Origin of the sequence: Rhizobium leguminosarum bv. viciae, from assembly GCF_012276115.1 — a bacterium.
Taxonomy (GTDB): domain Bacteria; phylum Pseudomonadota; class Alphaproteobacteria; order Rhizobiales; family Rhizobiaceae; genus Rhizobium; species Rhizobium leguminosarum_T.
On sequence record NZ_WIEU01000008.1, the window covers coordinates 1 to 57,671 of the forward strand.

Annotated in this window: 49 protein-coding genes and 3 pseudogenes (1 of these 52 running past the window's edge); 19 read left to right on the top strand and 33 right to left on the bottom strand. The window is 59.5% G+C overall.

What is annotated here, in order from left to right:
• From GFM02_RS15935 to GFM02_RS15995, 13 genes and pseudogenes are all read right to left on the bottom strand, one after another.
• Positions 1 to 271 (bottom strand): annotated as a pseudogene (locus tag GFM02_RS15935) (type IV secretion system protein VirB10); the annotation flags it as partial.
• A gap of 11 nt (positions 272 to 282) precedes the next feature.
• Complete coding sequence (locus GFM02_RS15940; RefSeq protein ID WP_245521186.1) at positions 283 to 1,101, bottom strand: TrbG/VirB9 family P-type conjugative transfer protein; 819 nt, start codon at positions 1,099 to 1,101, stop codon at positions 283 to 285.
• An 8-nt stretch (positions 1,102 to 1,109) separates the two neighbouring features.
• On the bottom strand, positions 1,110 to 1,844 hold the full coding sequence (locus GFM02_RS15945; RefSeq protein ID WP_132614370.1) for a virB8 family protein: 735 nt from the start codon (positions 1,842 to 1,844) through the stop codon (positions 1,110 to 1,112).
• Positions 1,845 to 1,873: 29 nt separating this feature from the next.
• A complete protein-coding gene (locus GFM02_RS15950) occupies positions 1,874 to 2,947 on the bottom strand; it encodes a type IV secretion system protein (RefSeq protein ID WP_132614372.1) in 1,074 nt (357 codons plus the stop codon).
• An 8-nt stretch (positions 2,948 to 2,955) separates the two neighbouring features.
• Positions 2,956 to 3,159 carry a hypothetical protein gene (locus GFM02_RS15955; RefSeq protein ID WP_017958537.1) on the bottom strand — a complete coding sequence of 68 codons (204 nt, stop codon included), beginning with the start codon at positions 3,157 to 3,159 and terminating at the stop codon, positions 2,956 to 2,958.
• Positions 3,156 to 3,947 (bottom strand): conjugal transfer protein, encoded by a 792-nt coding sequence (locus GFM02_RS15960; RefSeq protein ID WP_132614374.1) that lies wholly within the window; start codon positions 3,945 to 3,947, stop codon positions 3,156 to 3,158. Before GFM02_RS15960 ends, GFM02_RS15955 begins: the two co-directional genes overlap by 4 nt.
• Before the next feature lie 22 nt (positions 3,948 to 3,969).
• Complete coding sequence (locus tag GFM02_RS15965; RefSeq protein WP_132614376.1) at positions 3,970 to 5,145, bottom strand: lytic transglycosylase domain-containing protein; 1,176 nt, start codon at positions 5,143 to 5,145, stop codon at positions 3,970 to 3,972.
• The gene (locus GFM02_RS15970; protein WP_168322130.1) at positions 5,123 to 7,642 is read right to left on the bottom strand and encodes a VirB4 family type IV secretion/conjugal transfer ATPase; all 2,520 of its coding nucleotides are present in this window, start codon (positions 7,640 to 7,642) and stop codon (positions 5,123 to 5,125) included. The genes GFM02_RS15965 and GFM02_RS15970 overlap by 23 nt, the downstream gene beginning before the upstream one ends.
• Before the next feature lie 3 nt (positions 7,643 to 7,645).
• Entirely contained in the window at positions 7,646 to 7,972 is a 327-nt protein-coding gene (locus tag GFM02_RS15975; RefSeq protein WP_130817654.1) for a VirB3 family type IV secretion system protein, read from the bottom strand.
• A gap of 2 nt (positions 7,973 to 7,974) precedes the next feature.
• A complete protein-coding gene (locus GFM02_RS15980; RefSeq protein ID WP_132614380.1) occupies positions 7,975 to 8,334 on the bottom strand; it encodes a TrbC/VirB2 family protein in 360 nt (119 codons plus the stop codon).
• The gene (locus GFM02_RS15985; protein ID WP_168322131.1) at positions 8,331 to 9,410 is read right to left on the bottom strand and encodes a lytic transglycosylase domain-containing protein; all 1,080 of its coding nucleotides are present in this window, start codon (positions 9,408 to 9,410) and stop codon (positions 8,331 to 8,333) included. Before GFM02_RS15985 ends, GFM02_RS15980 begins: the two co-directional genes overlap by 4 nt.
• Positions 9,411 to 9,622: 212 nt before the next feature.
• On the bottom strand, positions 9,623 to 10,081 hold the full coding sequence (locus GFM02_RS15990; protein WP_132614384.1) for a hypothetical protein: 459 nt from the start codon (positions 10,079 to 10,081) through the stop codon (positions 9,623 to 9,625).
• A gap of 11 nt (positions 10,082 to 10,092) precedes the next feature.
• Complete coding sequence (locus GFM02_RS15995) at positions 10,093 to 10,872, bottom strand: hypothetical protein (RefSeq protein WP_245510857.1); 780 nt, start codon at positions 10,870 to 10,872, stop codon at positions 10,093 to 10,095.
• Positions 10,873 to 11,252: 380 nt separating this feature from the next.
• Between GFM02_RS15995 and GFM02_RS16000 the strand changes: the two genes are divergently transcribed.
• On the top strand, positions 11,253 to 11,420 hold the full coding sequence (locus GFM02_RS16000; protein ID WP_432444449.1) for a hypothetical protein: 168 nt from the start codon (positions 11,253 to 11,255) through the stop codon (positions 11,418 to 11,420).
• A gap of 100 nt (positions 11,421 to 11,520) precedes the next feature.
• A pseudogene (locus tag GFM02_RS35120) lies at positions 11,521 to 11,643 on the top strand (LysR family transcriptional regulator); the annotation flags it as partial.
• A 1,055-nt stretch (positions 11,644 to 12,698) separates the two neighbouring features.
• On the opposite strand, the gene GFM02_RS16010 reads toward GFM02_RS35120, so the two are convergent.
• Positions 12,699 to 13,181 carry a hypothetical protein gene (locus tag GFM02_RS16010; protein ID WP_132614388.1) on the bottom strand — a complete coding sequence of 161 codons (483 nt, stop codon included), beginning with the start codon at positions 13,179 to 13,181 and terminating at the stop codon, positions 12,699 to 12,701.
• Between the two features lie 491 nt (positions 13,182 to 13,672).
• Here GFM02_RS16010 and GFM02_RS16015 point away from each other — a divergent pair, with 491 nt between their 5' ends.
• Complete coding sequence (locus tag GFM02_RS16015) at positions 13,673 to 13,948, top strand: WGR domain-containing protein (RefSeq protein ID WP_132614390.1); 276 nt, start codon at positions 13,673 to 13,675, stop codon at positions 13,946 to 13,948.
• 199 nt (positions 13,949 to 14,147) lie between these two features.
• On the opposite strand, the gene GFM02_RS16020 is transcribed toward GFM02_RS16015, so the two are convergent.
• Complete coding sequence (locus GFM02_RS16020) at positions 14,148 to 14,312, bottom strand: hypothetical protein (protein ID WP_165940334.1); 165 nt, start codon at positions 14,310 to 14,312, stop codon at positions 14,148 to 14,150.
• Between the two features lie 398 nt (positions 14,313 to 14,710).
• Between GFM02_RS16020 and GFM02_RS16025 the strand changes: the two genes are divergently transcribed.
• Positions 14,711 to 14,989 carry an HU family DNA-binding protein gene (locus tag GFM02_RS16025; protein ID WP_132614392.1) on the top strand — a complete coding sequence of 93 codons (279 nt, stop codon included), beginning with the start codon at positions 14,711 to 14,713 and terminating at the stop codon, positions 14,987 to 14,989.
• A gap of 62 nt (positions 14,990 to 15,051) precedes the next feature.
• On the opposite strand, the gene GFM02_RS16030 is transcribed toward GFM02_RS16025, so the two are convergent.
• A complete protein-coding gene (locus GFM02_RS16030; protein ID WP_168322132.1) occupies positions 15,052 to 15,369 on the bottom strand; it encodes a hypothetical protein in 318 nt (105 codons plus the stop codon).
• 57 nt (positions 15,370 to 15,426) lie between these two features.
• Positions 15,427 to 15,750, bottom strand: a complete 324-nt coding sequence (locus tag GFM02_RS16035; protein ID WP_025398107.1) for a DUF736 domain-containing protein — start codon at positions 15,748 to 15,750, stop codon at positions 15,427 to 15,429.
• Positions 15,751 to 16,264: 514 nt separating this feature from the next.
• Between GFM02_RS16035 and GFM02_RS16040 the strand changes: the two genes are divergently transcribed.
• Complete coding sequence (locus tag GFM02_RS16040; protein ID WP_168322133.1) at positions 16,265 to 16,993, top strand: hypothetical protein; 729 nt, start codon at positions 16,265 to 16,267, stop codon at positions 16,991 to 16,993.
• Positions 16,994 to 17,098: 105 nt separating this feature from the next.
• Here the strand turns inward: GFM02_RS16040 and GFM02_RS16045 are convergent, their stop codons facing one another.
• The 7 genes from GFM02_RS16045 to GFM02_RS16075 all read right to left on the bottom strand — a co-directional run bounded on the left by GFM02_RS16045 (position 17,099) and on the right by GFM02_RS16075 (position 28,496).
• Positions 17,099 to 18,040, bottom strand: coding sequence for a DUF2493 domain-containing protein (locus GFM02_RS16045; protein ID WP_168322134.1), 942 nt, complete (start codon positions 18,038 to 18,040; stop codon positions 17,099 to 17,101).
• A 382-nt stretch (positions 18,041 to 18,422) separates the two neighbouring features.
• Positions 18,423 to 19,469 carry a DUF7146 domain-containing protein gene (locus GFM02_RS16050; protein WP_168322135.1) on the bottom strand — a complete coding sequence of 349 codons (1,047 nt, stop codon included), beginning with the start codon at positions 19,467 to 19,469 and terminating at the stop codon, positions 18,423 to 18,425.
• Positions 19,470 to 19,481: 12 nt separating this feature from the next.
• The gene (locus tag GFM02_RS16055; RefSeq protein WP_168322136.1) at positions 19,482 to 23,873 is read right to left on the bottom strand and encodes a bifunctional class I SAM-dependent methyltransferase/DEAD/DEAH box helicase; all 4,392 of its coding nucleotides are present in this window, start codon (positions 23,871 to 23,873) and stop codon (positions 19,482 to 19,484) included.
• Positions 23,874 to 24,007: 134 nt separating this feature from the next.
• A complete protein-coding gene (locus GFM02_RS16060; protein ID WP_168273988.1) occupies positions 24,008 to 24,262 on the bottom strand; it encodes a DUF6117 family protein in 255 nt (84 codons plus the stop codon).
• A 94-nt stretch (positions 24,263 to 24,356) separates the two neighbouring features.
• Complete coding sequence (locus GFM02_RS16065) at positions 24,357 to 25,544, bottom strand: DUF932 domain-containing protein (protein WP_168322137.1); 1,188 nt, start codon at positions 25,542 to 25,544, stop codon at positions 24,357 to 24,359.
• 72 nt (positions 25,545 to 25,616) lie between these two features.
• Positions 25,617 to 26,273, bottom strand: coding sequence for a hypothetical protein (locus GFM02_RS16070; protein WP_131604769.1), 657 nt, complete (start codon positions 26,271 to 26,273; stop codon positions 25,617 to 25,619).
• A 96-nt stretch (positions 26,274 to 26,369) separates the two neighbouring features.
• A complete protein-coding gene (locus GFM02_RS16075; protein ID WP_168322138.1) occupies positions 26,370 to 28,496 on the bottom strand; it encodes a ParB/RepB/Spo0J family partition protein in 2,127 nt (708 codons plus the stop codon).
• A 1,378-nt stretch (positions 28,497 to 29,874) separates the two neighbouring features.
• Between GFM02_RS16075 and GFM02_RS16080 the strand changes: the two genes are divergently transcribed.
• Both GFM02_RS16080 and GFM02_RS16085 read left to right on the top strand, forming a co-directional pair.
• Complete coding sequence (locus tag GFM02_RS16080) at positions 29,875 to 30,711, top strand: type IV toxin-antitoxin system AbiEi family antitoxin (RefSeq protein WP_168322239.1); 837 nt, start codon at positions 29,875 to 29,877, stop codon at positions 30,709 to 30,711.
• The gene (locus GFM02_RS16085) at positions 30,701 to 31,618 is read left to right on the top strand and encodes a nucleotidyl transferase AbiEii/AbiGii toxin family protein (protein WP_168273991.1); all 918 of its coding nucleotides are present in this window, start codon (positions 30,701 to 30,703) and stop codon (positions 31,616 to 31,618) included. Before GFM02_RS16080 ends, GFM02_RS16085 begins: the two co-directional genes overlap by 11 nt.
• Before the next feature lie 260 nt (positions 31,619 to 31,878).
• Here the strand turns inward: GFM02_RS16085 and repC are convergent, their stop codons facing one another.
• The 4 genes from repC to GFM02_RS16105 all read right to left on the bottom strand — a co-directional run bounded on the left by repC (position 31,879) and on the right by GFM02_RS16105 (position 37,185).
• On the bottom strand, positions 31,879 to 33,093 hold the full coding sequence (gene repC, locus GFM02_RS16090) for a plasmid replication protein RepC (protein WP_168322139.1): 1,215 nt from the start codon (positions 33,091 to 33,093) through the stop codon (positions 31,879 to 31,881).
• Positions 33,094 to 33,248: 155 nt separating this feature from the next.
• Positions 33,249 to 34,274 (bottom strand): plasmid partitioning protein RepB, encoded by a 1,026-nt coding sequence (repB, locus tag GFM02_RS16095; protein ID WP_168322140.1) that lies wholly within the window; start codon positions 34,272 to 34,274, stop codon positions 33,249 to 33,251.
• On the bottom strand, positions 34,271 to 35,485 hold the full coding sequence (gene repA, locus GFM02_RS16100) for a plasmid partitioning protein RepA (protein ID WP_168322141.1): 1,215 nt from the start codon (positions 35,483 to 35,485) through the stop codon (positions 34,271 to 34,273). The genes repB and repA overlap by 4 nt, the downstream gene beginning before the upstream one ends.
• Positions 35,486 to 36,036: 551 nt before the next feature.
• Positions 36,037 to 37,185, bottom strand: coding sequence for a tyrosine-type recombinase/integrase (locus GFM02_RS16105; protein ID WP_168322142.1), 1,149 nt, complete (start codon positions 37,183 to 37,185; stop codon positions 36,037 to 36,039).
• Between the two features lie 190 nt (positions 37,186 to 37,375).
• Between GFM02_RS16105 and GFM02_RS16110 the strand changes: the two genes are divergently transcribed.
• The gene (locus GFM02_RS16110) at positions 37,376 to 38,509 is read left to right on the top strand and encodes an RHE_PE00001 family protein (protein ID WP_168322143.1); all 1,134 of its coding nucleotides are present in this window, start codon (positions 37,376 to 37,378) and stop codon (positions 38,507 to 38,509) included.
• 61 nt (positions 38,510 to 38,570) lie between these two features.
• On the opposite strand, the gene GFM02_RS16115 is transcribed toward GFM02_RS16110, so the two are convergent.
• Positions 38,571 to 39,611: a S1 family peptidase gene (locus GFM02_RS16115; RefSeq protein WP_168322144.1), complete on the bottom strand. Its 1,041-nt coding sequence runs from the start codon at positions 39,609 to 39,611 to the stop codon at positions 38,571 to 38,573.
• A gap of 38 nt (positions 39,612 to 39,649) precedes the next feature.
• Entirely contained in the window at positions 39,650 to 40,432 is a 783-nt protein-coding gene (locus GFM02_RS16120) for a hypothetical protein (RefSeq protein ID WP_348643972.1), read from the bottom strand.
• 276 nt (positions 40,433 to 40,708) lie between these two features.
• Between GFM02_RS16120 and GFM02_RS16125 the strand changes: the two genes are divergently transcribed.
• The 9 genes from GFM02_RS16125 to GFM02_RS16165 all read left to right on the top strand — a co-directional run bounded on the left by GFM02_RS16125 (position 40,709) and on the right by GFM02_RS16165 (position 52,103).
• Complete coding sequence (locus GFM02_RS16125) at positions 40,709 to 42,652, top strand: HAD hydrolase family protein (protein ID WP_168322145.1); 1,944 nt, start codon at positions 40,709 to 40,711, stop codon at positions 42,650 to 42,652.
• Positions 42,649 to 43,797: a phosphoribosyltransferase-like protein gene (locus GFM02_RS16130; RefSeq protein ID WP_168322146.1), complete on the top strand. Its 1,149-nt coding sequence runs from the start codon at positions 42,649 to 42,651 to the stop codon at positions 43,795 to 43,797. The genes GFM02_RS16125 and GFM02_RS16130 overlap by 4 nt, the downstream gene beginning before the upstream one ends.
• Positions 43,798 to 43,804: 7 nt before the next feature.
• A complete protein-coding gene (locus GFM02_RS16135; RefSeq protein ID WP_168322147.1) occupies positions 43,805 to 45,724 on the top strand; it encodes a hypothetical protein in 1,920 nt (639 codons plus the stop codon).
• Entirely contained in the window at positions 45,724 to 46,833 is a 1,110-nt protein-coding gene (locus GFM02_RS16140) for a hypothetical protein (protein ID WP_168322148.1), read from the top strand. Before GFM02_RS16135 ends, GFM02_RS16140 begins: the two co-directional genes overlap by 1 nt.
• On the top strand, positions 46,830 to 47,882 hold the full coding sequence (locus GFM02_RS16145; protein ID WP_168322149.1) for a PfkB family carbohydrate kinase: 1,053 nt from the start codon (positions 46,830 to 46,832) through the stop codon (positions 47,880 to 47,882). Before GFM02_RS16140 ends, GFM02_RS16145 begins: the two co-directional genes overlap by 4 nt.
• Positions 47,883 to 48,105: 223 nt before the next feature.
• Positions 48,106 to 49,377 carry a DUF6602 domain-containing protein gene (locus tag GFM02_RS16150; protein WP_168322150.1) on the top strand — a complete coding sequence of 424 codons (1,272 nt, stop codon included), beginning with the start codon at positions 48,106 to 48,108 and terminating at the stop codon, positions 49,375 to 49,377.
• A gap of 354 nt (positions 49,378 to 49,731) precedes the next feature.
• The gene (locus tag GFM02_RS16155; protein WP_168322151.1) at positions 49,732 to 50,865 is read left to right on the top strand and encodes an aldo/keto reductase; all 1,134 of its coding nucleotides are present in this window, start codon (positions 49,732 to 49,734) and stop codon (positions 50,863 to 50,865) included.
• Between the two features lie 90 nt (positions 50,866 to 50,955).
• Positions 50,956 to 51,429, top strand: a complete 474-nt coding sequence (locus GFM02_RS16160; protein WP_168322152.1) for a cytochrome P460 family protein — start codon at positions 50,956 to 50,958, stop codon at positions 51,427 to 51,429.
• A 23-nt stretch (positions 51,430 to 51,452) separates the two neighbouring features.
• Entirely contained in the window at positions 51,453 to 52,103 is a 651-nt protein-coding gene (locus GFM02_RS16165) for a DUF4405 domain-containing protein (RefSeq protein ID WP_246792260.1), read from the top strand.
• Between the two features lie 173 nt (positions 52,104 to 52,276).
• Here the strand turns inward: GFM02_RS16165 and GFM02_RS16170 are convergent, their stop codons facing one another.
• The gene (locus GFM02_RS16170) at positions 52,277 to 53,332 is read right to left on the bottom strand and encodes an aldo/keto reductase (RefSeq protein WP_168322154.1); all 1,056 of its coding nucleotides are present in this window, start codon (positions 53,330 to 53,332) and stop codon (positions 52,277 to 52,279) included.
• Positions 53,333 to 53,680: 348 nt separating this feature from the next.
• Between GFM02_RS16170 and GFM02_RS16175 the strand changes: the two genes are divergently transcribed.
• Both GFM02_RS16175 and GFM02_RS16180 read left to right on the top strand, forming a co-directional pair.
• Positions 53,681 to 54,841, top strand: coding sequence for an NADH-dependent flavin oxidoreductase (locus GFM02_RS16175; protein WP_205930347.1), 1,161 nt, complete (start codon positions 53,681 to 53,683; stop codon positions 54,839 to 54,841).
• A gap of 62 nt (positions 54,842 to 54,903) precedes the next feature.
• A complete protein-coding gene (locus GFM02_RS16180) occupies positions 54,904 to 55,743 on the top strand; it encodes an SDR family oxidoreductase (protein ID WP_205930336.1) in 840 nt (279 codons plus the stop codon).
• A 457-nt stretch (positions 55,744 to 56,200) separates the two neighbouring features.
• Here the strand turns inward: GFM02_RS16180 and GFM02_RS16185 are convergent.
• A pseudogene (locus tag GFM02_RS16185) lies at positions 56,201 to 57,139 on the bottom strand (XdhC family protein).
• A 56-nt stretch (positions 57,140 to 57,195) separates the two neighbouring features.
• Positions 57,196 to 57,671 carry the 3' end of a xanthine dehydrogenase family protein molybdopterin-binding subunit gene (locus tag GFM02_RS16190; protein ID WP_168322156.1) on the bottom strand. The gene runs 1,912 nt beyond the window's last position, so only the last 476 of its 2,388 coding nucleotides appear in the window; its start codon lies off the right edge, out of view; it ends in the stop codon at positions 57,196 to 57,198.

The following is a 57,671-nucleotide window of genomic DNA, read 5'->3' on the forward strand; positions in this document are numbered from 1 at the left end:
CTTCCGGAACGACCACCGTCGGCAGCGGCGGCGGGGCCGGTGTTCTGAAGCCTTCATTCCTCGGTGTCTGGACCGGACGGAACTCCTCACGCGGTGTCGTGTCGATCGCCGGCGGTTGCTCGCCTCCGGCAAGAAGAAAATAAAGGACGACGCCTATGCCGGCGATGGCCGCTATAACCGCGATCGGCCGCATGAGACCGACGCCGCTCCGCCGGACCGGACCGCCGATTGCGCTATCGGTGTCGAGCGAGTGATAGTTTGGATCCGACATGGCGCGCTTTCCTAATGTTGAGCTTGTTGCGAGGAACCGCCGGCACCGATCCGCTTTGGCGCAACCGCACCTTCGATCGGTGCTGGAATATCGGCGGGAACGGTGCGCAGATTGAACAGGCAGGTCTCGTCTTCGGTGCCATAGCGCAGCGACCACTGCCGGGAGACGGTGTCGATGACGATATAATCGGCCTCGCGGCGGTAGTTCACGAGGCTCTCGCGACGCTTCCGGTCGACGATGAAGATCGCCGGAATGTCGCCGGTGAACTTCATGAAGGTCTTCAATCCGTCGTCGAACACCCAAAGCGGCTTTGCCGCATCGCTTCCCTTGAAGCCATAGTCGTAGTTGACCTTGTCGCGACGGATGTTCTTCAGGTTCGGATTGCGCTCAGCGTCCTGAGCCTGCTTCCAGAGTTCCGCCGTTCCTTTCAGCCCGGCGTCTTCCGGGTAGGTGAACTGCAGCTTGAAGGTCTGGTTCTGGATCACCTTGCTGTCATTGACCCGCAAATCGAAGGAGTAGGTCCGCCTGGTGGTGACGACGGACAGATTGGTCGAAGCGTCCTTTTCCATCGGCTTCAAGGTCAGGGAACGGCGGTCGGCTGAGGTCAGGATCTGCCAGGAGACGGTGTCGCCGGCAACGACCTGGGTAATCTCCTCGTCGGCGCTGAAGAGGATCGTCGTCACCATCCCGTAGGTGCCGGTCACCAGGAAGACCTGCTCGGCCGAATAGGGAAGCGAGCGAACCCGAGGATCGAGCCTTCCCGGACGTGCGACCAGTTCGGCATGGCCGACCGTGGTCCCCAGCAGCAGTACGAATGAAAGCGCCGCCATCCGTTTTATCATTGGGCCGGCCCCGACGGCATGGTTTCCGGGACCCTTGCATATTCGGTGACGACAAAGCCCAACGGATTGTACAAACGAACCCGGTTACTGGCGGGAAGATTGATCTGCCGGTAGCGCACCGTAGCAGACCAGCGATTGATGACATCGCCACCGCGCTGGCGCTCCCGTGTCTCAAATCGGACGGCCATGGTCGAGGCATTGAGAGGATTGACCGACAAGATTTCCGGCCGAATGTCGCCGGTGGCACCCAGCGTCTTCACCGGCCCTCGAGGATTGCTCGGGTTCATCCACGCCTCATACTCCTTGAAGGCGTCCGAGTTCGGTTCCGACCAGAGCGCGATCATGTCGAAGTTGTCCGAGAGATAGCGGGGATCGTAGGTCTCGCGGCGGATGACGTAGTTGCCGACGAATGAAGCGCGAACGGCCTGGATATCCGAGACGCTCGATCGATCCTTGTCGAGCGTGGTCACCGTCTCCATGTAGCCGGTATTCTTGTCCACGATCAGGGGCACGACCTCGGTGCGGACAAGCGGAAAGAGTTGAGCCACGGAAAACGAGAGTATCCCGGCGATAGCCCAGCCGGCCACCGCGAATGCAAGCAGGATGAGACCGATCAAGGTCCGAAGCGAGCGGTTCTTCTCGCCCCAGGACAGGTGCCGATTATAGATTTCCTGTGGCCCGGGGACATGGTCGGTCGGCGCAGGTGTTATCCGTCCTCTGAACAATTCCAAGTGTTAACCCTCGAATATCGGTGTCTCGTTCACTCGCTATTGCGGCGGCGATTGGTGAGCATCCGGCCGAGCGTCCCGACGCCGGCCACACTGCCACGGCCGGCAAGCGCTGCCGCCGCAACGGCGCCTCTCGGACCACTCAGCATGCCAAGGGCGACGGCCGCCGCCTGCCCCGTCGTCGAGTTGCCGGACGCAAGTGTTGTGCGCGCGGCGCTGTGACCGGTATCGACACCGCCTCCGCCCGGCACGCCCGATATCGCCGTGCCGTAGGAAAAGGTTCTGGCAAAGTCGGGAACCTGGAAAATGAAATAGGAGATCAGCGCCAGGTAAAGCACCATGGCGAGCACGATCGCCAAGGCGTTTTCCTTGGTCGCCATGTCGCCGTTGATGGTGTCCATCATGCCAATCAGAAAGCCGAACGACAGACCTGCCATGATATAGGTGAAGAGCAGCATGAACATTCCATAGGCGATGCCCCTCACCCACGCGTCGAAGACAAATCGCGCGATGCCGAAAAAGTAGCAGAGGATCGCGATCGGGCCGATCGCCAGCATGACGGCGGTGATCATCTTGGCAAACAGTGTTACGCCGGTAAGGATCAGCAGCATCGGCAGCAGCCCAAAAACCAGCACGATGAACACGACCACGGCGCCGGTGACATTCGGTAGCCAGCCGGATTCATAGGAATTGAAGAGCTGCATGGCGAAGTCGTAGACCTTGCGCGCCATGCTGGCGACCTGCTGGGCAAGATCGGACCCAGCCGACTGCCCGCCCATTGCCGAGGAAATAGCCGAGCCGAGATCCTGTGGCGAGGACAATACGAACTGGCCGATATTGTCGTAGAAAGTGGCCCAGGACATGATCAGTGCATAGGCGAGCGCGATCTTGAAGGCCGTAACCGCCATTTCCTGCAGGGATACGCTCGACAGTCCGAGTGCACCCCAGAGGAAGTAGAGGATCAGGAAGATCGCCAGGATGGCTGAAACAAGATTGCTGTGTTCCGCAAACAGGCCCCAGGCCCGTTCAAGCGAGGCCTGATTGATCTTGTCGAAATATCGGAGCGCGTCGCCATAGAAATTGATCGCGTAGCTGACTGGATCCATCTCGCATCCTAATTGACAGGCCGCATCGGGCCGCAATCATCCGTGACGGCTCTTGCCAGCGCTTGTTCCGGCGGCGTTGGCACCGACGATGTGTCGTAGCCAAGTGCCGGCACCGGGTTTTCGTCGGCCGAGCATTTCGCCAGCTGTTCGTATTTGCCGCCGCAGCCACTGAAGGCCGCGCAACAAAACGCAAGGATGAGGGTCAGCCTCACTGCTCCTGCTCCTCGAACGCCTTCAACTGATCGCGAACCGAAGCCCCCTGCTGCTGCGCGCCCCCATCGCGCATCACGCTGTCGGGAAGCGGTGCGAAGGTCTTGAGGTTCTGCGATGAGGTCGCGAGCGCTGCCTTGTACTGCTGGTTCAGAAGCATGACCTGGTTGTTGAGCGAACCAACGGCCTCATTTGCGGTCTGGTTGCCCTGCAGCACCATCTGGGTGTTTTGCTCGAGCGCCCCTTTCAGGTCCTGAGCCGTGCCGATCTTCTCGGTTGCCTGCATGAACGAGTTCTGCCGATCCTTGGTGGCGCTGTTCATCGCATCCGTCAGCGCCGTCATCGTCGTCAGCGCATTGACACCTTGCGAATAGGCTTGGTTGGCGCCGGAGAGCTCGCCACCTTTGACGGTATCGACCACCATCTTCACCAGGTTGAGTCCGTTGATCAGTTTGGCGGCCGTGTTCTGAAACTGACCGCTGATGCCGCCGAACACGGCCTGGTTTCCCGACAGGATCGATCCGAAATCCGGCGCCTGTCCCATGCTGAAGCCATTGCCGGTCGCAAGTTTGGCAAATTGGCTGGCATCCTGACTGCGATCGCCGATGATCGCCTGCAGGGTCTTCGTCGTGTTGTCCTTGACGACCGAGGTGTCCTGCTGGATCTCAGACGACAGTCGCTTGATGTCCTCACTAAGCGAAATGTTCTCCGAATCCTTGACGGGGACCTGCGCGTCAGCGTGCGAGACGGCGACGATGCCAAGGGCTGCCGCGATGACAAATGTCTTCATGTGCCTAACCTCTCCTGTCCGTTCAGTTTGCTGTCGGTCTGGCATCGACGACCGTCACCAGGCCCAATACGGGATCCTGCATCGCCGAAAAGGTCGCGATGGTGCCATTGGCACGTGCCCGTTCCTGAAGCTCATCGAGCCACCGCTGGATCTGCTCGGTCGTGGCGGTCGACGGCACGGCAAAGCAGCGGGTGCTGCCGGTGTCGACGATCGTCGATGGGCACTGGATCTGCGCCATCACGAGCGAACCGTCGAAATCGTTCGAATTGCCGCCACCGGAGCCGCGTAGGTTGGCCGACGACGATTGCAAGCCGGTCTGAAGGCGCTGCAGATATTGTTGGTTCGCTTCAATCGATTTCCCAAGCAGCTCATTCCAGACCGATCCGCGCTCGACCTGCGCCTGCGTATTGCGGTCGACTGCCTTTTTCAGCTGCTCGCCGCAACCGTTCCCGTAGCTCGCGCTCTCGGGCTCAGTGTTGTCGCTAGCCGGCGGGGTCCGGTCGGCATTCTGCGCCTTGTTGCGGCCGTAGTAGGCGGAGACCTTTTTGACGTAATCCTGGGTCTCGGGGATGTTCGGGATCTCACCGTTCTGAAGCGACTGACGATAAGGACCGGCATTGTAACCTGCGGCGACCAGGTCGTAGCGATTGCCGAACATTCCCTGGAGCTGCTTGATATATTTGACGCCGCCGCGGATATTGTCGCGGGTGTCATAAGGGTTGACGCCGAGCTGGGCTGCGGTGCCTGGCATCAGTTGCATGACGCCGGTGGCGCCGACCGCCGAGCGCGCGGACTGCCGGAAGCGCGATTCCTGTTCGGCAATGGCGAGCGCGAAATTGGGATCAACGCCCTGGCGGATCGCCTCGTCCTCAACCATGCGGGCAACTTCCTGCTGGCTCGGTGTACGCTGCGATGGTGCAGCCGGCGCGGTGTCGCCACCTATTCCGTCTGCCGAGCAGTCAGCGGGTGCACCGGAGCCCTGACCGGGTGCAACGCTGTCCGTCGTTCCTCCCGAGGCACCTTTCAATTTCCGGGTATCGGCCTGATAGGCCTGGTACCAGTTCAAGGTCGCCTGCTGGATCCTCTGGCGGGCATTGTCGATGACCGGAACCTGGGCGCGGGTGGCCGCGGGCGTCATCACTGTCGCCAGCGCCAGCACGCCGGCCGTCGCCAACTCAGGGAACCTTGCGTTGTTCATCGGACGCTTCTCCCTTCCAGTCGCAGAATTTCGACAGCCAGTTCTTCGGATCGTCTCCGTATTCGTCGAGCAGCATCTCGACCTCGCGAACGGTCTCCTCGCGGCCGGACAAGACCTTGATGAATTCCGGCATGTGGGACATGTCGACACGCGCGATCACGCTGCTCTTCGCCTGTTTGATCAGCATGAAACGCGAGCTCGGGTCGCCGTTCTTGACCCATTCGAATTCGGCCCTCGAGAGTCCGAAATTCTCCATGTAGGAGTGCTCGTCGGCCTTCGGATTGGCGAAGAAGATGTTGGTCGATGTCTGCTCGATGATCGTGCGGCTGACGCTGGACTGCACGACGTCGTCGGCCGACTGCGTGCCGAATATCACCAGACCGTTCCTTTTCCGGATGGTCTTGAAATAGTCCTTCATGGTGCGCTTGAACTCGTCGTCGTCGAGCAGCTTCCAGGCTTCGTCCATCAGGTTGATGATCGGCGCCTTGCCGTCATAGATCCCGTCCAGGCGGTGGAACATGTAGAGGAGGGCCGCGGTGCGCACCGTCGGATCGTCGAGGATCGACGTCATGTCGAAGCCGATCATCGGCCTGGAGATGTCGAGATTGTCATCGGCGTTGTCGAAGAGCCAGGCATAAGGTCCCTTGTCGACCCATTTGTCGAGCCGGGCGATTAGGCTGCCTTCGGTCCGCTCGCTGCCGGCGAGCAGTGCCCTGAGCGACGAGAGACGACGATACGACCTGTCCTTCGTCTTGAGGACCGATTTGATCGCGTTGCGGATGATCGCTTCTTCCTGCGGCGTCAGGCTCTCACCTTCCTTTGACGGCTTCAGCATGAAGCTCAAAAGCCCGTATAGGAAAACCCGGTTTTCCTCGGTGTCATCAAGAAGCAATGGGTTCCAGCCTGACGGTTCGCCGGGCTCTAGCGTCATGTATCGTCCGCCTGCCGCCCGCACCATGATGTCGAGGCCGCGATCCTTGTCGAAGACGATCGTCTTCAGCCGCGGGCTGACGCGGTAGGCCTGCAGGATCAGAAAAGCCATGATGACAGTCTTGCCAGAACCAGTCGGTCCGAACACCGTCGTGTGCCCGACGTCGCTCTGGTGAAAGTTAAAGAAGAACGGCGTGCCGGACGTCGTCTCGAAGATGGTGATTGCCGGACCCCAGTGGTTACCGTCCGGCTTGCCATAGGGATAGGCGTGAAAACTGCTTAGCCCGGCGCAGTTCAGCGTGGAGATAAGGGCGCGCCTAGCGATATAGGCCTGATTGCCGGGGAGTTGCGCCCAATAGGCCGGCTCTGCATTCAGATCCTCGCGAAGGTAGGAGGCGCCGAGCGCCCCAAGCTCGTTTCCGATCAGAGCGACCGCATCATCAAGCTGCGCCGTCGTCCTGGCAATCGGCATGACGGTGAGGTGGTGTTCGGTGAAGGCGACGCGTTTGCGAGCGAGTTCGTCACGGGCGATGTCGAGATTGGCCTGGATGCTGGAGCCGCCCTCGTCGGCTTTCGACATCTGCCGATCAAGCCTTTCGATGCGGTTGCGAGCGGCCATGTCGTCGACGAACGACATCGACTGGGTCAGCACCATCTCGAAGGGCAGCCTGAGGATGTAGTCGAGCATGCCGGCGCCGGTCTCCGGCGGATATTCCTTCAGCGATACCATCGCCGCATAACGGTCATCGCCGGACGTGTCGCCTTGAAGATGGATGATCCGGTTGCCGATCGATGTCCGCCGCGCCGGCAGCATCTCGTCGATCGGAATGTTGCCGAGGCGGATCGGCCGTACCCGGCCGCCGTTCAGCAGTGTGTAGAAGAATTCGCACTGCTCAGAAAACCAGATCTTACGCGTGCCTTCCTCGAATATCATATCGTCGGAGATGGCGCGGTAGAGTGTCTGTCCGTTGCCAGGGTGGACTTCGGCGCGCTGCACGTCGCGCAAGACTTTCGGACCGTAGGCAGCAAGCGATTTTTCCAGAGCTCTCGTTGCCTCGACAAGCTTGTCGAGCATCGCTCGGAACTGCTCCCTGCGCACGACATTGCCGCCGACGCCCATGATGCGGGAGAGCGCTGATCCCTTTTTGAACAACGGCCGAACAACGAGGGACACATAGGTGTCGTTGACGAACATCTCGTTCCTGGAGATGCTCGACTGATAGACGTCGTCGAGACGCCGCATGAAGGGATCAGCGAAGCTCGACGGCAGCGACGGCGCGACCTTGCGTCGGATGACATGGGTGTAGAGCGCAAAATTGCCGATCGACGAGATCGCGCGGAACGCCGAATTGCGCTGACGCTGCAGCATGTTGATCGTCTCAATATCGGCGGTCTCAAACGAAAAGCCGGTCAGCCTCAGGGTCGAGACCAGGCAGTCGTTCTTCAGACGGATAATGCCGTTCTCGATCGGCACATAGAAGGGAACATGCGTCGATACGCTGCGGTCGGCGAATATCTCCCAACCCTTCGACAAGCTCCCTTTCAACGATCTCGCCATGGTGCCCATCGATTACGCCCCATAGGTCCTGATGCCGCCGCCGAGCCTGCGTCCGAGCGGATTGACGCCGCACATGCTGAGCCGTCCGACGATCTCGAAAAACCAGAGGTCGAGCTTAACGGTCAGCATATAAAGAATGCTGTGGAGGATCACGAAGGAGACCGGGAACCAGAGGATCGAGCCTAGGATCATGAACACCATCAGCGAGATGAAACATTCCGCCAGAAAATATGTGTAAGGGACCCCCATGACCGTCGGCGGCCGCGTCAGAGCCAGGATGACGGGATAGGATTCGATGTACTCGTCGCCACCGTCGGTGTTGCCGCTGAACGCCGCCATGGTCACGACCCACTGCCAGCAAGGAAGTCGACGAGTTCGGCGGCAGCAAACATGCCGGCAAGGCTTCCCCCGACCCGAAGCAGGGCGCCCCAGGACCAGTATCCGAAGGCTGCGGCGAGAAACATGCCGATGAACGCGATCGCTCCGACCGAGCGGCCGAACGGACCGGTAAAGAACTGCACCAGCCGGTCCGCGGCGTTTTGCAAGGCATCGAGGTTCTGCGCCGCCGCTGGCTCGAACTGGCTGACAAGCAGGATCAGGCTGGCCGCAAAGACCATGGCGGCATTGCCGACCCATTTGCGCTTTGCCCTCGAACGCCAGGCGACGCTGCCATAAAGGACTGCCACTGCGATTACATTCATCGATGCACCTCTTCCTTGACGATTTTCACGGGGTCGCCGATTTCGACCGGTCTCTCCTGCTGATGAGAGCGGCGTTGTGGCGGGAGCGGATCTGCGACAGAGAAAACAAGCATCGGCGATTTCGCACGATCGGCAGTTCCTGTACGTCGATTCAAGCCACGCATGGATGCGGGCGACGGGCGAGCGTTCGGAGAGGTCAATCCGGCCCCTGTCCCAGTGTAGTATCCGACGACACGCGTGACATAGTCCGCGGTTTCACGGATCAGCGGCAAGGAGTGGCGAAGATCGACACGAGGCTCACCGGCATTATAGGCAGAGGCGACGAGCACAGGATTGCGATATTTGTCGATGAGAACACGGAGGAATCGAGTGCCGGCGCGGATATTCTGTTCGGGATCGGTGAGATCATTCGCACCAAAGGCTGAGCCGATCCGCGGCATCACCTGCATCAAGCCGACGGCGCCGGCGGGACTGACGAGACGTGGATCGTAGCTCGCATTTTCAGCCCGCATGATCGAGAACACCCAGTTCGGGTCAACTTCTTCCGCAGCGGCGATCGCCGATACGAGTTTTGCATATTCTTCGGGAATGCCGGAAAGTAGATCGGGTCGGGGCTGTGTCGACGACAGCTCGCCGTCGACTTTCAACGCGAACGGTGGATCGACGATGTGAGGGGACGGCGCCTGCTCAAAGGAGAAGACGTCTATTGGGGAATGCACGGTGCGTTCGCGGCGCGCACTAGCGCTACCAGCCGTTTCTCCCGGCAATTCCGCACGACTGTTTTCAAACTCTTCAACCGTGTCCAAGGAAAGAACGCCGGGTCCAATCGGATATCCATCTTTCGGCGCGTCATAGCGCTGACTGAAGCTGACCCAATCGATTGTCGGCTGTGGCGGCTGCTTGGCTGCAACGGCCAGACTTGACGCGTCGATTGGGTTCAACCGGGCTGCCACTCTCCCCGCCTTCTCGGTCGTGATACCGCCAGGCCCACCTGCCTTAGCAGGCGTTCCCGAATAGAAGGGCAGATCGCTGTCGCGAGGGTCGGAAGCGAAACCGGTGAGCAGGAAGGCCGACATTCCAGCAACCCACAGAGCGCTTCGCGACCATGCCTTTTGCGGTCTCTTCACGGGCGAAAATGGGATGCGATCCATGGCCGAACCAGTTCAGAATTATACTGCGGTATAAGATTTTGAACTGCATTCCGTTACGGAAATCAACCTTAAAATTTCACTCCGGTATAATTTTTGCCGCGGCAGCAGCGCTTCGAGACACCTTTCTCAAAAGAAAATCAATCGCCTAGGCGCGACCATTTATCCGGCATCCAACGATATTGGATCTGTTCACGATCGCCCAGAATGCGGGCCAGGCGCACCGCTGTGCCGCCTTTGATCAACACCGAACCGGCATCAGCCCCGGACCGGGCGTCATAGATTCGGCAGACGAAATTCGGCAATTCCTTCTGTATTCTTGTAACCGCATAACATGACGTGACCTGATAGCCGTTGGCATTGCGGCCGGTTGCCAGCCCTGTTTGCTGGACAGAGCCGAGGCGCTGGCGTCCGAATTGGGTGCCATAGTCAAGCTGGCAGTCAACGATATTGCTGGCATAGGTTCTGCAGGCGGTGAGACTGAGATAGGCAAACGGGGCTGGTGACAGCGGTCGCGGTGAGCGTGCAAGTTCGCCGCCACATCCGGACAACAGGAGCATTATTGCCAGAGAACCCGATCGCGTTTTGGAATTCCGCATTGCGTTGCTTTCTAATTTTCTTGCCGATATCCGGCATGGGCAAGGGTTTCGAGAAAGAGGTCACGGGCAAGCTGGCAATAGGGCGATGATGCCTGTGCCAAGTGAAGCTGCGTCAGGACCAGTCCGAGATCGGAGATAGTCGTCACAACGTCCTCAAGGTCGTCATTAAAAGCGCCACGGAACATCTCTCGGCCTTCATGGCCTTTGACGAGAATGGCGTAGTCGTTACGCGCAATGCTGTGCCATAATTCGATCGTACCGGTTTCTCCGCATGCGCTTCCCGCATCGCAAATAAGCATCAGCGCGTAATCTGGATGCGGCAGGCCGCTTTCGTCGATTGACGTGCCGCCATGGAATTCCGTCAACACAACGTGCGATGCGAAGAGCAGCATCCGTTCGTTGACCAGCAGACCTTTTTGCCCCAGGCGGACAAAGCCATTCATGGCAGCAGAGCGGATAGCAGCGGGTGACAGATTTTCCCCGCAGTGCTCGCAGATCGACAGCAAGTGATCGTTCCTGAATTCGAACGCGCTGTGAAAGCGGTTGACGATGAACTGCTCGACATTCTTCGTTCGACCACCGAGTGACTCTACGAATGCGAAGGCATCAAGCGGCGTCCATGGCCGCTTCAGAACATCGTCCTCAGAGCCGTCGGCAGCATTGACGAGGCTAGATGGTCCGACGACAATGCTGGCGGACCGGGTCTGTGCGCCGCAGCCCGGACAATCACTGGATATCGGAACTTTGTACCATTCCTTCGTCAGTAGGGATCGACTGTGTGTCAGATGCAAACCCGGTTGTTAAGAGCTTAGAGGCGCAGAGGTGTTCTGATCTCCTTTGACCTTACCCTTGCGTGACAGGCTAAAATTATACTCCAGTATAATATTTTATCAACCTGATGGGGACGCCTTAGGGTTTCAGCCGCCGCGAAGACGATCTACCGCAACATCCGACGCATTAGGGTTATAACGAGCAAGGGGGCCGTCAACATCAAATGGAAGCGCCAAAACCTGACGAAGCGGTCCCTCCCGCTGACGCGGCAGAGTCTTCGCTGCAACAGCCAGCGAAGAACTGCCTCCAAGACGATTGCTGAACGGCATTCACTATCGTCAAACAACCACGAAGCAGCCATCGTTGCATGAACCCTTCCCTCAGCTCAGAGGAGAATTCTATGCAGCGACGTCAGCAAATCGAGCAGGAGACACGCAAGAAGATTTCCGATCCATATGACGTCGATTATTTCGCGAAGAAGCACGGAATAAGCTCCAAAGATGCCGCTCGGATCATCAACCTCCATCGCTCGATAGGGACTCTGCTGATCGGGCGGCATACCATCTAAAAGGCTCGTGTTGAAGACCGAGGCTCGCCGCAAGGTCGTTTGCCTCACCCGCGGCCACGCACAAACGACGTCTTGAACCTGCACCTGCTGATGATCTGCGATCGCATTATCGGCGCTATATCCGTCGCGACATCTGCTCAGCGCTCGCGTGGCAGCGTTCCTGGAATTTCTCAAGCAGTCGGTACCCAACGGAATGCCCGAGGAACTGGCGGCTTACCTTGGCAATTGGCAGGTAAGAGCATCCCCGCTAAAAGCAGCCTCGACGTTCATTCGCAAGATCGCTCATCCGCGCAATCGCCGAACCGTCGGTTCGCGAAGCCACCTATCGGTTCATACTCCCAATCCGCAAAAAGCTAATTGGCTCAACCACCTATTCGCTGAAATCGTCTATGAGCAATAAGCGCGATCGCCGGTTTGCCGATGCGCGCAGTTGGCGAAGCACCCCCTCGCCTATTCTCCGAGCCGCACAATCGCTGACGAACCTATTCGCTGATCCACCGACCAGCCCAACCGCCGAAACGCGAGAACGCCTGATTGGCGAAGCGGGGGAATTGCCCGCTCGCCGATTCACAGACCAGCGATCTAATGTGCCGCCGTGAGAAGGTGTCTCTTTCTGCCGCCGAACGACCTCTACCAAGACCAAATCCATGTCCCGGCAGACCCTACCCCTGCGAATAAGCGGCGACAGATTCCGGCACTGATCACGCCTCTCGGCCATCGCCCCTCGGGCGAAAACGGCTAACGGTATACCGATAGCCTATCCTGCCATCTCCCATCAAATCGGCCTGGACACCGTGCCCGAGGCGCTGATGCTGTTGCGAGTCGTGAGACAAAGCAATAGCGCTCACAGGGGCAAGCCTGTGAGCCGCGCCGGAGGAACAGCACGGTGTCCAGGCCGATTTGATGGGAGATGCTGAAGCGAGCTGTCGTCGTGAGGAGTCGAGAGGACCGCGACCGGAGGGAACGGGCATCGACGACATGCGAACGATGAGACGGCGAGCGCACCGCAGGAGAGGACGAACACCTGGAGCGGATGCCCGAAGAATGCGGGCGTAGCGCAAGGAGTTCATCCTCTCCGTCTTGTTTAGGGAAGTCGCGGCAGCGTCCGCCAACCGGCCCGAAAGGCCGGGCGGGTGTCATCCCGCACCACAGGGAGAGGGGTGTTTGAGGGGAGAGGCGGCAAGTCTCTCCCCTCAGGAACGCGCGCTGGCTCGATGCCTGCAAGCGGTCAAGCCAATGGGAAAGACGAGAGGCGGAACGGCCTCTCGTCCCATCAGCTCAAGCGTAAACGACGCGCGCAACGCTGACGGCAATACCTGTTTCCCGCTCAATATCGTGGATGATCGTAGCGAGGGGACCGATCTCCGTGTCGCTCACCGAGACGGTCGTCGGATAGCTGATCTCGATGCCGTCGCAGTCTGCCGACAAGGCGTTGTGCCATTCACCGCCGTTGACCCGATACTCATAGGTGAAGTAATCGATCTCTAGCTCATCGAGGAGCACAAACGTGCGGCGGGCGAGGACTTCCTCCTCGCCTTGGAGTTGGCACGATATCGTCCCCTCCAAATCGTCCCCGATGACCAACTCGCGTTGCAGGGCCACGATACGGCGCGTCGAGCGGATCGCCCCATCAAGGCCGGCCATCAGCCGGTCGTGGAGCATCTTTGAGAATTCATCCTCGCAGCCGATACGGTTCGCGCTCACGAGAAGCTTGAAGCCGGCGAGCTTGGCATGAAGCATGAGAAAGTTGAAATCAGACATAAGAAGTCTCCTTTTCGTCCTGACGAAAAGGTGCCCGCATTGGCGACCCAAGGGGTCAAGGATCGCGAAAGCGACCGCCAGCGGCGGCGAGCGGAGGAACCGATTTTTTCGTCGTGTCGCGTCAGCCGCGCGGCGGAAAAATTGGAGGGGCCGCGATGTCCTTGAGGCCGCCGGGGCGAATGCGACAATAGGAAGTCAGAGAGAGATAGACCACGTCGCCGACAGGCGACGTGACCGTTTGCCGAGCGCAGCCGGCCCTGCAACCTTTTGCAGATAATCGCACTGAGGATGCGGCAGCCGCGAGAGGGGAGTCACCCGAATGGGCGGAGACCGCTTACGGGCTCCGTGAGCGCCAGCGAATAGCACCGTCCGCCGCAGGCGGCTCGCCCGGATCATCCACCGACAACCCATCATCAGCATGAATCAATCGAGACCGACCGATTCAAATATCTCGTTGGACGCCGAGTCTGCCTTGCCCGATTCTCTGTGTCATGATTGCGCAACGCTACCATCTCTATGTTGAACGCACCGACGCTTCGAAAAACATGGCCCGCTACTATGCCATGACGATCGAGCCCAACCTGTTCGGCGAGGTCTGTCTCATCCGTCGATGGGGTCGTATCGGCGCCGCCGGCCAAAGGCGGGAGCATCATTTCGCGCGAGAGGAAGAGGCGGTCAGGCTCTTCCTTCAGCTTTTGCGAAAGAGGCGATCGCGCGGATACAGGCCGAAACCGCATATACGGCGAGATGCACCGAGTGATCAATAGCGAAGGGAGTGCCGTGGAGGCTGATACCATCCTCATGTCGATTGGCATAGGAGCGAAACAGGAGTTGGTGTATCCCACCGCTTCCGCCCTTCCCGCAAGAACCTCCGCAGGTTCTGACATCTGCCGATGGCGAGCGAAGCTGGCCTGAAGCGCCGGTCGATCCGGCGCGTCAGGCCAGGCGACATGGCGAAAGCCACCCTCAGAAGGGTGGCTCGGCGTCGATTGCGCCCTCCTGCTCTGCGGTGATGACCGCCAGCTCGGCGCGAGCTAGCTCCAGTTCGATTTCGATCCCGCGGCGCTCCACCGGGTCGATTGTTTCGCGCAGTTCAAGGCGAAGCTCTTCAATGTGTTGTTCCAGAAGCATCGTCGTCGTCTCCTTGACGTTTGTGAAAGACGACGCGAGCGGTCATGGGGGCGTGGCGGGGTCAGGGATCGCGTCAGCGACCGCCAGCGGCGGCGAGTGGGGGTGCCGATTTTGTCGGAGTGTAGGGAACCGGAGCGGAGGCAAAATTGGGGGCACCGCTCGTCCTTGAGGCCGTCATGCGCCCATGACACCCTCGGACGGACTGAGCAGACATTTCCTCTCCGTATCGCACCCAAACCCGAGGACGGGCTCGATGCCCGTCTTCGGGTTACTGAGACGTGAACACGTGAATAACTGTGGAGATCCGGGGCTTTCCGCGTCATTAGCCGCAGCGTGTCGATGACAGTTCCGGTCGGCAATGGCAGGGATTCTGCGTCTGAAACGATGCGGAGAAGAAAATGACAACAACCAATGAGATCGCCGACAAGATTGCAAGCGAGCATGGCCTCACCAAGGTTCAAGGAAAAGCCATCGTCGAGGCAGTGATCGCATCGATCACTGACGCAGCCGTTGCCGGCAACGAGACGTCGCTGCCCGGCTTCGGCAAGTTCAAGGTGAAGGCGACACCCGAGCGCGAGGCTCGCAACCCGTCGACTGGCGCGACGATCAAGGTTGCCGCGGCCAAGAAGCTAGCCTTTACGCCGGCAAAGGCACTGAAGGATGCGCTGAACAAGTAATCTTGTCAGCCAAGCAAAAAATAGCCCGGCGCCGTGCCGGGCTATTTTCGTTTGGGTTGGCGTCAGCGGGCGGATGTCCCGTTGATCGTGTCGCTGACCGTGTGATGCGCTTCGCGGGCATGGTCGTCCAGCAGCTTGTGAAGAATGCCGGATCCCATGGGTATGAAGTCGAAACCGCGCGCGATTGCTGCGGCACGTAGTTGCGACAGTGTTTCGAATTCCCTTAAGTCAGTGCCAAGCCAGAGTTCGAGATTCTCGCCACCGGCGTCCGGAAATGCCTGGAGGAAGAACGTCTGAAGCGGGCGGTCGTAGCCGATAATGGAATCCGGGTCGGAGTGGCGGGATGCGGTCCTGGTGACGGTAATTGTGTAGCGGCTCATGGCGGCCTCCTTTGGAATGGGGGAGGCCGGCCCCGATTTCGGGGCCGGCGGTCCGGTTCAGGCAGGGCTGTTCCAGAGGATCACCTTCTTGCCGGGCTCGCCGCCGGGCGCCGGGGCGACGTTGCCGAAGATCACGCCGATCTCGGGCGCTTCGAGCTTCGTAGAGATGTATTCCTCGCCGGTCTGGCGGGAGATGCGGTTCCAGGCCGCGCCGATCTCAAAGCCGGTCTTGCGGTGGATGATGCGGTAGTCCGGGGCTTCTTCGCTCGCCTTGCTGGCGTTCGGGACGAGGGCGATTGGGGCGTTGACCCGGATGGTGGCGAAGACGCCTTCGAGAGTGCCGTCGGTCTTTTCGGTGAGGGTTGCGATCGTGGTAGCCATGGAATTGTCTCCTTCGTTGCATCGGGACCATTCCCGATGGCGCCCGAAGAAGGGGCCGCGCCGCAGGCGTCACCGCAGCGTAGCGAAGGGAAACCCCTTGCGGGTTGACGCTGATCGCGGCCGGTCCCTTAGAAAGGCGACATAAAGAACGGGAATGGCCTCTGATTGCGACGCCAGGAGGAGACGCCTGGCCCCGGCTGCGCGATGGCTACCCCGCCGCGCTTAGTGCTCGACTGTCGTGCATCGTCGGCGTCCGGATAAACACGCCTTCTCTTATCGGCCGGTTAGACAAGGCAAGCCCAATCCAGCCCGCCCCTATTCCATCCTCACTTGCGGAGGCCGCTTCGATCGGCGCGCTGTTCGAATTGCCCACCGCTCTGGCACGGCCGCAATTTTCGCTCTAGGAAGGACTCATCGCAGGTAAGAGTTCGGCTCGCCACTGGCCGCCACACGAGAGGGCATCAGATGTCGTTAAGGCAACGCCATTCGCACACGAACCGATTTGGCGGACGAAATGAATTTTATCGATGATTTTTCCTGCAGGGAAGAGCTGCACGCCGACTTGCGAGATCATGTTCGCAAGGGTCCGATTGGGAAGATGCTTCATCACCCACTGATCATCAACGTGATGCTACTGGCCGGCTACCATAAGGCCGACAACCATGCATACCGTCACCGCAAGCAAGAAGTGGAGCGGTTTTGGCGTGAGAAGAATTGGCGCGGATACATTACCCTTCACGAGCGCCCATATCGGGCTGAGGCTTTGGAACGTGTTCTCTTCGACGGCGAATTGGCGCTTGACCACCAGGCCACATGGCACTTGATCAAGTCGGTCTGGATAGATAGCGAGAACGTGGAGGAGCATGATGAATTCTGGAAGGACATTTGGCAGGAGGCCAAATTGGATGTGACACTCAACACGAAGGAGCTGGCGGCCTTTCATAACCTTCCCAATATGGTGCCAGTCTGGCACGGTCTGGAGAGGGACGATAGCAAGGCACTTGGCTTCTCATGGGCGACGCACAAGGGCGTCGCTGAGTGGTTCGCGCAGCGGTTTGCTCGCCTCAACCGTCGGCCAGCCTATATCGCAGCCGGGTACGTGTCCAAGCAACACGTGAAGGCGTATCTGCTGAGCCGCGGCGAACACGAAATCATCGTCTTTCCAGACAATGTCGAGCAAGTGCGCGTTGAACCCTGTACAGCCAAGGGCATCCATCCATCAGAATCTTCAGAAGAGTCGTGATGATCTCCGTCTAGCGACATGATTGTGTGAGCGGTGTGGCGATCTGGTTGTTGAAGTCGCCTGGTTTCGACTTCCATGTTTTCCTCGTTTTCAAGAAAACGGCGCTCAAGTGGCGTCTCCTGAGGCTTGCCAGACCGGGATGCTCAGACGGCGTGCCTTGTCAGCGAGATTGGCGGTAATGCCTGACCCTGGAAAAATGATGACCCCGGCGGGCATGACAGAGAGCATCTCGTCGTTGCGCCGAAACGGTGCGGCCTTGGCGTGTTTCGTCCAATTCGGCTTGAAGGTGATCTGCGTCACCTTGCGGGCTTCAGCCCAGCATGCAGCAATCCGTTCGGCGCCCTTCGGCGAGCCGCCGTGCAGCAGCACCATGTCGGGATGCTTGGCATGCGCCTGATCGAGCTTGGCCCAGATCCGCTCATGATCGTTATAGTCCAAGCCACCGGCGAAAGCGATCTTCGTGCCGGCCGGGATCAGCACTTCGGTCTCGGCGCGCCGGCGAGCGGAGAGAAAGTCGCGGCTATCGATCATCGCCGCCGTCATGTTTGCGTGGCTGACCTTGGAGCCGGTGCGCGGCCGCCAGGCGGACCCGGTTTGCGCCTCGAACAGATCGGCGGAAACATCGCGCATGAACTCGAAGGCGTTGCGGCGTTCCAACAGCGTGATGCCCTCGGCGATGAGGCGCTCGAGCTCGACACTCTTGACCTCCGAGCCGTCCTGCTCGCGCTGGCCGGTGCGCTGCGCCTCCTCGTTGCCATCGAGCTCGCGCTGGATGCGCTCGCCGGCACGATGGAACAGATTGGGGATCGACCAGAACAGGTCTTCGAGATCGGGCTCCAGGCGGGTGTCGCCGAGCATCTCGGCGAGGGCGTCGAAGATCGTTGTGATCGATGACTGGACCTGAGGTTCCTCCGGCAATGGCCGCGGATCGGGCTCGTCCTGGAAGGGGCGATAGCCGAAGACCTGCATCTCGTAGATGAAGCGGTCGGTCGGAGAGGAAGCGTGGTGGGGCTCGAAGCCATCGTCGGCGGGAAGGATCAGGTCCATGGTGGTCTCCGTTTGGTGGGCCGCGCCTCTCGCGGCCTGACGGCGAACCCGGTCACGCGGGCAGAGGCCGGAACCGCAAGCGAAGCGCAGCGGCCCAGCGAAGCGCCGGGCGGCGGAGGGAGGGTTTCTTGATCCGCGAGGAATGACGGGCCATCGCATCGCCCGAAAAGTGGGAATCGGTTTTCGGAAGAGCCGATGCGCGAAAATGGCCCGGCAGGGGAAGAAACCCAACCGACCCGCTGAAGGCCCGGAGGCCCCCGTGGTAAGGGTCGCCTCTCGGCAGGCCCGCGGGCGCGCATCCACACGGGGAGCCGGCACCACGGACCGTCCCCTCGCCCACGGCGCCTGCGTCCCGCCCTCCTGCGCCTTCCGGCCAGGCTCATCAGGGCAGGAAGGTCACCGCATCTTCCGGAGTGAGTTGAAGCCGCAGGCTTGCGGTCATCTGGTCCGGCCCCAGCCAGCGAAGATCCTCGTTGAAGTCGCCGAGTTCCGGCGACATCACCAGCGGCAGGATCCCGCATTCCTGCGCCCTGCGGCTCAATCCCTCGATCCCGTGGCGGCCGGCCGCATCCGCGTCGGCAGCGATGTAGATGCGCTGGCATCCGGGCGGGAATCGGAAGGCAGCGAGATGATTGGCCGTCAGAGCGGCCGCAATCGGCAAGCCGGGCAACACGTGTGAGAGCAAGAGCATGGTTTCGAGGCCCTCGCCGGCCGCCAGGACCGTCACCGAGGCATTGACCGGAAAGCGGAAGCGGACAGCATTGCCGAGCAGTCCGCCGAGCGCACGGCGGGGATCGTCCAGCTTGGCCTTGCCGACTCCGTTCGGGCCGAGCGCCGAAGACAAATAGGTGCGGTGGATGCCGGTAATCGCTCCGGCAGCGTCGGTAACGGCGGCAATCAGGGCCGGATAGCTGGTTGTCCGGCCGGTGACGAGATCGCGATAGTAGCAGGACGGATGAAAGCGCAGCGCCGCATGTCTGGATCCGCGCAAAATGCCGCGCTCACGCAGATAGGAGTCGGCAAGCGTGCCTGCCAGCGGCTGCGTCATCCGAAACAGACGCCGGGCCCGCTCAGCCGTGGGCCGCTCGACCGGCGGAGAATTATGGGCGTCCGTCGTGCGAGACGACACCGGCTCAGGCCGAGGCAGACTCAGGAAATGATGGGCCTCCTCGGCGACGTCCCGGAAATCGACGAGACCGCGGGTCTCGCGGACGAGATCGAGCAGATCACCGAACTGGCCTGTTGCCGCATCAGTCCACCTGCCGGCACGCGGACCGACCAGATGCACGTAGAGCGACCGGCCCTGGTTGTTGCCGACATCGCCGACGAGCCAGTAGTTGCCGGCACGGCGGCCGGCGGAAAGGTAGTGGCGGCAGACCGCCTCCGCGTGTTGCGCGAGACGGCCCGCCAGATCGGAGGCGGAGAGCATGGCAGACCTCGGTCATGACTGGCGTGCGATGTCGAGGAGGCGATGACGCTGCATTAGCTTCGACAGGATCCCCGCACCCTCATCTGTCACCGGCACGAAGAAACGCAGCTTCCAATTGATCATCTCGGAGAACAGGCCGATCGACCGCAGCCAGTCGCGCATGCCGCCGGTAAAGCCAGTCAGTTCGACGCGGTACTCGTTCATCACACGCACGCGGCGGAGCGTCATGTCACCGGCAAGGCCGATGATCGAGGATCCGTCGACTAGCGCCGTCCAGGCTTGGTCGCCGCTCAGCACTTCCGTCTGATCGATCCCGAAGTTGCGGCAAAGGCCGGCCAGCCGGTCCGGCGCGATCACGCGGCCGACGATTCGCTCGCCGTCATCCGTTTGCAGACGCCGCACCCGGCAGAAATCCTGCGGCAGCAGTTTCCAGATCGGCAGCAACAGCCCGCTGACGATGTGCATCGTCGAGATCGAGAATTCCGGCACAGCAGCGACTTCGGTGTTCCAGGCGAGGACGAAAGCCTGTTCGTTAGCCTCCTCCCAATTCGTCTCTTCGAGCTGCCGGACTTCGAAGCGGAGCTCGTCCATCGGCCGGATCAGCGACACGCGCGGCTGGACCGAACCGTCGTCCAGCATGATCGCGCGGGTCAGCACCATGACCGCTGGCCTACCCGACTTGCCGTTGACCATCAGCTTCGCGCGCGGATCCTGGCTCACGAGGGTCTGCACGTCCTTGAGCTGCATCGGTGCATTGCGATCCCTGCGCTCAATGGTCAAGAGGTGCGATTGCGCTCCGGTGACCGGATGGGTGTAGATCAGCCGGCGGTCGGTGACCGTTATGCTGTCGGCGGAGATCGTCTCCATGCCCTTGTCATAGATGCCGGCGGCGATAGCCCCCTCGATGCGAGCGGCCAGCAGCTGCTCGAAGGCCTCGAACAGCAGGTTCTGCATAGCGATGGTCAGTGCCAGCATGCGGTTGAGGAAGGTCTGGATCGGTGGCAACTCATCCTTCAATCCGCCCTCTTCCGAAGTCAGCGACAGGCCGGTGATGCTCTCAAACTTATCCAGCGAGCAGCCTTCGATTCTGCCGGCATGCAGCAGGCCGTAGAACTGCCGCAGCGCGTCGCGGGCATATTGCGATTCGAGATTGTCCTCGCTGCGGAACATCCCCTGTCCGCCGGTCTGGCGCTGGCCGCGGGTGATGGCGCCGAGCGTGTCGAGACGCCGGGCGATGGTCGAGAGGAAGCGCCGTTCGGCTTTGACGTTGGTGGCGATCATCCGGAACCGGGGCGGCTGCTTCTGATTGGTGCGATGACTGCGCCCGAGGCCCTGGATCGCCACGTCGGCGCGCCATCCGGCTTCCAGAAGGTTGTGAAGACGCAGGCGCTGGTTCCGGGCGGCGAGATCGGCGTGGTAGGATCTGCCGGTTCCGCCGGCGTCGCTGAAGACGAGAATGCCTTTCTCATCGTCCATGAAGGCGCGGGCCTCGTCGAGATTGGCGCTGCCCGGCCGGTTCTCCACGGCGTAGCGGGCAATGGAGCTGTTGTCCTCGCGGCGTACGATGCGGCGCGAGCGGCCGGTGATCTCGGCGACCTGGCTCGTTCCGAAATCCTGGACAATCTGGTCGAGCGCCGTCGGGATCGCCGGCATGCTGCCCAAGGTTTCGACCAGTTCGTCGCGCCGACGCTCGGCCTCCCGGCAGATCACCGGGTTCCCGTTTGCGTCATGGACGGGACGGGAGCCGAGATTGCCCTCGGCGTCGGAGAATTCTTCGAAGAGCTGCACCGGGAATGAGTGCATGAGGTATTCGATGACATATTCCCGCGGCGTGACGTCGACCTGAAGATCGCCCCATTCCTCGGCCGGGATCTGCGCTAACCGGCGCTCAGTTAGGGCGGCCCCGGTGGAAACGAGCTGCACGATCGTGGCATGCCCCTCTTTCAGATCTGCAGCGGTCACCGCGAGCAACGCCGGCGTCTTCATCGAGGTCAGGAGATGATTGAAGAAGCGCTGCTTCGAGCTTTCGAAGGCCGAGCGTGCGGCGGCTTTGGCATTCTTGTTCAACGTCCCGGATTTTCCGGTTATGCCGGAGGCTTCCATGGCTGCGTCGAGATGATTGTGGATGACCTGGAACGCTTCGGCGTAGGAATCGTAGATCCTGATCTGTTCGTCGGTCAGCGCATGTTCGAGGATCTCGTATTCGACGCCCTCAAAGGAGAGAGAACGAGAGGCGTAGAGGCCCATGGCCTTCAGGTCTCTTGCGAGAACCTCCATGGCAGCGACACCGCCATCTTCGATAGCCGCGATGAACTCGGAACGGGTCGGGAAAGGAAAGTCGCTGCTACCCCAGAGACCGAGCCGTTCGGCATAGGCAAGGGATTCGACGTCTGTTGCGCCGGTCGCCGAGACGAAGATGACGCGGGCGTCCGGCAGGGCGCGCTGCAGGCGAAGACCGGCCCTGCCCTGCTGCGATGCCGCTTTGTCGCCGCGCTCCGTCTTGCCGCCAGCTGCGTTGGCCATGGCGTGGCCTTCGTCGAAGACGATGACGCCGTCAAAGTCATTCCGGAGCCAGTCGACGATCTGTTGAACCCGTGATCGCTTGCCCTCGCGCTCATCGCTGCGCAGCGTCGCAAAGGTGGTGAAGAGGATGCCCTCCTCCAGCTTGATCGGCTTGCCCTGCCGGAAACGGGACAGGGGCGTCACAAGCAGCTTTTCCTGCCCGAGCGCGCTCCAGTCGCGCTGGGCGTCCTCGATCAGCTTGTCTGACTTGGAAATCCAGACGTGGCGACGGCGGCCCTTGAGCCAGTTGTCGAGAATGATACCGGCAGCCTGGCGGCCTTTTCCCGCGCCCGTGCCATCGCCGAGAAACCATCCGCGGCGAAAACGAACGGCATGCTCCGTGTTGGGTGCGACGGCCTTGAGATTGTCGAAGGAGGCATCGACGCTCCAGTGGCCAGCGAGGTAACCGGAATGGGCTTCGCCGGCATAGACGACGCTTTCGAGCTGGGCGTCGGAAAGATCGCCGCTGGTGACGATGCGCTTCGGCAGGTGCGGGCGATAGCTCGGCTTCGGCGGTGCGACCGAGGCCATCGCAACCGATTCGACCAGCGTATCAGGATGAGGTTTTGCGTCGTGGATGTGGATCGATTGCAGCCGGTAGGTCTCGTAGATACTGTCAGCAGCGTTTGCCACATCCTTCGGCTGAGCGTCCCGCAGCTCGTAGGAGAGTTCGATGATCTCGTCATCGACGGGTATCGGACGGACCGTTGCTGCAGGCTGCGCCCGTCCTCCGACCGCGGGGCGATGCGACGGTGTGGCGACCGCTGCTGGACGCATCGTGTCCGCGTGCAGGAGACCATTGGAGAGCGCACCGATGGAGTTCGATGCCGTCGCGGGCGCGCGGGGTGGAAGGCCGGTGATCCAGGTGAGCAGCGTTTCGAGATCGTGCGCAGTGCAGCTCGATGTCACCAGCTTCGAAGGATCGACCGCCGGGATCTTGTCGATCACGATCAGGCGGGTTTCCATCGTCGTTCCATGACGGGCGTAGACCTGGCCGTCGATCGTGGCACTGAACTGGACCGTGCCCTTCCCCTGAAGCCGGACGAAGTCATCACGCCATGCCGAATTGTCGGCAGAAAGGCTTGAGCCGGTGATCGCGACAAGTCGGCCACCTGGGGCAAGACGCGCAAAGGCTGACGTGAGATGGCGCCAGGCGGCGTCGGCGACGCGACCTTCAACATGAACGCTGGACGAGAAAGGCGGGTTCATCAACACCACGGTTGGGCGAATGGAACGATCGAGGTAATCGTCGATATGCGCGGCATCGTGCTGCGATACCGGAACGCCGGGGAAAAGCCGCTGCAGCAGCGAGCAGCGGACCACCGCGTATTCGTTGAGCGCCAGACAAGCATGTGCCAGATCGGCGAAGACTGCCAGCAGGCCGGTTCCAGCCGACGGTTCAAGAACCACGTCGCCGGCTCTGATGCCGGCAGCACGAGATGCGACGTATGCAAGCGGGATCGGAGTCGAGAACTGCTGCAGGGCCTGGCTCTCCTCGGATCGGCGTGTATGGGTCGGTAGAAGACGGGCCACCTTCGTCAGCATCGCAAGCGTCGATTGGGGCGACTGGATTCCGGATACGATCGCGCGGAATTTGCGGAGGAACAGCACTTGGGCGATCTCGGTCGCCTCGTAGGCCTCCTTCCACAGCCAGAGGCCCTCGGCGTCGCTGCCGCCGAAAACCTCCATCATGATCTGCCGCAGGTCAGCTGTGGTGGGGACTTTACCTTCCTCCAGAAGCGACGTGATCTGATCGGCAGCATTCATAAGTGCGTCAGCGCCGGTTTTTGTCTCAAGACGCGGAGAGGTGGAAACGGTTTGAGGATGCGAGATGATATTCATCGGTCGAGGCTCCGAAAGAGAGGGGGAGTGGGTCTGCCCAAGCGCTCTCTTCCGAATTTCGGGAGGAGGAGAACTTGCAGCGTGAGGGAGTTGGAAGTGATCGCAGATTGAAGTCTGCCGGCGATCGTCAGCGTCTAGGTCGTCGGACCTACGATGAAGCCCGTCGAATCGTCAGGATCGGGCGGCAGGTAGGCGTCGTAAGGATTGCCATCGGCGAGGTGGCCGAATGGCGTGAAGACGTATTCGCCGTCACTGCGGCCGACGGCGCAGAGCACGTAACGCGGCTCGCGCGTCACCGCGTCGAGACACTCCATGAGCGCCAGATTGCCGTCGTTTGCTGCGCGCAACAGCGTATCGAAATTCAAGCGAGCGTAATTGGGTTTAGCCATTGCCGGCCTCCATGAAAGAAAATGCCCGACACGGCGGCCGGGCTGATGATGCTGATGGTGATGGTGAGGTTAGTCTGGTCTGTCTCGAGGCGCGTCAGGAGGCACTCTCCAGCAGCTTTTTCGCTTTGCCTTCGAGTTCCAGACGCGTGTCCTGATTGGTCTTGGTGCGCGCAAGCGCGGTGATGCCCTGCACGAAATCGAAGACTGACTCCGGTGGCCGTCCCTCCTCCGACAGCACCATCTCGATCACCTTGCCGGTCTCACCTTTTGAGAATCCGCGCCGGCGCAGGAAGGTTTCGCGATCATCCTCCTTGCGGGCGACGATCTGCTCACGCGCCGCCTTGATGCCGGCGATGAAAGGGGCTGGTGAGGAATTGGCGAAACTCGTCAACGCAGGCGCCGCCTCGTGGGCGAAGCGCTGCGCGGCGAACTTCGAGTGGCGGATGGTGATTTCCTCAAAATTCTCCGTGCCCCAGAGATTGCGGTTGGCGCAGACCGCTCGCAGATAGAAGGAGGCGATGCCGAGCGTCTTCGATCCAACCTCCGAGTTCCAGGCGTAGAAGCCGCGGAAATAGAGGTCGGGCTCACCGTTTGGCAGGCGTCCGGCTTCGATCGGATGGGTGTCGTCGACGAGGAACAGGAAGACGTCGCGATCACTGGCATAAAGGGTGGTCGTGTCCTTGGTGATGTCGACGAAGGGATTGTGGGTCATCGTCGCCCAGTCGAGAACACCTGGTACCTTCCACATCGTGTCACCGGTCCCATTGCCGGCGATCTTCATCACCGCTGAGACCAGTTCGTGGTCCCAGATGCGACCGTATTCCGGTCCGGTCACCGCGCGCAGTTCCAGCCGGCCGTCATCCATCTCAAGCGTCTTGACGAGCTCGGCACGATGGTTGAGCAGGCCATGCTGCAGATTGATGGCAGCAAGCGGCGCGGGCAGTTGCCGCATATAGGTGGCGGGAGCGCCAACGAGGCTGCAAAGCTGGCCGTAGCTCCAGTGGGTCGGTGCGATCGCTTGGCGCTGACCTGGAACGACAAGCTCAAGCCGTTCCGCGTTGTCGCGGGTTGCTTCGACGCGGATCGCAGCGCTTTCGATCGTTCGGGCATGCGCCCGCTCCGCGCGGGACCGGACGGTGTCATAGAGATCGCTCAGCGACAGGAACCGTTCGTCGTCGGGGCGCGAAAACCATTCCGACGAAACGCGGCCGATGCGTTCGCCGCGGGAAATATCGACCTTGAAGGCGGAACGGGCGGTCGGGTTGGAGGTGAGAGTGGTCATAAGCTGTCTCCTTGAAAGCAGAAACCCGGCGCGATGGCCGGGCGAGGTTGGAAAGGATGCTGGGAAGAGGGATCAATCAGAAGCCAGCCGGCGGTGCGCCGATCGGATTGCCAAGAGCGCCGCCTGGAATTCGGCGTTCCCGACCATGTCGGAAAAGTCCAACGTGGTGGCGATCGACAGGCAGGCGGCATGGACCTCGTCGTCGGTCACCGCCTCGGGCGTTAAATCCCTAAAGTTCGAGTCGACATCAAGCACCGCGCTGATTGCGTCGCGCACACTACTTTCCTGCAGCCTGACCAGAACGTAGGAAGGCTTTGGTGGGTCGACCGGCTCTTCAGGATCCGGGTCTCCGGCGAGAATGGCTTCTCCTCGGGCAATAGCCCATGCCGACCGCGCCAGCCAGTCGAGGGAGGGCGGCCGAGCCGCATGTGCGTCGTCGAAAAAGATCTTCAACAGTCCGAGCAGGATCTCGAAATGACGCGCCCGGCGCCGGACAGGTTCATCGAACTGCGGCGGGATCTGGACCGGCGGACCTGCATAGGCCGCATGTGCGCCCTCCCAGATGCCGGTGACATAAATTGGACCCGAGGAATCGAAGTCCTTCTCGGCGATATCCCAGCTGTCATCTTCGATGGCAGCACGGCACGCCGCGTCCAGCGTGTCAGCTTGATAGGTGCGATGCCGGAAGACCGGCAGGTGATAGGTGGTCTCGATGGTGAAGTCAGGCATAGGTGCCTCCTGAAACGGAAAAGCCCGGCGCGATGGCCGGGCTGTTGGGAAAAGGACCCGACCGCAAATGCGATCGGGTCAATCTGGGTCGGGTCACTATTCGGCGGCGGCGAGATGCTCGCCGTCGATCGCACTTTCCGTATCGCCGGTGTCATCGCTCGATGTTTCCGGATCTTCGACCAGGAAGGCCGGCAGGTCCTGAGCTTCGAAGATTGTCTCGCCCTCGTCGGACCCGATGGTGTCTCCGACAGCGTTGTGTTCGATGGTGCCTTCCTCGACCATCATGCGAAGGGGTTCAGGCAACCAGCCGCAGCCCGTCATCAGCCGCTCGGCCTCGCGGGCCATGTCGGCCTTCTTGAGATGGCCGATGAGTTCCGCCGCCTGGTCCCCCTTTGCCTCACGAACCGCCTGCAGGATGTGCGCCTTCGTGACACGGCCGAGATAATTATCGGCGGTCGTCGTCCAACCGGCTTCCACCATATCGAAGCCGATCGAACTGGCGAGCTGATCGGCATGGGCGATGGCGCGTGTCCGCTTGTTCCAGGGTTCGATCACCGCGTTGACCGACAACGAGGCGCAATGGGCAAACAAGGCCTGGCGGCTGACCTCGTCGAGCTTGATCAGGAAATCCCAGAGATCGTTCGGATCCTTGGGCAAATCCTGGCCCCAGCCTTCCTGCCTTTGATCGATCTCCTTCGCCCAGACCGTATCGCCGAGGCCGGCCGTCTGGCTGAAGCGAGCGCTCTGCAGCGTCACCTCCAGGCATGAATCCGATCCGTAGACGTAGAAGGTCTTTAGAACAAAGGCATGCAGGACGGCGACAAAGGCGATGACCGGGTTGTTCGCCAGTGCGTTGCGCAAAGCGATCGTCCGCGCTGCCGTGAGATCGAGAACGAGTCGGTCGGGAAGCGGCTTGATCGTTTCGTCCTCGTCGTCCGGTTCGGTGCCTTCACCGCCGGCGCCGCCGGATACTCGTAGATCACCGCCATGATCCGCACGACCGTCGCTGACATCAGCCGAGGTACCGGTCTTATCCTTCGGTTCATCCTCGGGCCGCACGAAGCCTCGCTCGATCTTGAGGTCGCCACTGGCGCCGAGCGACACGAAGACACCGCCGCGGGCGACCTTCTGTGGATCGAACACGTACGGACGGTCGTTGAGCCGGTCGAGCTCGGCACCAAGCTCCTCCAGTTTCTGTTCGGTCGCTTCCGAGTACTCGCTCGCCTCGGCATACCCTGCGTCGAGCTTGTCGTATTCGGCGCGGGTGGCGTCATAGCGGGCCAGTCCGTCTTCAGTCATTTCGGCCTGCTCGCCGTAGAAGCGGCGCAGGCCGGATGTGTGGCCGTAGGGGAAATCGAACGCGGCTTCGACCCATTTCCAGCCTTCGCTCACCTGGATCGCCTCGGCGTCAGTCTTGAGCTTTTCCATCACAAGCTGCTCCAGCAGCGCCGGATCCTGCAGCCAGCCGCCCTGGTCCTGCTCGAACAGATCGCGCATGGTCGCACCGCCTGCGGCCTCGTAGGCTTCGATGCCGACATAAACAGCACGGCGGTCGCTGGCGCGGATTGCCGTTTCGGTCAGCAGCCGGCGGATATAATACGGCTCGCGGCTATGAGAGCGCGAGATCGTGTCCCAGACCTGCTCCTGGCGGACGTGGTCATTGGTGATCGAGAAGGCGATGATCTGCTCCAGCGTCATCTCGTCCTCGGCATAGAAGTCGAGAAGCCGCGGCGAGACGGACGCCAGACGAAGCCGCTGCCTGACTGTCGCAACCGAAACGAAGAAGCGCGCGGCGATCTCCTCCTCGCCGAGCCCCTGCTCCCGCAAAGTCTGGAAAGCGCGGAACTGGTCGAGCGGATGCAAGGATACGCGCTGGACGTTTTCGGCAAGGGAGTCTTCGACTTCAAGCGTTTCGCCTTTGCTGACGGTGCAGGGAACGCCGGCGGTCTTAGCGAGCCGCTTCTGCGCGACGAGCCGTTCGAGGGCCCGATAGCGACGACCGCCTGCCGGGATGCGATAGATGCCGGTCTCGTTACCGTCGCCGTCGAGTTCGGGACGGACGTTGAGGCTGGTCAGCAGACCCCGGTGGGCGATGTCTTCGGCGAGATCCTCGATCGACACGCCTGCTTTGATCTTTCGGACGTTCTCTTGGCTCAACGTAAGCTTGTTGAAGGGTATGTCGCGGGCTGTACTAAGGGTGATTTTCTGAATGGCCAGGGCCATGTCGGTTTCTCCATAACGGACCGGGCGGAGCCTCTCTCCAACCCTCTCAATCCGTCACAGCTTTCCCGTCCCTCCTCTTCCTCTACCGCCTTCTCACCATGTCCCACCGCTTCCACCGGCGAAGCTTCCCTTTCGGCCAAGCCCGGTAATGCTGCGTCGGGGATCGAAGCCTTCGAGTGAAGACTGGCACGGCCATGCTTCAGCTTTGCCGACAGCCCGGGCCGAAGGCGATGCCGGTCGAACCGATCCGCGACGCGTTGTGCACGAGGTGCTAAAGCGAAGGGAGCGTCCAGGTGTGCAATCCGCTCCCTCAGCTTCTCCCCCGGCGTTTCGCGCGAGCGACATTGTCCACGGCCTTCCCCTGGTTCGCGTTGAATAGGACTTCATGTGTGTAACAATATTAATTGTGTTCTTCTTTTGTTCCATTCCGCCTTAAGAGCCAGGCCAAACTAAAATAGGAAAATCATCCCAACGAGCAAATCACAGCCGATAGCGTAGAAGAGCCAAGGGACTAGCGAGTTTGAGAGATTACGTGCGGTTCGGGACCGGGATAAGAATGTGTCAGTGGACCGGGATGGCGCGCTCGCCCGGGCGTTCGATCGCCAGGAGATGAACGCCGATGGGAAACCCGCAAAATTTCAGCGTCGACATCCGGCGCCGTTGCCAGATACTGATCGATGAGCTCTGGCCTCCGAAAAGCGTGACGACGGCTCCCTCCCCTGAAGGCGTCGTTCCTGCTTGCGATCTCCACGCCGATGATCAACCTGCCGATCGAGCGGATATGGAAACCGCAGACGGGGCATACAGTCGGGCATTTGAACGACAGCGTCCTAAGCAGTCGATTGGCTGCGGCAACTCGGAAAACATCGGCGAGCAGCCGATCTCCCAAGTGCCATTCTACCAACCCGACGCCTGGCGATACCACCATCTACCGATGCGGAACGGGCCTCCCGGACCTTTCGCAAGGAGGTCTGCCTGCCGACGTGAGAGCTGCTCTCGAATTGCCAGCGGAGCTGACTGCAGGGGCTGTGCTAATGCCGCCCTCTTCTGCAACATCCTTCGCAACGGTCTTGCCCATGGCAGCGTGCTGCACCTCGCCGAACATGGTCGAAGCACATTCGGCGTGCCGGTCCGGACGTTCTGCTTCGTGAGTACGAAAGGGAAGGATCGCAAGGTCGAAGCCTGCATTTTCTGCGCGTGGCCATGAAGAACTGTCGCGCCTTCCTACAGCCTTGGGCAAAATGGCCCCAAAACGAACGATGACGGGCGGGCTTCACCGCCGCCCGATCGGCCTTGAAAGTCCGTTTGAAACGGACAATTTTCTCTTCTTATAAAGTCTCCTTGCGCACCACTTTTAAAGATGTCATTTTTGTCCGTCATGAGCGAACAAAAACGCGATAAGTTAAAGTCAATGCTGGACGAGGTCCCTGCAGGCTTCATCGTGGATTCTGCATGGATGCGGAAAATGGAAATCCGCCGGAGTTCGACACATGACTATCTCCGCCGAGGCTGGCTTGAGCCCGTCATGCATGGAGTTTATCGGCGTCCCTCGGGGCGGGATGGTTCGGCAGAAGAACGCATCGACTGGCGCATTGCGGTGATGTCTGCGCAGACAATCATGAATTACCCGTTCCATGTCGGCGGCCGCACGGCGCTCGGACTTCGCGGGCATGTGCATTACCTGGCGCTAGGGGCCGCCGAAAAAATCTTCATCTATGGCGATGCTCCCCGATGGCTCGCGAATCTCCCCACCAATGGCCTCCCCGTCCTGCGCAGCACGCGACTCTTCAAGACGGCGAATCTTGGGATCGAACCACTGGCGGCTGAACCGGACGGCAACGCCATCCTGTTTCTACAGAACTGGACGATACGCGCTTCAACGCCGGAGCGGGCCATCCTCGAAGCGCTTGACGAACTGCCGGACAACGAAAGCTTTCACAACATCGATACTATCTTCGAGGGTCTGACCAACCTGCGCCCGCGTCGTATCACCGAGCTTCTGGCCGACTGCACCAAGGTCCAGGTGAAAAGGCTTTTCTTCGTCTTTGCCGACCGCCACGAGCATGCTTGGCTCAAGCATGTCGAACGGTCGATCATCGAACTTGGAAGCGGCGACCGCTCATTCATCAAGGGCGGTAAACTGCATCCCACATACCGCATCACCATTCCGGAAGAGTATCTTCCCGGGAAGCCGGAGGGCAGCGATGGCCCGTGACCAGTATATTTCCCAGCTCGAGCTCCTCGTCCAAGCCCTGCCGATGATTGCCGACGAACCGGCTTTCGCATTGAAGGGTGGAACCGCCATCAATCTCTTCTACAGAGACCTCCCGCGTCTCTCGGTCGATATCGACCTGACCTACCTTCCGCTCAAACCGAGGGTCGAGAGCCTGGTTGAGATCGACGAAGCCCTCGACCGGGTCGCTGCCGAGGTTGAAAGAATCAAGGGGGTCCGGGCAAAGCGAATAGCGGGTGGCGGTGGCGGCGATACACGCGTCGAGGTGAGGCGGGGCCAGACCGCAATCAAGATCGAAACCTCTCCGGTCGCCCGCGGCACCGTGCACCCCGTCGAACGACGGAGGGTCAGCGAGCGGGTCGAAGACCAGTTTGGTTTTGCAGAAATGCAGGTTGTCGCCTTCGAAGACCTCTTCGGTGGCAAAATGCATGCAGCAGTCGATCGCCAGCACCCGCGCGATCTCTTCGACATCAAGTTGCTCTATGAACACGAGGGACTGACGGACCCGCTGTTTCGCACCTTCCTCGTCTACGTGGCGAGTTCTGGACGCCCGCCCCACGAATTGCTGCAGCCCAATAGGGCCGACGTCGCACATGTCTTCAATCAAGAATTCGATGGGATGACAATCGAGAAGGTCTCGCTGGATGAATTGCTGGATGTCCGGGAGCGGTTCCTGAAGGACATCCAGGCGCGCCTTGATGATAAGGCCCGAACGTTTCTGCTGTCCCTTCACGATGGTGACCCTGACTTCGAGGTTATCGGCTTGCCGCACGCCCTCGCCTTGCCGGCCGTCCGCTGGAAGATCCTCAACCTGCAAAAACTAAGGAACGACAATCCGCCCAAACACGCCGAACAGCGCCGGGAGATCGAGCACCTCTTCACACGATGACGCGCCTTTGGCCGATCTGCGGGATCGATGATCCGACGACCGGCTCGCTTCTCCTGCCGCCCGACGCCGTGCCTATCGGAGATTACCCCTCGGTCTTCCTCGAAGGCCGTACTTCCAGCTGGTGATTTCGCTCCAAAATATCGAAGTTCAAAAAACAAACGACTACAAGGGTTTAGCAGAGTTGGTCGCGACCAACTTTTCTACGGCGCCTTCGGGGGGCAAACGTCCTCGCGGTTCTCTTCGAAATGGCCCGACCGCCCCTACCCCGCTCTCGTTTGCGCCAGACCATTCGCCTTCAACAAGGCCATGATCATCGGTCCCAGCGAAAATTCGCCTCGCTCAGACCGTCGCGTGAGATCCCGCAAGTATCCGCCCGGAGAATTGATCATGTTTGCTCGCTCCAGGATGCCGGCAACCGCGACCGCCGCGTTTTCCGGCCCCATGACTTCACACGCCTCCTGATAGGCCGACGGGCTGATCCCCAGCATCGACCGGACGACGACCGCTGCGGACATCAACTCGCGCCAGGTCCCGATTGTGCCGCCGGCCCCATAATCGATAACCTGCGGGCATGCCTTCAGCACCAGGCCGAGCGGGAATGCCTTCAACGGCTCTCGCTGGCTTCCATTCGCCCCGCTCGATTTTGCCCCCTGCGCTTTTCCGGAGCTAGGTTCAAGTTCATTGAAGGATTCGGGTTTTGAATTCTGTATGTGACGCTCGATATGGGCAGCATTGCCGCTAGATTTTTCCGCTTTTTCCTGATTTTCCAGCCGGTTGAGCACCTCCTCTTTCAGCATCTGCATTTCGTCGAGGATTGTGCTTACATCAGCAGGCGATGGCGCGCGTGGCAGTCGGGCAACCAGCCCTACATAAATGCCTTCGATCGCCTGCCAATCGCCCTCCGCTCCTTCTTCCATGGCAGCCGAAATCAGCTTGCGCACGTCGCGCCGGCAGATCGTCAGATTCTCTTTCATCCTCTTGAAGGCGGCGCGCTCCGCGACGATCTGCTGCGCCAACATGGCGAGCTCTTCCGCGCGAGACAGCAATGGCGAAAGATCGAAACCGAAGGCGTGCTCGATGTCACCCGTGTGGTCTCTGCGTACGTAGCGCTTGCCGTTGGCGCTATCTTTTCGAACGATCAGGCCGGCCTCAACAAGCACGGCAAGATGCCGTCGGAGGGTGGAACCCGCCATGCCATGGGCACGCAATGACAGCTGCGCGTTCGACGGAAAAACGATCAGCGGCACGTCTTGGCGCAAATCGTTTTCCGGATAGAAGCTCAGCAAGGCGTCAAGCACCGCCAAGCTGTTGGATTGAATGCCAAGCAGAGCCATTGCCGCCGAAACGTCGCGAAAGACTTTCCACTTCTCTGCCGACTTCCCCGCCTTGATCTCGGCAACAGTTTGCTGTCGTCTGACCAGGGCAAGCGAAATCGGCCGCCGCCCAAAGGGCGTCGTCACATTTCCCGTTTGCATCGTCTCTTACCTTTCAGCAGGCAAAAGAAATTTGCTCACCACATCGGTGCCAAAGACTCTTGACGAGGATTCGAGGAAATGCGATTCTGTTCGTGCTAAAGAGACAGAAGGGCTTCCGCGACGGCAACGTTGAGGGGGCTCTTTTCTTTTGCGCGTTACGCTTCCTTCTTCTGTTTCTGTTTCGCACGGTGCGCTTCATAAAGCGCCGGCAGTTGTTCGAGCACGAAGGCCGCAAAGTCCGGCATCGCCTTCCGATCGATCATGATTTCCACCTTCGCCTTGCTCTGCTTCACCTGCGCCAGGCGCTCGCCAGCAGGGCTCGCCATGACCTCAGGGAGACCGCGTTCCAACCGGCGCGGCTTCAGATGTGCAATCAGCGCCTTGAATCGCTCTGCCGACTGAAGTGACTGCAACTCGCTGGAACGCATCTGCTCGAGGACGTTGTCGGCCGAGGAGGTCTTATCGATCAGCTCTGCCAGTTCCTGCCAGCTTCTGAGGCCGATACCGGGGGCAGGGCCGATGGCATCGATCAAGTCCGAGGGAAGGGCCTCGATGATGGAGAGCATCTTGGAGAGATCTCCTTTGTCGACTGACATCGATGAGATGATCACGTCGCGGGTAAAACGTTCTTTCAGGCGGGCGGCAAAGCGCGCCTTCTCGATAAAGGATAGATCCTGACGCTCGTTATTTTCCTGACCTTGGGCAACCACCAGCTGCTCGTCCGTCAAATCCCGGACGACCGCCTTGACCGCTAGACCGAGTTCCGTCACCGCGCGCAAGCGGCGATGGCCGAAGGCAACTTCATAGCGGCCGGACGTCTGCGGGTGAGGGCGCACGAGGATTGGCACCTGCTGACCCTGTTCCTTGATAGACGCGAGCAGCCCATCAATGTCACCCGGCATCCGATCCTGCATGAACGAAGGGTCAATAACCTTCGGATCGAGATCGATCACTGCCTGTCCCTCGGCAAGACGCCGTTCAATTTCCTCGGCTCGTTCCACGCGATCGTTCTGCTCGCGCAAAGCGTTGCCGATATTGGCGGTCAGCTTGGTCGCGGGGTCACGGTCTTTGCGGGCCACGCCGAGAAGCGGCATGGTTCGGCTTTTTGGCGCTTGCGGATCGTTCGGCGAAGGCGCGGTCGGTATAGTTGCGGAAACGCCCAAAATGTCCTTTCGGCTCATGTGGATCTACCCCACGCTTTTTTGATCAAAGATTCGATCTCGTCATTGACGGCGTTCATCGCCTCCAAGGCGCGATCGTAGGTGGAACGCGTGAATTGGCCCCGCTCGACTTCGAAAAGAGTCTGGTTTGTCAGCCCGGCATCGGAGACAGCCGTCGTTTTCAGCATCGGAAAATTGAGCACGTTCTCGCCGAAGATCGACCGGAGGTAACCTACCATCTGGTTTTGTGGGCCGTCGCTCGGCTCGAAGCGGGTGATAAGATACCGCATCCAGTTGAAGTTGAACCTGGCGCCAGCATTTTCAATTTCCCGCAGCAGGTTTGACGTCATTGCCAAAAACTGGTTCATCGACATGACATCGAGCATCTGCGGATGCACGGTCACCAGGATCGACGTTGCGGCGGTCAGCGCCGAAAGCGTGAGATAGCCGAGCTGGGGAGGGCAGTCGATGACGACGACGTCGTAATTGTCCGCGATGTCCTCGATGACCTGGCTGATCCGCCCGTAGAAAAGCGTATCGCCTTCCTTGCGGCTCATTAGGGCGCGCGGCGTGTCGTGCTCGAACTCCATAAGCTCAAGATTGCCGGGAATGAGATGGAGATCGGGTATGTAGGTTGCCCGGACTACCTCTTCGATCGGGCGCTGCTCTTCATCGTAGCGAATGGCGCCGTAGAGCGTTTCGTTTGGACCTACATGAATTTCCGGCTGGTTGCCGAACAAGGCGGACAGGCTGGCCTGAGGATCGAGATCGATCGCGAGCACGCGATATCCCCGCATCGCAAGATACTGGGCCAGATGTGCCGACGTCGTGGTCTTGCCCGACCCACCCTTGAAATTCATCACGGAAATGACTTGCAGTTGCTCGCCATCGCGCCGGTGGGGCAGGTAGCGTCGATTGCCGCGACCCACCTGATCCATATGCTTCCGGATCTGATGGATATCCTCGATCGAAAATATACGACGGCCGCCCGCACCCGTACTGACGTTCAGTTCCGGCATGTCGGACGCGATTTGGCGAAGATAGGATTCTTTGACGCCGAGAAGCTTTGCGGCCTCCGACGGCCCAAACCCTCGGATGCCTTTCTCTGCAGACGGCGGAAAGACCTTGACATGATGCGCTTGCAATTGTCCCGACAGGGCCTCAGCATGTCGCTCCATCAAAGCGGTCAATCCTTCGATTTCCGACGCTGTCTTTACGGCGTTTTTCGCCATCCCATAACCCGTTTCTTGCCAGTGGCGGTTTGAAGCGAACAATCGAAAGAATTCCGCCGATGGCAATAGGCCCCGATTCTGTCAGCCGGGCAAGAGTTTTTTGGTTAACAAGCAGTTAATACACTGACTGGTCCTTCCCGTAAAATCGATGGTTTCGAGCCCTCGCATCCATGAAAAACAAGGAGTTATCTAGCTATCCGAGAGAAACTGCGATTCCTCTCCAGCGTTGGAAAAGCGCAAGCCAAAGTGCTCGCTTAATCCAGCCGTAGTAACTCTTGCCGCGGAACACATTGAGATCTCGGCCGAATCGACCTGTTTGCCAACGAACTTTATTCACTACGGAGCAGAGCGGCGAGGGGAGCTCTCACTCAAAGCACGCGCCGACCCGGGATTGAAACCGTCGACCTACTGATCGCATTCCTTCGCGAGGGAGGGGCTATGGTTACCTACTCTGTTAGCAAGTTTTGGCGCGAGGTGCTCACGCAAATAGGCACACTTTAGCTCGAGCGGGAGACCTTTCGTTATCTTCGGACACAGAACAGAAGCCAGCGTCACAGCATACGGGCGGCGCGTCCGCTTGGACGTGTAGCGTTGTTGTAGTAGTTCGACGCCTGTTGCACTGACCGATGACGCGACTGTTCCATGGCTTCGAGGAGCGGGATGTTGCGGATGGCCGCCTCAGTGAGAAATCCCGACCGCAACCCGTGCGCGGAAAACTCCCCACTGTCCAACCCTGCCATCTCCGCCCGCTGCTTGATGATCGCATTGACCGACTGCGGATCGATCTGGCGCCGCGACAAAGTCCCCCACCGCCCGATCGCCCGAAACACGCTGCCGCTGTCGATCTTCGCGGCCACCATCCAGGCATTCAGCGCTTCCACGGGCCTACCGGTGAGATAGACGACATCGTCCTGCTCGCCACTGCTGGTTTTGGTACGGCCAAGATGGATGGCGAGAGAGGGGAGGGGGGCGCTATTCTCGACCGGAATCGGCGGCTCGACGGTCATCTGTTCGCGGCGCAGCCCAGCGATCTCGCTGCGCCTTCGGCCGCCGGAGGCAAAGGCGACCATCAGGATTGCCCGGTCCCGGAGATCGCGCAGACTGTCGGTGGCGCAAGTCGCCAGCAGCTTTGCCAGGACATCGCCGGTGACCGCCTTGGCGCTCTTGCGACCCCGCGTCCGGGGGACGGCGCGCACGGCGAGGCGGATCGCGGATTTCACAGAAGGGGAGGTGAAGGCCCCGTCAAAACCGCGCCATTTCGTCAGCGTCGACCAGGTGGCCAGCCGCCGACGTACCGTCGCCGGCGCGTGCGGGCCGACGGATTTGAGAAGCCCCTGGCTTCGAAGGTTTTGCTCGACATCGGCCGGCATGCCGTGATCGGGATCGGTCTCGCGGTGTTGCGGATCCCAGAGGTGATGGGCGACGAACTTTAGCAGCAGCGCCTCGGGTGCCGGCCAAGGGAGAGAATGTCCGGTGGCGGCCAATCCCCAGGCTTCAAGATAGGTCAGATCGGAGGTCAGCGCCCGCAGTGTGTTATCGCCCATGCCCTGGTTGACGAGATGGCGCAACGTCTCGACATCCTGGTCGCTGAGCAGTTCGGCGAGTTCGTCGCGGCGCTCGATCGGCAGTACGGCGGCGATGGTGTCGAGCTCTTCGGCGCGGCGCTCGACGGCAGTCAGTGATGTCTTGGGTTTGGCCACAGGGGTCTCCAAAAGGACGGTTCCGGCGGCCTAGGAGACCGTGATTTGCCCCGACTCTTGCTGATTTGGACCTCAAAATCAATCTACCATCGATAACCAGTACTTATCGATGGTTAGAGCGCCAACTAGCAATCATACCATGTGGCGAACCGCAATATTCAGATAGAGTTCGTGTAAGAAATCATTTACCATGATTTCAATGGCTTACGATTTCACAAAAATCAGCATGACACCCTTGATGGAGCCGGCATTCCGCGCCGGTGTCGAACTGGCGCGTCTGGACGAGCGCGTCGCCCGTTCCCCGGTCGGGCACGGCTGGATCGAGCGGTCCCACTTCGCCGACGCCTGTGCCTCGCTATGGATCGACGGCGAACTCGTGCATCTCGAAGACCTCGTCCTCCATGACGCCACCCGCGATATTCGCACACCCACCCACGAGCTGACAATCGCCCGCGACGTGCTGCGAACCCGCCGGCGCATCGCCGGCCAATCCCCGGATTGGGCGTTCTCTGCCGACGGCATCCGCTTGCTGCGGAAAACCTCGGAGATCGGGGCGGGCGGCGCGGACGAGGCGACGACGGCAGAAGTAAATTGGCCGGCGGCCGCGATCGACTCGGAAGGGGAGGGGGAAGATGTCGACGGCGCCGTCGAGAGCCTGCCCGGCGTTGACTACGCGGCCATCGATGCGCTGCTCGCGCGCTCTGACGCCGCGATCGAACGAGCCAAAAAGTCCGGCCGGGTTCCGGCCGATCCGCTGGTCTATGATCTCGACTGGGATGAGGATGCCCGACTCGACGAATGGCGCAGCGTGTTGCGCCAGGCTGAAAACCTGCCGGCGGTTCTGCAGGCGATCGTCGCCCTCGATTCCTGGAACGAGCTTGCCGTCCTGCAGCACGCGCCTTGGCTCGGCCGGCTGCTCGCCGCCTCTATCCTGCGCCAAGCCGGTGTCACGACCGGTGCGCATCTTGCCGCCATCAATCTCGGACTGAAAACCATTCCCGTCGATCGGCGCCGCCATCGTGATCGGGAGACCCGGTTGCTCGCCATTGCTCACGGCCTGAGCGCAGCCGCCGAGCTCGGTCTAAAAGAGCATGACCGGCTGGTTTTGGCGCGCACGCTGTTCGAGCGAAAACTGGAAGGGCGCCGGACGTCGTCAAAGCTGCCAGAACTGGTTGAGCTGGCCATAGCAAAGCCGCTCGTCTCGGCCGGGATGGTGGCGAAGACGCTCGATGTCACGCCGCAGGCGGCTCGGCGGATCGTTTTGGAGCTCGGCCTGCGCGAGATGACGGGGAGGGGGAGGTTTCGGGCGTGGGGTGTTCTTTAGTTGACGCAATCGAGGACCCCGTCGCCCTGAGATAAAAGGTTCGATGGGTGTCGCGCGACCTTTAACTTGACTTCCGGTCCGGCGCTTCGAGCAGCTCAAGTGCCGAGATAGGAATGATCGAATGATCTTCCGTTTCCGAGGCACTTGAGAATGTACCGGCTCCCGTCACGCAAACGCCGACGGCTTTGCCGTTCGCACCGATCGCGGGTCCGCCGCTCATGCCGACGACTATGGGCGCATTGGTGAGTAAGCGCTGAACGCCCGACCTCGGGCGCGAGCCGATGATCAATCCAGGCACCAGCACGCCAGAGTCGCCCAGACGGTAGTTTGGGAAGCCGCAGACCGCGACGTGATCCATCGGCACGGCTTCGTTGAGTTCGATCTCAAGCGCGTGACCGCCGTTGGCGCCGACAATGTCGATAATTGCCAGGTCCAGAACAGCGTTCTGGGCGATAATCCTAACAGGATACCGAGTGTTGATGTCGTCCACCTGAAAAGCGACCATCGCTTCGGCCTCGCGAACGACGTGGTCGTTAGTGACAAAACCATATCGCTCGATCTCGAACGCCGATCCTTGCACCATGGCTTCCTCGCACTCCAGGACCCACATGGCTTTTTGTACTGTGGCAAGCGCGTATTGAGGTGGCGACGGGATCGCGTCCTGCACACGGTCCCGATTGTGTTTGAGTGCTCGGTCTAAAGGCAATTCATTCAGCCAGTCGACCACGCGCGCTTGGGCCATATCCCAATCAACCGCGTCATCGACCACGTCCAGTGCGAGGATGAACCTGTCCCAACCGAAACTATTTGTCAGTTCCGACAGCGCTCTTAGCTCGGAATACTCCCTCAAGCTTTTAACGATCTGCTTCAGCTCTTCAAACCTGTCCGGTTTCATTTGGCCGCCGGCCGGTATCCCAGAAGTCCTAAACACCATCGTGACGAGGCTGATTTCATGGTCAAAACCGATTTCGAAATTGAATTGGCCGAGTGGGGGAAAGTCCGCACGTAAATGCGGAACGCTCTCTTCGATGGCGTTGAGAATAAATTTCTGCAATGCGAACGCGAAGTTCGGGATCATGTTTTCGGTTTTGTAGAGTTGCATCCGTTACTCCTGATTCCGCGTCTATTCTATAGCAGCCATCACGCTTTGAGCGGCCCGAACATCCCGCTTTCGACCATTGCCATGTAGACCTTCTTCATCGCCAGCGCAGTTTCCTGGCTGACGAAGAGCGACGACCTGCTGCCGTGGGGCGCACCCAAGATATAGGGCCTCATTGTCTCCCAGCTTTCTGCCCGCGAGGACCATCTCCAGACAGGCAGCTCTTGTTCAATCATCAGCGGAACGGCGAGTGATTTGGGAACTAATTTCCCGGGTTCCAGGGATGTATCCCACTCGCAACGTACGAGAACTGGTTGGGTCCCAGTGTTATAGAACGGAATGTCGAGTATTTCCGCCGTGACCGCTGCTCGCGCGTGGGAAGGCAGATTGTAAACGGCCGACACAACCTTCTCGCCACTGACATAAGGGCACGTTAGGAAGCCGTGAGCGAAGTATACCGTATGGTCTAGTCCCTGATAGCCACAGCGCTCACTTGGATAGGTTTCCGGGTTGCGATCGTCATGGTTCGAAATCAGTGGGTGCCATGTCGGATAGCCTTCAACCACCGGCCCGCATTCATCGATGATCTTTAGTAGACCTTCTTCGCTCCGTTCGCGCTCTGCAGGGGTGAAGTTTCGCGAGATCAAATAGCTTTTCGCGCGCTCGACCCCATTCGATGCTGCCTCGTCTGCCCGGAATGCCAATCTCGCCTCCCCAAAAAATCTGCTGATGTGCATCATAAATAGATAAAGCGCATGAAAAGTCAATTCCGTGCACAATTTGATATGTTTGTGATGGGATTCGCCGCGACCGCTGGTCTTCACTTCATTTTCCAGTCGCTACCTGTGACCATCCACCACAGAGAGTCATTCAACCAAGCAAAGCACTGCAAGCACTATTTCACCAATCGAGAAGAGCAGGAGGCGAGAAGCAAAGGCCGCTTGAGAATTGCAACTGTTGATAAACTTGAGTTTGAATCATTCGCCTCGGAGACTAGACTCCTCAGACGTGCCTTTCCGTATTAAAGATTTTGCCACTTTGCAGTGGAAATGGGATATTGTTCCCGTTATGTTCTCTTTGCGAACTGATGGGAGATACCAATGGCAAAGCCATACGCCTCGGAACTGGCACGGCTGCAAGAAACCCTTCGATGGGTCACCTCTACCGACATCAAACAACTGTTAAATGCAGTCAAGACCGCCGGTCTCTCGCCGCTGTCTGCAATCGGATCTGGAGGATCGCTAACGGCCGCACATGCGCTCGCCGCGCTGCACCAGGCGTTCACCGGCAAGCCCGGCCTAGTTCAAACGCCGCTCGAAGCGGCGACCACGACCTTGGACACGTCCGTCAGCCAGTGGCTGTTGAGCGCTGGGGGAAGCAATGTCGACATTAATGCCGCCGTTCTTTCCCTGATTGAAAGAGAACATCGTCAAGTGGCCGTAATGTGTGGCCGGCCCGGCAGCCCGATCACCGAGATCTGCGAACGTCATCCCTTCGTCGACCTTTTGTTGTTTCCACCTCCTGCCGGCAAAGACGGTTTCCTTGCGACGAACTCACTTGTGGGCTTTTCGGCCCTGCTCGCGCGCGCATACACTTCAGTCTTTGAACCCAACGCCTCTTGGGAGGAGGTCGCTGCCACCGTCGAGCCTTATGCGGACATCAGTTCAGGTCAAGTGCAGAGCTGGCGAAATGCTGCCGAGGGGCTTTGGACGAGATCCACGACCATCGTGCTCTATGGACCCTCAACCAAGATTGGTGCAGTCGATCTGGAATCGAAGTTTACGGAGGCGGCCCTCGGCGTGGTGCAGCTGGCCGACTATCGAAACTTTGCCCATGGTCGCCATCATTGGCTTGCGAAGCGCGGACAGGATACTTCGATCCTCGCCTTCGTCACAGATGAGGATAGGGCGATCGCCGACCGAACGCTCGCCCTAATTCCTTCGGAGATCCCTATCGCGAAGCTTGAGGTTAGCGGCCAGGGGTCCGCCGCGCTCCTGGGGTCCTTGCTCGCTGCGCTGCACGTCACCGGTTGGGCAGGCCTCGCGCGGGGCATAGATCCTGGCCAGCCGGGTGTCCCGGATTTCGGTCGAAAGCTCTATCATCTCAACCTCCCTGGTAAGGGTCGGCAAAGAGCATCTGAGGTTAGGGCCAAATGTGCCAACGCTGCGATCGAACGTAAGACTGGGGAGTCGATCCGACGGCTCGAAGAGCGAAAAACGCTATCTCACTGGCAAAATGCGCTGGCCACCTTTGTTGGCCAGTTGCAGTCCGCTACCTTTGGGGGCGTAGTTCTCGACTACGATGGTACTGTCGTCGATACGCGACACCGCTTTCAGCCAGCCCGTCCTGAAATTGTCGCCGAGTTGGAGCGGGTCGCAAAAAGTGACGCGACGCTTGCGATCGCCACCGGACGAGGCGTGTCAGTCCGGAAAGACTTGAGGAAAATGCTTCCTGAAGAGCTCTGGTCACGGGTTATCATCGGATACTACAACGGCGCCACGACCGGAACGCTCAGTGACGACAGCGTGCCTGATGGGACAGATGAAGTGTGTCCGGAACTCAAAGAACTGGCTGAAGCCTTTGCCACGAGCGATGAACTCGCGGGCTCGGCAAAGCAGACGAATCGGCGCTACCAAATTACCCTTGAACCCCGTCAGTTCATGGCTGAGAACCGACTTTGGGACATTGCGCATCAATTGATTCTGCGCACCGGTTGCAGGGAAGCCATCGTGACTAGATCGAGCCACTCGGTAGACATCATTGCAAGTGGTGTCAGCAAAACCAACGTCGTAAATCTGGTGCAGGAGCGCTGCCCGGGCCGTCAGCTTCTCACGATTGGTGATCGCGGTCGCTGGCCTGGAAACGACTACGACCTGCTGAATGCTCCGATCGGCCTCAGTGTTGATGAGGTCAGCGTCGATCCACTGACGTGCTGGAATCTCGCGGAACCCGGCCAGCGCGGGATGGCGGTGACTCGGAGGTATCTTGAGGCGCTCGAAGCAGTTGATGGTGGCTTGCGATTTCGTAAGGGGACTTTCTGGTGAATGAAGATCTCGGCCTGAGGGTCCTCAGCGAAATCATGCAATGGAGCGATGACGAAGCGCGGAGAGAGTTTGACTGGCTCCGGTTGATGGCCCGTTTGAAATACGATGGCTATCGCGACTTCCAGGCTGGGATGCGCTTCATTGAAAGCCTCGCGACCTGGCTGCAGCAATTCAAGACCCCGGAAGAGAGAAAAACTGCCTACGATTTTGTCCGCAATGCGCTTGTCTATGTCGGACCGAGCGAAATGCAGAGGCTCGTCGAACAGCTTTATCCGAAGATAGTGCGCGACAGGCTGGTGCGGATGGTCGCCGACGAGCGCAAAATTCCCCCTTATCGGATTTACGCGGACGAAGAGGCAAGAAAAGCCGTGGAGCGCCTGCGCCGGCAGACCCTCTTCATGGGGTTGAGTGATGGAGCGCGCATCGACGGCCTGCGCCATAGCAATGTCGGGCTCCTGACCAATGAGCAGCTGGTGGTCTCGACCCAGCTGGACACGGAAAAATGGCAAGATCTCCTCGGTAATCTTGAGGACGCGCTCCAGGATAAGAGTGCCAAGTTCAAGCTCGTCTATCTGATTGACGATTTCATGGGCACAGGCACGTCCTTTCTTCGATACAACGAGGAAAAAACGAAGTGGTCGGGCAAACTGACGAAATTCAAGGAATCGATCGAGCTTGCTAGGAAGAGTCTCGATGGAAAACAGATATTTGCCGACAACTGGCATCTCTGCATTCACCACTACATCGGCACGCACGCGGCCTCGAGCATCATGAAAGAACGCGCCTCGGAGGCAGAAGCGGCGCTGCAGTCAGACGGCTGGGCGTCGGAAGTTCACTTCTCTTTCGGAACGGTCCTCCCTGAGGCGCTTCCGATCGACGCTCCCGGAAATAACTTTCAAAAGTTTATTGAACTGACGAAAACCTACTATGATCCCGTAATTCGTACAAAGCACACTGACGTCGGCGGCAAAACACATCTTGGCCTCGGTTACGGTGGCTGCGCCCTTCCATTAATCCTCGATCATAACACTCCAAATAACTCCGTAGCACTGCTATGGGCAGAGACCGACGGCGGCAAACGCGAGGCCGATGTGGACGCGCCGCCAATGAGCCCGCTTTTTCGGCGCCGGCAACGACATGTATAGGTGAGACTTGGCAAACCCGTTTGAGAAGCGCGCAACGGAGTATCTCCAGCAGGACGAAGCGTTTCTGGCCGTCGTGACGCCGGAACCCCTTTCGACGTTCTTCGAGAAGCCCGCCCAGGAGGGGAAGCTTTATGACCGTCTGGCAATGGTCATTGGAACGCCTGGTAGTGGCAAGACCACCTTGGCACGGCTCTTCAAGTATTCGACGTTGCGGATCCTTTTGCGAAACCGTGGGTTCGAAACCTATAAGAACCTCATCGATGGTCTTTCTGCCTGCAGCGCGATCAGGGAAGGGCAACCTGCCGTTATCGGGTGCCGGATTTCACTTGAGAGCGAATACCGCGAGTTCTGGGAGTTCCCCTATCCCGACACCCTAAAGGCCTCGCTTACCGTCGCGCTGCTGCAGGCGCGGGCTGTTCTTGCCTGGCTCAGAGATGCACAGGCAGCTGGTATTGCGTTGGAAGATATCGAGATCGTCGCAAGACCTGATGCGGACGCTGCGCTTGAAGCGATCGGCGGAGCAAATGGTGTCGGCCTGCAACGACGAGCGCGTGAGATGGAGATGGCGATCTACGAGATTTCCGCGGCGCTGGTGCCACCGGAAATCGACGAGGTCGAACAGAACGCTGCCGCCACTGCTTATCGTCCTCTCGACGTCATTGATGCGTTCAAGGTGAGGGACGGCAATGATTCGCTTCAACTCAAGCCGCTCGTCGTCTTCGACGACGCGCATTATCTGCATCCAAGTCAGCTTTTGGCGCTCCAGCGCTGGCTCGCCCGCCGGGAGCTTCGCGTTGCACGGTGGATCCTCACCCGTCTGGATGCACTCGCACCTGCCGATGTGTTGATCGAAGGGCAGAATGTTTTCGAAGAGGACGAACCCGGGCTGAAGCGCGCCAGGGAGGTGACGACGATCTGGATGCAAAGCAGCGAGGGTCGAGCAAACCAGCGTCGTGCATTTCGCAAGATGGCAAAGGACATGGCCGGGAGGTATCTCAGCCAGATGGAAGTCTTCAATCGGAGGGGCCTCAATACGCTCGGTGATCTGCTTTCAACCCACGTTGAAACGTTGGCGCCCTCCAAAGTCGACAAGTTGGCGAAGAAGGTCGCCGCAACTCAGCGCCGATACTCAATCACTGCCGAACGTCGAGCAAGCCTTGAGCGCGAAGTCGCCGACTACCTCGATAAGAGCGGGGAGAATACCGAGGATATGAAGCTATCGTTGCTCTCTATCCTGTTGGAACGCTACGCGAACAGAACGCCGCAGCGCGGCCTGTTCGAAGATGAGCCGGAGGTTGACGCGGAACCGTCAAAGCCTCTGACCGCGGGCTCAGCAGTAGCCGATGGCGCAAGGATCCATCTGCTTCATCAGTTCGAGCGTCCCTATTACTACGGCATCGATGCGTTGTGCGACGCAAGTTCAGAGAACGCCGAGCAGTTCCTCCACCTCGCGGCTCGGCTTGTCGCGCAATCGGAAACGCAGCTGATTCGGTCGAAATCGCCGACGCTTTCCAGCCAGGTCCAACATAACCTCCTGAGGGAGCGCGCGGAAGAGATGATACGCGGTTGGGACTTTCCGCTTCATCATCTAGTCCGGCGTTTATCGCAAGGCATCGCTGATCAATGCGTCGTTAAGAGCCTTGAGGGCAATGCTCCGTTGAACGGCGGCGCAAACGCCTTCGGCATTCCTCAAGAAGACTTCGACCAGATCCCGAAACTATACCCGGACTTGGCGAAGGTTCTGCATTTCGGGGTCGCGTACAATGCCTTCGTGCTGATCCCCAATCACAGTACGAAAAACCGTAATTGGTGCCTCGTGGAGCTGTCAGGCGTGCTTTTGATCCGAAACGGGCTGACCCTAAAGAGGGGCGGTTTCCTTGAGCGACGTGTGGATGATCTCGTGCGTTTGACTGAAGAGGCGTCGTGATGGCTCTAAACTGGCGATGGGACCCGTGCGTATCGCACGACGGCATCGAAGCCGAGCGCTTCGTTGCAGAGTATTTTCCTGAGAAACAACGCAGAACGCTGCTCATCGCCGGAGCGGGGTTCGATCCGAGAGCGACCCAGGTCGTTGATCGACTGGCAACTGGTGGAGCGGACCTCAAGGCGCTGTTCGTACGCGAGAGCAGACCGAATCCAGATATGGAGCTGACACGTCGGGCTGAAGCAAATGTTGAGCGGCTCAAGACTGCGATCCCAAATCACGAAATTGTCCCGATCCAAATATTTGGTGCCGATGGTGCGGTCGTGGGAGGCAGAAATGTGGCTATGGCAGCGTCTCGTCAGGATATGACGGATGTAACTGATGTCGTCGTCGATATCAGCGCCCTTTCGGTCGGTACCGCCTTTCCTCTCATCAGGTATTTCGTTGAGCTGATCGATCGGGGAAAGGGGCCGAAGAACCTCCACCTGTTCGTGGCGCATGACCCGAGCCTCGATTCCCAGATTTCCTCGATCGCAAGCGACGCGCCGGGTTATGTTCACGGTTTCAAGGGCGGGCTCACACTTGATGCAGCGGCCAAGGCAGCGAAACTTTGGCTTCCTCAGCTTGCAAAGGGGCGGCAGCAGGCCCTATCGCGCGTTCATGACTTCGTCGTCCCACATGACACATGCCCGATATTGCCGTTTCCCGCACGCGACCCCCGGCTGGGTGACATGTTGGCCGAGGAATACATCGTTGAGTTCGAAAGCGCTTGGAAGGTGGATGCGCGCGATGTCGTCTATGCAGATGAGCAGGATCCTTTGCACCTCTACCGGACGATCCTCCGCCTAGACGATCTGCGCAAGCCGGTGTTTCGCGATGCTGGCGGTTCGATCCTGATCCTGTCGCCGCTTGGAACGAAGGTCATGTCGCTGGGGGCGCTGATGGCCGCCCTGGAAAGGGATTTACCAGTCGCTTACCTTGAGTCGATAGGGTATGATTTCAAACCGTCGGCGGAACCTCAAATGCCGGCACCGCATCTCATTCATGTCTGGTTGGAGGGAGACGTCTACCCGCAGCCTCGCCCCAGGCTGAAGAAAGGACTGAATCAATGACCACCTCGACCGAAAAGCCCAGCATTTTTGGTACAGGCCTGATCGCTCTCGATCTCGTCATTGGTGTCGACAGCCAGGCGCCTGTTCATTCCTGGACCGGCGGAACCTGCGGCAACATCCTCGCAATCATGAGCTACCTCGGTTGGGACGCTTATCCTATCGCTCGTATGAATGGCGATCCCGCTTCCGAACGGGTTCGCGTCGACCTCGCGCGGTGGGATGTACATCTTGACTTTACCGATTGCGCGCCGACCGGCCACACGCCAATTATCATCCAGCAGATCAAGCGCGCGCGCGACGGCTCGCCGACGCATCGCTTTCTATGGACCTGCCCTCATTGCGGCCAACGCCTCCCAAGCTACCGGCCGGTCACACAAAACGCTATCGAAGGCATCCTGCCGGCGCTCTCCAAATCATCGGTGTTCTTCCTTGATCGCGTGTCACGCGCGGCCATCTCCCTCGCGACCGAGGCGGCGCGCTCTGGAGCCATCGTCGTATTCGAGCCTTCCGGCAAGTCCGACGAGAAGCTTTTCGAGGAGGCGCTCCATATAGCTCATGTCGTAAAATATTCGGATCAGCGGCTGTCAGATGCTGGTGGTGCGATGACCGGCGACCGAGCGACATTACTTGAAATTCAAACGCTGGGTTCCGAAGGTCTTCGCTACCGCCATCGCTTGACAGGTGACCCTTCTGATTGGTTGACCCTTCCCGCCTTGCGAGCTCCACGTTTGGTCGACACTTGCGGCTCGGGTGACTGGTGCACTGCTGGGCTTCTTGTGGCCGCCGCGTCGAAGGGCGTAGCTGGGCTTATGCAAATCGGAGAGCAGGACCTGGCGAGCGCATTACGATACGGTCAGGCGCTAGCCGCATGGAACTGCGGCTTCGAGGGAGCTCGAGGTGGGATGTACGCGTTGGACCGGCAAGAATTTGCGCGACAGATCGATGCGATTATTTCCGGGAAGCCACTCCTCCGCGTCGTGGAGCGCCCGCAAAACGTCGAGTCGTCAGTCGCTTGCCCAGCGTGCCCCCGAGATATTTCTGCGGCTTAGCAACTTCCTGCAAGTTGACCCCTCATTGATAGCGACCATTGCGGTCTATGTTGCGTTTCCGGCGAAACGCAGGGGCCACCTGTGATGCTTGCCACAGCTGTCTCCGATGGACAGCTTGAACCAGGGAACGGGCTCGTACTATAGGGGCTAAACGGTCGCATTGTAGATTTCTCCAGAGAGCGTCGTTCTCGCGGGCGGCAGGCGGAGGGACCATCGAAAGCCTATGATCACATCCCTGGCCGAATTCCTCGAGCAGCTTCAGGAAAAAGAAGCTGCCATCCTCGCTGAACAGTCCGTAACCCATGGTCCGACGATCGGCGACATGTACGAGGGCCTAACGCGCGAGCTTCTCGAGCGCGCCATCCCAGAACAGCTGAACGTCCGCCTGGTGGATGGCTTTGTGCTTGGCGTCGATGGAAAACACAGTCATCAAACCGATGCGATGCTGGTAATGGGCGAAAAGGGGCAACGAATACCCAAGACGAGTCAGTGGATCTGGCCGATCGAGGACGTTCTTGCCGTATTCGAGGTTAAGAAGAGCCTCTTCGGAAACCAGCTTGTTGATAGCATCGAAAAGATGCGCGTGGTCTCGCTCCAGCAGAAAGAGCTTATGGCCTCAGAGCGAAAGCAGGTGAAACTCGGCCCGTCCAAGGACGCTTTTGCACGTCTCATGGGGCGTTTCCCGTCCGCCGGAGAGCTTGAAGACTTCCAAGGGGCAGAGGGCGAGATCCTGCGGACTATCGCCCACGAGCAGTTGGCGCCGGTTAGGATTGTTTTCGGCTATGAAGGGTACGCGGACGAGACCGGCCTTCGGAAAGGTTTTTTAGACGCGTTGCGAGATGCGCCTGAAGGCGTGGCGGGACCTGCGGTACTCCCCAATCTCATTATATGCCGCAGGAATGCGATCCTTAAGATGAATGGCCATCCGTTCATCTCGCCGATCGGCGACGATGGCCGTTGGAATTTATTCGGCTCGACGCGCAAAGCGCCTTTCGCGCTCCTGCTCGAATTGATCTGGACGCGCCTCGGGAACGAGTTCAACGCACAGTTTCCTGTTGATGACAGTCTGACGAAAGAAGTCATCGCGCCGCTGCTGGCTGGTGAAGTCGTGACGAAGGGAGCAATTCGGGGCTGGATGTTTCACTACAGCACTTTGAATAAGAGGCAGCTCGCCGACACACCGGCTGATCGGTGGGAGCCGATTGCGGTCACGCTCGAAGAGTACGTAGTCTTCGGTATGGCTATGAACATCGGCGGGCTAGATCTCAACGATCAAAGCCTACTGAACGAGGCGGCGCAATCGGAGCTTGATCTGAAGGCATTCGCGGATCGACTGGTTTCGGCGAGGTTATTCTCATGGGTGGCTCCCGGCGTGGCCCATCCGGTAAGCGAAACCATACACACTTCGGTTACGCCCGACGGTCAATTCTGGCTATCGGACAATCAGAAGCTTCTGGGGCTGTGGACCCAAGAGTACCGACCGAAGCAAAACTAGATAGTTCATGAAAAACAGCGGCTTTAAGTTTGCAGTGATATAGACCGCCGGGCCAATGGTTCGATTCCTTTCAAGGCGACAGTACTTATACGAACCTACGGGGCGGTATTCGGTTCCCACGTTCATTCAGCCCTGTGCCCGTTCATGTGAATAGCTCTGTATCCGACCGGAGCGGCATTCAGAAATGCCATTTCTAGACACATGCAGAAAATAGCGCCTAAACGAGCGCTGCGGTCCGTCATATTTTACCTCCGTCAAAATGAGCCGCAACGGCCAAGGCCACCACTTGCAACGCCGAGCGGCGTTTGGGTGAGCGATATTCGCTTGGCATCGGCCCTCGACAGGAAACGGACCATGGATCAGCAGAAACACGAAGCACGCCAGCCGGTCATCGGACGACGCGACTTTCTGGTCGGAACCGCCGTAGCCGGCGCGGTCGTCCCGCTGGGGTCGCTCGCTTGGGCCGCGTCCTCAGACACTTCTGCCAGTCAGACAGGTTCTATGAACACCTGCAAACTCGGAAAGCTGGAAGTTTCGGAGATCGGCGCGGGTGCGATGAGCATCAGTGGCACCTACGGCCCCGCGGCCAATATTTCCGACGGCATCCGGACGTTGCGTACGGCACACGACAAGGGCGTCACTTTCTTCGATACGGCTGAAGTTTACGGCCCGTTCATCAACGAAGAGCTGGTTGGCGAAGCCCTGGCTCCCATCCGAAACCAGGTGAAGATCGCGACCAAGTTCGGCTTCGCCATTGACGGCACAACCGATCGCGACAGCCGGCCGGACCGCATCAAACGGGTTGCTGAAGCGTCCTTGAAGCGTCTCAGGACCGATCGTATCGACCTCTTCTACCAGCATCGCGTCGACAGAAACGTGCCGATCGAGGACGTCGCTGGCGCGGTCAAAGACCTGATCCAGGAAGGCAAGGTGCTGCATTTCGGGTTGTCCGAACCGAGCCCGCGGACGATCCGGCGCGCTCATGCGGTGCAGGCTGTGACGGCTGTACAGACGGAATATTCGATGATCGAGCGCAGCCCGGAGACGAATGGTGTCCTGGCGACCTGTGAGGAACTCGGGATCGGCTTCGTGCCGTGGGGTCCGCTCGGGATTGGGTATTTGACCGGCAGGATCGACAGCAACACTAAGTTCGACTCAAAAACGGACCTGCGCGCCAATTTCGATCGCTTCAGCCCGGAAAACATGGCGGCCAATATGCCGATCGTTGAATTCCTCAAGCAGTTTGCTGCGAGAAAGGGAGTGATGCCTTCCGCTATCGCGTTGGCATGGCTGCGCGCGCAGAAGCCTTTTATCGTGCCAGTCCCGGGCACCCGCAACATTGACCACCTGAATGAAAATCTTGCGGCGCTCCAGGTCGGATTGACGCCTGCCGATCTCATGGAGATCAACGCAGTCCTTGCCGCCAACCCGGTGCATGGCGGACGCATGAGCCCGATGTTCATGGAGGCGGTCGATGTCGACGCCTGACCTTCTTGCAAGATGGGCGCCCCGTGGCGCCCGTCGACGTTCGGATTGCCGTTGATCAGCCACATCTCCCAGCATCAGGAAAGTATCCCCATGCCTTCGTCGCTATGCCGTTCTGTCTTTTTTGCCTTTTCGGCAGCCGTACTTCTCTTGGCGCCCGGCTTCAGCGCCACGGCCGCTAACCGCGTGACCTTCCCCAAAGATTTCAAGCAGATGGTCATGTATGGAGATTACAGGCGTGGATCAGGTGGCGAGCTGGCCTATGCCCTGAAAGAAACCATCGACATCGCCAAGGCCGGCCAGCCACTACCGCCAGGCACAAGACTTGTCTTGGAAATCTACGACAACGGTGCCCTGACCAGCTATTTCGTTATGGAAAAGGGCGTCGACTGGGGCCTCGAAGTCGAGGAGGAAAAGCGCACCGGTGACTGGCATTTCCAGCAGTTCGGCGTCGACGGCCAAGTCAACCGCACGTCAATCGCAGAGCGTTGCGAGGCCTGCCACCAAGGGCAGGAAAGCAATGATTTCATGTTCACTCGTGGGCGCATGGAAGCGTATCTGCCCTGATGTCACTCCAGGCGCGTTTGCTGATGAACTTGGTAGCGGGCGGCTTGCTGCTTGCCGCCCTGGCCTATGACTGGCTGGGAAACTTCGCCCACGAGCTGATCGGAACAGCCATGTTCGGGCTGTTGGTCGCCCACAATACCTTTAATAGCCGCTGGTATGGCTCGGCTGTCCGCAAGGGTGGTCGGGATCTGCGTGGCTGGCTCAACATCGCCACTATAGCTACGCTAGCGATTGCGATGCTGATCCTGCTGATAACCAGCATCATCATCTCGCGATCTCTGTTCAGCGCTCTTCCGATTGCCAGTTCCTTCGCTGCACGCCAGCTGCACGCCCAGGCAGCGTATTGGGCTCTGGTAATCGTCGCCATCCATGTCGGGATGCGCTGGTCCATGATCATGACTTCGATGCGATCTTGGCTACGCCTTGGCTCACCTAACGCCGGCCGCACCTGGGTACTCCGTATTGTAGCTCTTTCCATCGCTGCTTATGGCGTCCACAGCTGGGTGGTCGTGGGCATCGGCTCGCGCCTGATGGCCGAAATGACTATGAATTTTTGGAATTTCGAGGAAGCAGTATTGCGGTTCTTCCTCCACCAAGGCGCCGCGGCGGGGTTACTCATCTGTGTGGCGCATTACACAACCGCTTGGCTGCAGAGACTGAAGCAACTGCTTTAAGCAATGATCGCCCGGCCGGACCATTTCGTGCCGTCTGCCTTGGCATTGTGAAACCCAGGCGCAAAAAGTCTTCCGGACCTTGGAGGAGGTTTGACCAGTTGAGACTGCGTGTTTTTCAGATGAGCAGTTGGCGGTCGCTACGAGCGACCGCCAAAGGGAGCACGTTCCTTCAATCAGTCGTTCAATTCCATGATGGCCTGCTTGCTGGAGTCGACATAGCGGTGGCGTTGAAGAACGCCAAACGGTCCATAGGGATACTCCGCAGGTGTCGGCGCGCTTACCGCATCAAGCTTCTTCGTCGCGGCTTCATCGAGTATCAGGTCGCCGGCGACGAGATTATCCTTGAGCTGCTCCATTGCGCGCGCACCGATGATGCTCGAAGTGACCGAAGGGCGGTTTGTGACCCAGCTGAGCGCGACCTGGCTCGGCGTCGCGCCGATCTCACCAGCGATTTCTTCTACGGCGTCCATCGTTGCCCAGTTTAGATCCGTGGTGAACATCTTGTCCCCGATCCGCTTGAACATGGCGTTGCCGTTGCCAAGACGGGTGTCTGTGCTTGGCTCGGTCCCGCGCGCATATTTTCCGGTCAGGAACCCGCTTCCGAGCGGAGACCAGGGCAGAAGGCCGATACCATTATGGAGCGCCGCCGGGATGACCTCGTATTCTACCTCGCGCACAACAAGGCTGTACTGCTGCTGCAGAGTGATCGGGACCTGCAGACCCATTGCACGCGCAGTCGACAGGAATAGCTGCAGCTGCCAACCTGTAAAGTTGGACAGGCCGACGTAGTGTATCTTTCCTGCCCGTACCGCTGAATCCAGAAACGTCAATGTTTCCTCAGGCGGGGTGAGCGGATCCCATCCGTGCATCTGGTAGAGGTCGATCGCTTCGACCCCCATCCGGTCAAGCGAGGTGTTCAGCGCTCGGTGGAGGTGAGGACGCGAAGTCCCGGCGTCGTTCACGTCGGGACCGGTGCCAAATCGAGCTTTCGTGGCAATAATCAGCCGATCCGTCTTGTCCTTGCGGCTTGCACGCCACCGACCGATGAGCTCTTCTGACGCCCCGGTCCCGTAGACGTCGGCTGTGTCGATCATATTGCCGCCGGCATCGAGAAATGCGTCAAGAATGGCAAAGGCATCTTTTTCCGGGGTCTCTGTCCCAAAGCCCATTGTGCCCAAGATGAGGTTGGAAACCGACAGGCCAGAATGTCCGAGGGTGCGGTACTTCATTGTCTTCTCCTAGGTCGTCTTCAGTTCGTTGGTTCTCGCCGATGAACTCGGCGCCCAATCCCGAATGTAGGGGAAGCCACTCTCGCGATTATGCGCGGAAATTCGCATGCGCCTATCAAACTCATTTCTGAATGGCACAGCCGCCGGTCAAGCCGTGTCCGACGACTGCGTGCAGTTGCGGCGCCTGAATGGCTGGGCAAGTTCATAAGCGGGCAGAGGTCGATCGATCTTCATTCAGAAGCCCGGTTTCTAACATCATGCAGATTATCGCGAATTATCAGAGGTCGGCTTCATTGCTAAGTGTTGGCTCGATCCAGCCAACAAAGCGAAGAAGAGAAAATGCCGATCATGAAATCCGAACTTTTTGCACCGTTCAGCTTTCCGAATGGGTTGACCCTTCGCAACCATGTCGTGATGGCGCCGATGACCACCTGGTCCGGAAATGACGATGGGACCGTGTCAGATGCGGAAATCAACTACTACCGGCGCAGAGTGCAAGGCGTCGGCCTGGTTCTGACCGGCTGCACACATGTGACAGCCAACGGGGTCGGCTTCACGGGCGAGTTTGCGGCTTGCGACGATAAATTCACACCAAGCCTCCGACAACTGGCTGATGTCGCCAAGAGCGGTGGAGCTCCAGCGCTGTTGCAGATCTTCCACGCCGGCAACAAGGCAGAACCCGATCTCGTGCCGGACCGGGATGTCGTGAGCGCCAGCGCCGTTCCACTGGCGGCGGGACCGTTCAATCCAGGCGGGGTCATACCTCGCCCGTTAAGCCATGACGAAATCCTGGATGTAATCGCCGATTTCGGCGCAGCCGCGCGTCGCGCGATCGAGGCCGGTTTCGACGGCATTGAGCTGCACGGCGCGCATGGGTTCCTGCTCCAGAACTTTTTCTCACCATTCTACAACAGGCGTGATGATGAGTGGGGCCGCTCTCCGGAAAATCGGATGCGCTTTCCACTCGCAGTCGTCACCGAGGTCAAGCGCGTCATTCGTGAATTCGCCGATCGACCCTTCCTTTTGGGATACCGCATTTCGCCTGAGGAACCCGAAGAAGGCGGTCTCCGTATCAACGACGCGTACGCCTTGATCGACAGCCTTATCGATGCCGGTGTGGATTACATTCACGCGTCGCTGGCCAACGTGCTCGAAGCAAAACCTGTTGCTAATACCGACGAACGCACGATCGCGGAGCTGATTGCTGCGCACGTCGCAGGACGTGTGCCGGTGATTGCCGCTGGCCAGATCAGGACCCCTGAGCAGGCAAGCCGTGCTCTCGAACTCGATCTGTCGCTTGTGGCGGTCGGCCAGGGATTGGTCATCAACCCGAACTGGGTCGAGCTGGCGACGAGCGGTCGGGAAAATCTGATTGCAGACACCGTCAGAACCTCGACCGTTCCGAAGATCGAGCTTCCCGCAAAGCTTTGGGGCGTCATTCAGGCCGCAACAGGCTGGTTCAAGGTCGATGATGACCTCGCAGAACGAGCGCAAAAAGCAAGCGCGTAGCTCCTCGCTCCCCTGTCGGGCTGGCAGGCTCGGCCATCGCATTCCAACATTTAGGAAATCCCATGAGTAAAGTATGGATGATTACAGGCGCGGGCCGCGGCATGGGCCTGGATTTCGCCAGGGCAGTGCTGGCCTCGGGCGATAAGCTTGTCGCCACCGGGCGCCACCCGGAGCGTGTGGCCAAGGCCATCGGCGCTTCGGAAAATCTACTGGTGACGACGCTGGACGTGACAAAGCCGGCTGACGCCGTCTCTGCCGTTGACGTAGCTGTCGAACGCTTTGGACGCGTTGATGTCCTGGTCAACAATGCAGCAAGCTTCTATGCAGGCTATTTCGAAGATCTGACGCTTGAGCAAATGGACTTGCAGTTGGCGAGCGCTCTGATCGGCCCGATGAACGTCACGCGGGCCGTGCTTCCGGTCATGCGCAAGCAAGGATCAGGCAGGATCGTGTCGATTTCGTCCACCGCCAGTCTGGTTGGCTTCGAGTTCTGCAGCGCCTATGCTGCCGCAAAGTTTGGGCTGGACGGCTGGATTGAATCGCTGCAGCCGGAGGTCGCACCGTTTGGCATCGAGACGATGATCGTCAATCCGGGTTTTTTCCGCACGGAGCTTCTGACTGACGACTCCACCCAATATGCGTCTTCATCCGTGAGTGACTACAGCGAACGTCGTACACAGAACATCGCATCCTGGAAGTCCGCCAGCGGTCAGCAGCCTGGAGATCCGCGCAAGCTAGCGCAGGCTCTGATCACTCTGGTCAACTTGCCCGAACTTCCACGCCGGTTCATAGCGGGTGCCGACGCGGTCGCTATGGTCGAGCAGAAGCTTGCGCTTGTCCAGCAGCAGATCGATGCCCATCGAGAACTTTCAGGTTCGTTGTCGTTCGAAGCACAAGCCTGAGAATTCCGGCAGCGGGATGCTTTTCGCAACCCGCCGCTTTGTCTGCTTTGATAGCAGTTTCAGCCTGAAAGCTGATCGTGCATATTTCCACGACGTCGGATTGCTCACCGGGCTGGTTGCCCGGTTTTTGTCATTTTCAAAGAGCTCATCTTTAGCGCCAAGATTGAGTGCCGTTGGCCATGCTGAAACCCGACGAGCGGTTAGAACATCACGTGCACTGAACAACAGTCTTGGATGGCGTCTCACGGGCCACTGCGGTCCAGCCTGCCTGAACCGTATCGCGCAGGTCGACACTCGCAACGCCCATGCCGCAAAAGATCAGTACAGCAAGCAGCCACCCTGAGCCGACGGACCGCGCGTCGAAATGGTAGTCTTTTGGATCGTAGGACGTTCGTTCACTTCCTGTAATTGCTTGGATTCGATCCCTTGGCCACATGTGCGTCGGCCTGCGGGACGTTCAATTCTGTGATACGGAAAACGCCTGCGCGACCTCCGCCACGACCGAAAGCGCCAACGCGTTCGCATCGCGGGTCGGCCCGAACAGTCCGATTGGTGCCTTGATCCGGTCTATTTGAGCAGGTCAGTAGCCCATTACGCTAAGCGCCCGAAAACGTCGCTCGTGCGTTCTCTTGCTTCCGAGCGCACCGATGTAAAACGGCTTCCTGCGCAACCCCGCTTCAAGCCAAGGCAATTCCTGATCAAGGTCGTGAAACAGGAGGGCAATCGCCGTCTCTTGGTCGATTATGCTCGCTTCAAAATCACGAGATGTCTGATCGAACGCGAACACCTCGAACTCCGAGGCCATGGCGACCCGGGTGGTTGCCTCCAGTTCGATCCCGCGTCCGCACAGGATAATACGGAGATTTGGTCTGTAGACGCGGATGAACGCGGTATCGCTCCAGGAAGAGATTGCGCCTGTAGGGGCCTTCACGGCTGTAATCGTCTGGGTGCCGGGGGCATAGTGGAGAGCGATCCTCCTGCGACCTTCCAGGGCCGCAAGCACCTGGCGAAGGGGCCTCACGTCTCTCACGACATGGATTGCCAGAGTAATTCCGCCGCCGCAGGGCAGACTGATGTCGAAGAATCGGGAGCCTTCGCCGAGGCTAAGATATCTGTCCGTGCCCTTGCTGATAGCCGCGATCGCTTCGGCGGCGACAGCCGCCTCCGTACAGCCGCCGGAGATGTAGCCACAATAACTGCCATCACCACGGACCGCCATCTGAGCGCCGAGTGCGCGCGCCGTACCTCCACGGATCTCGACAAGTGTCACCAATGCACTCTCCAATCCGCAAGCTGCACCTTCGGCTGCGTAATTGATGATCGCCCCGGCGGCGTCGGTTAGGAAGGCGCAGACCGGCACCGGTGGGGTGTCGAACACAGAAAACGAGTTTAGCATCAAGAACCCTCAAAAGGCGTGCGCGCTGCGCGACATGTATCGCAGCGCCCCGTTGTTCAAACCAGCTTTTCGAGTGTGATCGGAAGGCTGCGAATGCGCTTGCCGGTCGCATGAAAGACGGCATTGCCGATGGCAGGCGCGACACCAACGACGCCGATTTCGCCAACGCCTTTGCCGCCAAGAGCGGTTGCCTGCATGTCCGGAATACCAACAGAGATCACCTGGATGTCAGGAATGTCGGCATTCACCGGGATTGCGTAGTCGGCGAAGTTTGCATTGACGGTCCGTCCGTCGCGCTGGTCGACATAGCCTTCTTCAAGCAGCGTCTGTCCCAGGCCCATGACCATGCCGCTAATCCACTGGCTCTCGGCAAGCTTGGGATTGAAGATCCTGCCGCTGTCGAAGGCTGCAACCATCCGCTTGACACGGATCGTGCCGAAATCCTCATCGACGCGAACCTCCACGAACTGCGCGCACCAGCTATGAGCCGAAACGCTCCCCTCCGTCGCGCCTTTCAGCTGAGCAAAACTGC

Coding starts and splice junctions, on each gene's coding strand:
- GFM02_RS15980 (WP_132614380.1), bottom strand. CDS start 8,334: ATGAATGTAATCGCAGTGGCAGTCCTTTATGGCAGCGTCGCCTGGCGT.
- GFM02_RS15965 (WP_132614376.1), bottom strand. CDS start 5,145: ATGAACAACGCAAGGTTCCCTGAGTTGGCGACGGCCGGCGTGCTGGCG.
- GFM02_RS15950 (WP_132614372.1), bottom strand. CDS start 2,947: ATGGATCCAGTCAGCTACGCGATCAATTTCTATGGCGACGCGCTCCGA.
- GFM02_RS16060 (WP_168273988.1), bottom strand. CDS start 24,262: ATGGCTAAACCCAATTACGCTCGCTTGAATTTCGATACGCTGTTGCGC.
- GFM02_RS16155 (WP_168322151.1), top strand. CDS start 49,732: ATGGATCAGCAGAAACACGAAGCACGCCAGCCGGTCATCGGACGACGC.
- GFM02_RS15960 (WP_132614374.1), bottom strand. CDS start 3,947: ATGAAGACATTTGTCATCGCGGCAGCCCTTGGCATCGTCGCCGTCTCG.
- GFM02_RS16010 (WP_132614388.1), bottom strand. CDS start 13,181: ATGTCTGATTTCAACTTTCTCATGCTTCATGCCAAGCTCGCCGGCTTC.
- GFM02_RS16125 (WP_168322145.1), top strand. CDS start 40,709: ATGGCAAAGCCATACGCCTCGGAACTGGCACGGCTGCAAGAAACCCTT.
- GFM02_RS16145 (WP_168322149.1), top strand. CDS start 46,830: ATGACCACCTCGACCGAAAAGCCCAGCATTTTTGGTACAGGCCTGATC.
- GFM02_RS16070 (WP_131604769.1), bottom strand. CDS start 26,273: ATGCCTGACTTCACCATCGAGACCACCTATCACCTGCCGGTCTTCCGG.
- GFM02_RS16030 (WP_168322132.1), bottom strand. CDS start 15,369: ATGAGCCGCTACACAATTACCGTCACCAGGACCGCATCCCGCCACTCC.
- GFM02_RS16110 (WP_168322143.1), top strand. CDS start 37,376: ATGATTTCAATGGCTTACGATTTCACAAAAATCAGCATGACACCCTTG.
- GFM02_RS16165 (WP_246792260.1), top strand. CDS start 51,453: ATGAACTTGGTAGCGGGCGGCTTGCTGCTTGCCGCCCTGGCCTATGAC.
- GFM02_RS16180 (WP_205930336.1), top strand. CDS start 54,904: ATGAGTAAAGTATGGATGATTACAGGCGCGGGCCGCGGCATGGGCCTG.
- repA (WP_168322141.1), bottom strand. CDS start 35,485: ATGGCGAAAAACGCCGTAAAGACAGCGTCGGAAATCGAAGGATTGACC.
- GFM02_RS16175 (WP_205930347.1), top strand. CDS start 53,681: ATGAAATCCGAACTTTTTGCACCGTTCAGCTTTCCGAATGGGTTGACC.
- GFM02_RS16055 (WP_168322136.1), bottom strand. CDS start 23,873: ATGAATATCATCTCGCATCCTCAAACCGTTTCCACCTCTCCGCGTCTT.
- GFM02_RS16170 (WP_168322154.1), bottom strand. CDS start 53,332: ATGAAGTACCGCACCCTCGGACATTCTGGCCTGTCGGTTTCCAACCTC.
- GFM02_RS16025 (WP_132614392.1), top strand. CDS start 14,711: ATGACAACAACCAATGAGATCGCCGACAAGATTGCAAGCGAGCATGGC.
- GFM02_RS16160 (WP_168322152.1), top strand. CDS start 50,956: ATGCCTTCGTCGCTATGCCGTTCTGTCTTTTTTGCCTTTTCGGCAGCC.
- GFM02_RS16050 (WP_168322135.1), bottom strand. CDS start 19,469: ATGCTCTCCGCCTCCGATCTGGCGGGCCGTCTCGCGCAACACGCGGAG.
- GFM02_RS16000 (WP_432444449.1), top strand. CDS start 11,253: ATGCAGCGACGTCAGCAAATCGAGCAGGAGACACGCAAGAAGATTTCC.
- GFM02_RS15975 (WP_130817654.1), bottom strand. CDS start 7,972: ATGGCGGCGTTCAGCGGCAACACCGACGGTGGCGACGAGTACATCGAA.
- GFM02_RS16035 (WP_025398107.1), bottom strand. CDS start 15,750: ATGGCTACCACGATCGCAACCCTCACCGAAAAGACCGACGGCACTCTC.
- GFM02_RS16115 (WP_168322144.1), bottom strand. CDS start 39,611: ATGCAACTCTACAAAACCGAAAACATGATCCCGAACTTCGCGTTCGCA.
- repB (WP_168322140.1), bottom strand. CDS start 34,274: ATGAGCCGAAAGGACATTTTGGGCGTTTCCGCAACTATACCGACCGCG.
- GFM02_RS16080 (WP_168322239.1), top strand. CDS start 29,875: ATGAGCGAACAAAAACGCGATAAGTTAAAGTCAATGCTGGACGAGGTC.
- GFM02_RS16085 (WP_168273991.1), top strand. CDS start 30,701: ATGGCCCGTGACCAGTATATTTCCCAGCTCGAGCTCCTCGTCCAAGCC.
- GFM02_RS15985 (WP_168322131.1), bottom strand. CDS start 9,410: ATGTCGGCCTTCCTGCTCACCGGTTTCGCTTCCGACCCTCGCGACAGC.
- GFM02_RS16075 (WP_168322138.1), bottom strand. CDS start 28,496: ATGGCCCTGGCCATTCAGAAAATCACCCTTAGTACAGCCCGCGACATA.
- GFM02_RS16040 (WP_168322133.1), top strand. CDS start 16,265: ATGAATTTTATCGATGATTTTTCCTGCAGGGAAGAGCTGCACGCCGAC.
- GFM02_RS15970 (WP_168322130.1), bottom strand. CDS start 7,642: ATGGGCACCATGGCGAGATCGTTGAAAGGGAGCTTGTCGAAGGGTTGG.
- GFM02_RS16020 (WP_165940334.1), bottom strand. CDS start 14,312: ATGCTTCTGGAACAACACATTGAAGAGCTTCGCCTTGAACTGCGCGAA.
- GFM02_RS15990 (WP_132614384.1), bottom strand. CDS start 10,081: ATGCGGAATTCCAAAACGCGATCGGGTTCTCTGGCAATAATGCTCCTG.
- GFM02_RS16140 (WP_168322148.1), top strand. CDS start 45,724: ATGGCTCTAAACTGGCGATGGGACCCGTGCGTATCGCACGACGGCATC.
- repC (WP_168322139.1), bottom strand. CDS start 33,093: ATGCAAACGGGAAATGTGACGACGCCCTTTGGGCGGCGGCCGATTTCG.
- GFM02_RS16150 (WP_168322150.1), top strand. CDS start 48,106: ATGATCACATCCCTGGCCGAATTCCTCGAGCAGCTTCAGGAAAAAGAA.
- GFM02_RS16015 (WP_132614390.1), top strand. CDS start 13,673: ATGATTGCGCAACGCTACCATCTCTATGTTGAACGCACCGACGCTTCG.
- GFM02_RS15940 (WP_245521186.1), bottom strand. CDS start 1,101: ATGGCGGCGCTTTCATTCGTACTGCTGCTGGGGACCACGGTCGGCCAT.
- GFM02_RS16065 (WP_168322137.1), bottom strand. CDS start 25,544: ATGACCACTCTCACCTCCAACCCGACCGCCCGTTCCGCCTTCAAGGTC.
- GFM02_RS16045 (WP_168322134.1), bottom strand. CDS start 18,040: ATGGACCTGATCCTTCCCGCCGACGATGGCTTCGAGCCCCACCACGCT.